Below are 57,671 nucleotides of genomic sequence, written 5' to 3'. Positions count from 1 at the left end.
ACTGCCTAAAGAAGATATTGATGGAAATGAAACCAATTTAACTACAGCGGCAACCTATCAAATAAAACAAGATACTTACTTAGATAAAATAGTAGAACTACGCGCTTATACCGACTTTTTAGCACTCTTTGGAGAGTCTGATAATGGTTTAGTGCAACTAGAAGGAAATGCAAAGTTTTATATGCTTCCTTTTTCAAGGAGCATTAGCAACTTTCCTATTTTCTCTAGGTATATATCTTCTATCCAATTTGAGTATTTTAAATCGATTACCCCATACGTACACTACGCTAAGTTTGAAGAAGATAAAGGGTTAGTTGCTGCAACAGGTGGTGTAATAGGAAATACATTAGATTTGGTAGAAAAACGCTTTTTAACTGTTGGTGGTGAGATGAATTTATTTGAGATATATCAAAAGAGTTATCCTATGAGAATAGGTTTGTTTGCTGCAGCTGATTATAATCTTACAAGAGTTCAAAATGATACCCAAGGAGTAGAGAATATAAAAGCAGTTAGTTATGGATGGGGGGTTAATATGTCGTCAAAACGATTTAACAACTTCGGATTCAATTACAAACTGGGGTTTCACTGGTTTGATTATAAAAACTATAACGGCTCTAGCACTATAGATTTAGACTTTAAAGTGCCCGTAGTAAAAAATCAAGCAGAGGTGTTTTATCACCCTAACAAGAATCCTAATCAAGCTATTTTTGCAAGATTAGTAACTTATAATTATAAAGGAAATACTAATGATGAGGCTTTTTACCAGTTTCAATTCGGGTATAAGTTCTCCATAGGCTCAAGAACAGTAAAGAAATAAAACATAAAAAGAGGTTATTTGTTAAGAATAACCTCTTTTTATATAACAGTTTTATGAGTTCTATTAAAATCTAACAAAATTCTAATTTCATCGTGTCACTCGAACCTGTGGGAGAGGTCTTAAGGTTATGAGTTACTTCTTGTAATAAGGTTCCTCCTCGTGCCTCGTTCGGAATGACAGATAACTTAGAACAAAGAAACAAGACCGCTTCGCTGTTAGAGTATAGATTTATAAGCGTCATTTCGACCAGCGGGAGAAACCGTAAGGTTCAGCGTAGCTAAATCTTTATACTCTGAACTCTCAACAAACAGATTACTTCGTCGTATCCTCCTCGTAATGACACTCTGTTTTATGACCTACAAGAAAATCTTTGAAAATCAAGACAGCAGCGATGGATGTAAGATAAAAAGCTGTTTGAGTGATAGCGAGTTCTTTTTATCAGTGGAAGATGTCGTAGTATTTTCTCACGATTTTATTGTAAGTCTTGATTTTTGTTTCTTTTTATCAAGAAAAAGAATACCAATAATAATCTTAAGCATGTTTGTTGCTCCTTTTAATAAGATTCCTCCTCGTACCTCGTTCGGAATGACAGATAACTTAGAACCAAGACAAAAGACCGCTTCGCTGTTAGAATATAGATTTATAAGCGTCATTTCGACCAACGGGAGAAATCTTATAATTGTATGTTAGGAACTGTTAAGAATGTTCTAGACTTAAATTAAGCAGATTCCTCTCTATCGTTCGGAATGACAGTATACTTTTGTATAAGCTAACGTCATTGCGAGCCTTTTGACTGTCGCTCAAGACAGGCTAAAACGAAGCAATCTCTAAGTTTTGAGTTCTTAACAAACAGATTACTTCGTCACTCATTTCGACTTCGCTCAATGACCTCCTCGTAATGACGATTTACCACTAACCACTAACCACTAACCAAGCTTCTCACGTATTTTATCCAAACACAAATTATCAATACTACCCACATGTGTATGTTTTTTAGAAGTATCGGGTGTATATGTACCATTGACAACTTCGCCACCAATTTTTTGATAAGCTTCTCTAAAACTCATACCGTTTTCTACCAAGGTATTCATATTGTCTACTGTAAATAGATATTTGTATTTCTCATCCTGTAAGTCAATATCTTTTACAATAACTTGCTGAATAGCATAGTCAAAAATATCTAACACATCTTTTAACTCTTCAAAAGTATTGATGATATTTTCTTTTAATAACTGATAATCTCTATGATATCCACTAGGTAAATTGTTGGTGATTAACAAGGTTTCAGTGTACAACGCTTGAATCTTATTACACTTTCCTCTAATGAGTTCAAACACATCAGGATTCTTTTTATGCGGCATAATGCTACTACCTGTAGTCAATTCATCTGGGAAAGAGATAAAATCAAAATTCTGACTCATATACAGGCAGATATCCATCGCAAAACGAGCTAGTGTATTACTCACACTACCCAACGCCATGGTAAGGGTACGTTCACTTTTTCCTCTACTCATTTGTGCTGCCACCACATTGTGTTTTAAGGTTTCAAAACCTAGTTCTTTAGTGGTGAATTCTCTATCAATAGGGAACGAACTACCATATCCAGCTGCAGAGCCTAAGGGGTTTTGATCTACCGTTTTTAGTGCTGCATTAACCATGTACAAATCGTCAATTAGTAATTCAGCATACGCAGAAAACCATAATCCGAAAGAAGAAGGCATTGCCACTTGTAAGTGGGTGTAGCCTGGTAATAACTTGGTTTTATGTTCTTCTGCTAACTGTAATAATGTATTGAATAGTGTTTTTGTTTTATCAGAAATCAACTGTAAATTGTCTTTATAATACAATTGTAACGCTACTAAAACCTGATCGTTTCTTGAACGTGCGGTATGAATTTTTTTACCAACTTCACCGCACATGTTGGTTAATTCAAACTCAATTTTAGAATGTACATCTTCAAACTGAGGATCAATAACAAAAGTACCTTCTGCCACTTGTTGTTGTAGCGTAGTAATTCCAGCAGTTACTTGTGCTAATTCTTCCGAAGTAATAATACCGATGGAAGCCAGCATTTTTGCATGTGCTAATGATGCTTGCAAGTCGTACGGTGCAATGTGTATGTCTATTTCTCTATCGTTTCCAACAGTGAAATGTTCTATTTTTTTATCTATGGATAATCCTTTGTCCCAAAGTTTCATGTTTTTAAGTTTTTTAATTAGTACTGAGTATTGAGAAGTTAGTATTGAGTGTTAAACACTATAACTAACAAAATTCTCATTGTTTGTTTGTCACCTCGAACGTATGTGAGAGGTCTCAAACTTATGAGTTACTCTTTTTAATGAGATTCCTCCCTCTGGTCGGAATGACGATTTGCTTTAGAAAAAGAGGTCTTGTATCTCTTTTCTATGTTTTTTATTTGTTATTTATAATGTCACTTCGAGTAAAGTTATTGAAATGAAATAAAAATAACTTTGTATCGAGAAGTACTCGAATGGTTCTCGATACAATTCTTACTTCGTTATCACTCAATAAAAATCACTCGAACTGACATATAAAAAGGCATCTAGTTTCTTGCCTCATTATTCTATTTTTTTCTATAATACGTTCTCTAATAGCTTAACATACAACTCAATTCCTTCCTCAATTTCTTGAAGATAAATAAATTCATCAGCAGTATGTGAACGAGTGCTGTCTCCAGGTCCTAATTTTAATGACGGACAGCTCAACACTGCTTGGTCAGATAGGGTAGGAGAACCATAGGTTTTTCTTCCTAAAGTAATACCTGCTTGTACCAAAGGGTGTTCTTTTGGTATTGATGATGAATTCAAATTCAAACTTCTTGGTTGTATGTTACAAGGCGCATTTTGCTGTAAATAGTCGCTAACTTCTTGATTGGTGTATTTATCGTTTACACGAACATCGACCACTAATTTTACTTCGGAAGGAACAGCGTTGTGTTGTTTTCCTGCATTGATTTGTGTTACCGTGAGTTTTACGTCTCCCAAGATTTCAGAAGTTTTTTCAAACTCAATATTTTTAAACCACTGCAATACTTCAATGGTGTTGTAAATAGCATTATCATGGTTCGGATGTGCTGCATGACTAGGGGTTCCGCTTACCTCAGCGTCAAAAACGACTAGACCTTTTTCAGCAATAGCTAAATTCATTAAAGTAGGTTCTCCTACGATGGCTACATCAATGTTAGGTAAGGTTTTTAGTAATCCGTTTAAACCGTTAGGACCGCTGCTTTCTTCTTCGGCAGTTCCTGCAAATACCAAATTATACGCTAAGTTTTCTTTTTGATAGAAATAGGTATAGGTTGCTAGTAATGATACCAAACAGCCTCCCGCATCGTTACTTCCCAAACCATAGAGTTTTCCTTCTTCCACAATCGCTTTAAAAGGATCTTTGGTATAGCCGTTATTAGGTTTTACGGTATCGTGGTGCGAGTTGAGTAATAACGTAGGTTTGTTAGCATCAAAATGTTTGTTTACCGACCACACATTGTTCTGAGTTCTAGTGTATGGAATATCAAACTCTTTAAACCAGTTTTCTAGCAGTAGGGCAGTAGCATCTTCTTCCGAAGAAAAAGAAGGCGTTTCTATTAGGTTTTTTAACAGACTGATGGCTTTTGTGGTAAGTCTTTGTATCATGATAGTTGTAATGAGGTGTGTTTGTTTTTTGAGTTAAATAGCATAGTTGTATTGCCTATGTGTACTTTTTGAACATTGTTTTTTAGGGCATGAAAGCAATTGTCTAACTTAGGAAGCATTCCTTCAAAAATGACTCCATCAGTTTTTAATTGCGCGTAGGATTCTAAGGTGATTTGTTCGATAATAGAGTTGTCATCAGTTACATCACTTAGCACTCCTGATTTTTCAAAACAGTAATATAGTTCTGTACTAAAATGAGCAGAGAGACCTATAGCAATTTCTGAAGCTATGGTGTCTGCATTTGTGTTCAATAACCGTCCGTTAGCATCGTGCGTAATCGCACAAAACACAGGCGTTACTTCGTTATTAATTAATATGGTTAGTACTTGCGGATTTACGGTAACAACGTCGCCTGCAAATCCGTAATCTATAGGTTCAGCAGGACGTTTGGTTGATACAATAGTATTTCCATCCGCTCCTGTAAAACCTATAGCGTTGGCGTTATGCGCTTGTAACTGCGCAACAATTTGCTTGTTGATTTTACCTGCATATACCATAGTAATCAAATCTAAAGTTTGCGTATCGGTTACACGTCTGCCATCAATCATCGTCACAGGAATATTCAACTGTTTAGCCAATTCAGAAGCTAGTTTACCTCCACCATGAACTAATACTTTCGGACCTTTTAGTTGAGCGAAATCAGCTAAGAAACTATGTAAGGCTTTCTCATCATTAATGATGTTTCCACCTATTTTTACAATCTTTATAGTTTTCATTTTTAGTTTTAAGTTTAATTTATTGTTCATTTTTTCTTGATAAAAAACGAACCAAAAAATCAAGTCAGTAAAGAGAAAATTGCTACGCACCACTCATTTTCAAAGCTTCATGCTTAAAGCTACGCTTAGCACTTCCGCTTTTTCATTCATTATTTTTTTTACAGACAGTTTTCATATTTTAATTCTCTTTTCATTAAATGTCACGTCGAGTTATTTTTCGTACTGAAAGGAAGAAAAATTGTATAGAGACGTTTTCAAGTAATTCTCGATACATCTCCCTGCGGTCGACACTCGAACTGACAAGTCAAAATTTAAATTCAACTTAAATGAGTTAAAATCTCTTTTAATACTATCTGTGCTGCAAAAGTTCTGTTATTGGCTTGTTCAATCACAAGAGAATTCTCACCATCTAAAACCGCATCTTCCGCTACCACATTTCTTCTGATAGGTAAGCAGTGCATAAATTTAGCAGCGCCTATTTTTTCCTGAGTAATCATCCAGTTAGGATCTTCGTTTAATACTTCACCATATTCATTAAAAGAACTCCAGTTTTTAGCATAGATAAAGTCGGCATTTTCAAAAGCTTTCTCTTGATCGTATTCGATAGGAAACTCTTGAGTAATTTCTGGATCTAGCTCATAACCTTCGGGATGCGTTATAACAAATTCTACCTCCATGTTGTGCATGAGGTGTACAAAAGCATTAGCAACTGAGTGTGGTAATGCTTTGGGGTGTGGAGCCCAAGACAACACAACTTTAGGTTTGTCCACTTTTTTAGTTTCCGTAATAGTAATTGCATCTGCCAAGGCTTGCAACGGATGATCAGTAGCGCTTTCCATATTGATAACAGGCACCGTAGCGTATTTTATAAAACTGTTGAGTACAATTTCAGAGGTATCTTTTTCTTTGTCTTTCAACGTCGGAAAAGCTCTTACCGCAATCATATCAGCATATTGAGAAATTACCATGGCAGCCTCTTTAATATGTTCTGAAGTATTTAAATTCATCACAGTACCGTCTTCAAATTCCATATTCCAAGCATTAGTAATGTTTAATACGCTTACCTCCATACCTAAGTTTTTAGCCGCTTTTTCGGTGCTTAACCTTGTACGTAAACTAGCATTGAAAAAAATCATGACTAAGGTTTTGTATTTTCCTAAATCAGTAAACTGATAGGGATTTTCTTTTAATTGAATGGCCTTTTGAATAGTTTCTGAAAGGTTTTCAATATCGTTTAGGCTGGTGTATTTTTTCATGACAGTTCCTTTTTTAAAGCTTCAAAAAACACATCGATATGTTGCTTTTGAATGGTTAGTGGCGGAAGAATTCTTAATAAATTTGGATTCTTAGCACTCCCTGTAAAAATGTGATGTTTGAATATTAGGTTCTTTCTTAGCTCAGCAATAGGAAAATCGAATTCCAACCCTAACATTAAGCCTCTTCCTTTTACAGTTGTTATCTGTGGAATAGAAGCTGCTTGTTCTGTAAAATACTTAGCAATTTGTTGTGCATTTTCCATCAATTGCTCTTTTTTAATGGTTTCAATAACTGCTAAGGAAGCAGTACAGGCTAAGTGATTACCGCCAAAGGTAGTTCCTAACAAACCATATGAAGCTTGAATACTTGGGTGGATTAAGATTCCGCCAACAGGAAATCCGTTTCCCATTCCTTTTGCCATAGAAATAATATGCGGAGTAATGCCGTGTTTTTGAAAAGCAAAGAAATCACCCGTTCTACCAAAACCACACTGAATTTCATCAGCAATTAATAGCGTGTTGTATTGCTTGCATAGTTTTTCTAACCCTTGGTAAAAAGTAGTTGATGCTTCGTCTAATCCACCAATACCTTGAATGGTTTCAATAATAATGGCACAAACATCATTGTTCTTTAAAGCCTTTTCAACACCTTCCAAGTCTTCAAATTCTAAGAAAATTACTTCTTGCTGTGCATTGATAGGAGCCACAATTTTTGGATTATCTGTAGCGGCTACCGCCGCAGAAGTTCGTCCGTGAAACGAATTCTTAAAGGCAATTACTTTTTGTTTACCAGTATGAAAAGAGGCTAGTTTTAAAGCATTTTCATTGGCTTCAGCTCCCGAATTGCATAAGAATAGTTGATAATCGTTACAACCCGATATGTTTTCTAGTTGTGAAGCTAACTCAACTTGTAACGGATTCTGAATAGCGTTGCTATAAAAACCTAACTTACTTACTTGTTCGCTAATATTTTTTACATAGGTAGGGTGTGAATGCCCGATAGAAATTACGGCATGTCCGCCATATAAATCTAAATATTCTGTGCCTTTATCGTCGTATACATATACATCGTTGGCGGTTACTGGGGTTATATCAAATAGAGGATATACGTTAAATAAACTCATTAGTTTTCTTTTTTTATGGTGTTAATTTTGTTAAAAGAGGCTACCATTCCTTGTATTAATGCTGCACTTAATCCTTTGTGTTCCATTTCATTCAAACCTTCAATGGTACAGCCTTTTGGAGTGGTAACTTTATCGATTTCTTCTTCAGGATGATTTCCTGTAGCTATAAGTAAGTTCGCAGCACCTTCACTGGTATGCATCGCAAGTTCTTGTGCTTCTTTTGCATCGAAACCTAACTGAATAGCAGCTTGCGTAGTTGCCCGTATTAAGCGCATCCAAAAAGCAATTCCACTAGCACATATTACGGTAGCTGCTTGCATTTGATCTTCAGGAATAATCATTGAAGTTCCTAGTTGATTAAAAATAGTTGTAGCTATTTCTAAACCTTCCTTCTTTTGAGTATTACCACTAAGACAAGTCATCGATTTTCCAACGGCAATAGCAGTATTAGGCATGGCTCTGATAATAGTAGTATCTGAACCAATAAACGCTTCCATTTTTTCAATAGAAAAACCAGCAACTGTAGAAATTAACTTATGATTACTTGATAATAGAGGAGCAGTTTCTTTTAAAAGAGTTTCTAAATGTGTTGGTTGTACTGCAAAAATTAGCACATCAGATGCTATGATTGCTTCCTTGTTATTAGAACTAATGAGAACGTTAGACACTTCTTTAAATTCACTGAGCTCTTCAATATTTCTTTTGGTTAAGAAAAGTTGAGAAAACGAATTGTTTTGTATCAATCCTTTAGCGATTGATTTTCCTAAGTTACCTGTTCCTATAATTGCTATTTTCATTTGAGAAAGTTTAGTTTAGATAAAGTGTTTTGTATTATTCACTTCTTGTATTAAGACATTCATTTTGGTTTACTTAATCCCTCTGTGAGGGTTAAAAATAGTTGGCTTTTAATTGTAATCCTGTATTCTCTTGAAAACGAAACATTAGGTTCATATTCTGGACTGCTTGCCCAGAAGCTCCTTTTAATAAATTATCAATAATGCTTGTTATGAGGAGCTTATCTCCGTGTTTATGCAAATGAATTAAACACTTGTTGGTGTTTACTACCTGTTTTAAGTGTAATTCATTATCAGCTACGTGTGTAAAAAGAGCCTCTTTATAGTAGCCTGAATACAGTTGTTGTGCTTCTTCTAAACTTCCTTCAAAATCTGTGTATAACGTTGCGTGAATACCTCTGGAAAAATCTCCTCTGTTAGGAAGAAATAAAACCTCTGATTTAAAACTAGATTGAAGCGTATGCAAGGTCTGATTGATTTCTCCTAAATGCTGATGTGTAAAAGGTTTATAGTATGAAAAATTATTATCTCTCCATGTAAAATGAGTAGTTGCTGATAGTGAAGTTCCCGCACCAGTAGCACCAGTAACCGCATTAACATGCACATCATTCTGTAATAAACCAGTGTCAGCTAATGGAAGTAAACCTAATTGAATAGCCGTAGCAAAACACCCTGGGTTGGCAATATAAGAAGCATTTTGTATTGCCTCTTTTTGAAACTCTGGTAAACCATATACAAATTGCTTTCCTTGAAAAGTACTATCAGCTTCTAGTCTAAAATCATTTCCTAAATCAATAATCTTAGTATGATTTGAAAAGGTATGTGTTTCTAAAAACTTTTTAGAGTTTCCGTGTCCTAAACATAAAAACAGTACGTCTACAGAAGCATTGATTTTATTGGTGAATACTAAATCGGTACTCCCCACCAAATCCTGATGTACATTCGCTATTTTATTACCGGCATTAGAAGTGCTATACACAAAATTAATAGTCGCTTTTGGATGTTGTAATAAAAGTCTAATTAACTCTCCTGCTGTATAACCAGCACCTCCGATGATTCCTACTTGTATCATATTGTTTGTTGTTTTTTAATAGAATCAGTTCTCTTTCATTAGATCATCATGTCGTTATCACTCCTCATAATGACGTGTCATTGCGAGTGAAACGTGGCAATCTGTTCATTGATAACTGATAATTGCTTACTGATTCACCTGTTGATATATTTTATTCTGATTTCCTAATAGTTTGATGAAGCCTTTAGCATCTTCAGCTGTCCAACCTTTGTTTAGTTCACCGTAGCTACCAAATTTGGCATTCATTAAATCATGTGGAGAATCAATTCCATCTAAGGTAAAGTGATATGGTTTTAGCGTCACAAAAACATCACCCGTAACTTTTGACTGACTGTTTTCTAAAAAAGCTTCCATATCTCTCATTACAGGATCTAAATACTGACCTTCATGTAAATGCATCCCATAAAAGCTAGCTAAATACTCTTTGTGTTGTAATTGCCACTTGGTTAAGGTGTGTTTCTCAAGTAAGTGATGTGCTTTAATAGTAATTAACGCTGCAGCAGCTTCAAAACCAACTCTTCCTTTAATTCCTACAATAGTATCGCCTACGTGAATATCTCTACCAATCCCGAATTTTGAGGCTAGGACATTCAATTGCTCAATGTTTTGTACAGGAGTTTTTTCGTTGTCATTGATAGCCATTAATTCACCTTTTACAAAAGAGAGTTTTACTTGTTCAGGTACTATCTTTGTTACTTGAGAAGGATAGGCGTGTTCTGGTAACGGATGTTCAGAAGTCAACGTTTCTTCACCACCCACGCTGGTTCCCCATAAACCTTTGTTTACAGAATATTTAGCTTTTTCCCAAGATAAATCAATACCGTTATTTTTTAAGTACTCAATTTCTTCCTGTCTTGAAAGTTGTAAATCTCTTATAGGTGTGATGATTTCAATTTCAGGAGCAATGGTTTGAAAAATCATATCAAACCTCACCTGATCGTTTCCAGCACCTGTACTACCATGCGCAATATAGTTAGCGCCAATACTTTTAGCGTAGTTTACTATTTCTATGGCTTGAATAATTCTTTCAGCACTTACCGAAAGAGGGTATGTGTTGTTTTTTAACACATTACCAAAAATTAAGAACTTAATTACTTTGCTGTAATAATCAGTTACTGCATTAATATTTTTATATGTAGACACGCCCATGGTGTAAGCATTGTGCTCAATCTTTTTAATTTCTTCGGAAGAAAATCCGCCAGTATTAACGCTAACAGCATGAACTTCATATCCTTGTTTTGATAAGCTTACTGCACAGTACGAAGTATCTAATCCGCCACTATAAGCAATTACTAATTTTTTCATTTTTTATCTTTTTTTAGGAAGATGCTTTCCTTGATTCTTTTTAGCCTTTGAAAGACTTTCTCTTTTACTTTTATGTTCTGAGTTTTTTTGTTAGGATCGTATAGCATACCAGTACACAAACACATTTTTTGTTGAGTACGTTGTAGCACGTCGTAATTTTTACAGGTCTGACATCCATTCCAAAAAGACTGATCTTCTGTGAGTTCAGAAAAGGTTACAGGTTTATAGCCTAGTTCGCTATTCAGTTTCATAACCGCCAAACCAGTAGTAATACTAAATATCTTAGCATTAGGAAATTTAGCTTTAGAATGCTCAAAAACTACTTTCTTAATTTGTTTGGCTAAACCAATACCTCTATAGTTTGGGTGAACAATCAACCCAGAATTGGCTACAAATTTGCCATGACTCCAGGCTTCGATATAACAAAAACCAGCAAATTGATCGCCATCTAAGGCAATAACAGCGTTACCATTTTCTAGTTTTGTAATGATGTATTCTGGTTTTCTTTTGGCAATTCCTGTGCCTCTAACCAGAGCAGCTTCGTCAATAGTTTGACAAATAATTTCGGCATACTTACTATGCGATTGATCAGCAATAACAACTCTCATTGAAATTGATTTTAGATAAACATTTTGTTAAAAATCGGTGGTTTAAAAAGAAGAACCGGACACACCTAGGTTCCCAAAATGAAGTAGTACCCTTACGGGCGACGTCGGATAAAAATAGGTCGTACAACAGTAATGTTATTGAAAACAATAACAAGAGTTAATAACGATATAAAAATGTAGATTATAGAAATCAAAAGAATGAAAATAAAATTATACAACACTCAGTTTAGGACAAAAGGAAGACTAGCGTCGGTTGAAAGACCGCACTAAAAAACTGGGTATATAGTTGTATATTTTATTTGTTTGCATAACGGCACAAATCTATAAAATAAATTTTGATAAATGCTAAATAAAAAATAAAAACTTTTATAATGTTAAGTAAAACAGTGGGTTAGGAGGTGTGTTTTTAAGGGGAGAAATAAAAAAGTCAAAAAAATATTAGGATAACTAAAAAATAATTTCAAATATTTGTGATATCAGATGAAAAAACAAATATTAAATATCATTTCTATTATTATTGTCATTGTGATTATTTCACAAGGATAGGGAAGCGGTACTTAATATTTAACATATAAATTAATAAAGAAGGCTTCCTAAATTTAGGAAGCCTTTTTTAGTTGCAAAAAACATGAATCAAATTTTTAACATCGTGGTAATTATTATTGTCATTATTAGCTCTCCACCGAGTTGATACAGATAGTTATTGCCTATAAGGAAGCCTGTATCTAACTCTAGATACAGGCTTTTTTTATTCCGTGAATATCATAATGATTTGGTTTTAAGTAATTGGTTTTGAGTTTTTTGCTTGTTTTTTGGAGTCAGTGAAAATCATCAAAGCCTTACAAAACAAGAAAGTAAATTAAAAAGCGAAAAATAATTTTGAACAGCAAAACAACTGAAAAAATGTATTACAACGAAGAAACAGTAATCTATTACAACGGAGAGTTTATCAAAGCCGTAGACGCAAGCGCTAACTTGTATAGTCAAAGTTTGCACTATGGAAATGGGGTTTTCGAAGGTATAAGAGCATACAATACCAACGAAGGAACTAAAATTTTTAAGTCATATGAGCATTACAAAAGGCTTAAGTATGGAGCAGAAGTCATGAATATTCAATTGAATTATTCTGAAGAACAACTAACTCAAATTACTTACGAATTGTTAGAACGTAATGGTCTAAAAGATGCTTACATCCGTCCGTTAGTCACTACAGGATCAGATATGAGTTTGTTAACTTCTAAAGAGACGAATTTAGTAATACAATGTTGGGAGTGGGGCAAGTACATGGGAGATAAATTACTTAAAGTAAAAACATCATCGTTTCAGCGTCCGAATCCGAAGTCATGTTTTGTAGAAGCAAAAGTAACAGGGCACTATACGAATTCAATATTATCAACTAACGAAGCAAAGAATAACGGTTATGATGAAGCATTGTTATTAGATATGAATGGCAATGTTGCTGAATGTTCTGGAGCAAATGTTTTTATGCAGAAAGATGGGAAGTTATACACGCCTCCAAGAGGTCATATCATGGCAGGAATTACCCGTGCTACGGTTATCGATTTATGTAAAGAAGAAGGGATTTCTGTTGAAGAAAAACATTTCACTTTAGAAGAATTAAAAAACGCAGATGCTTGCTTTTTTACAGGAACAGCAGCTGAAGTAGTTGGTTTACAGTCGTTAGATGACTATCAATTTCCACTAGCGTGGGAAAAATCACATGGACACAAACTAATGAAATTATATAAAGACGAAGTATTAGGCTTACGTCAAAAACGAAAAGCAAGCTAACATGGAACTAAACAAATTTAGTAAACAAGTAACGCAAGACGACACACAACCAGCAGCACAAGCTATGTTGCATGCTATAGGTTTGTCGAAATCAGACTTAGAAAAACCCTTGGTAGGAATTGCAAGTACAGGGTATGAAGGAAATCCGTGTAATATGCACCTAAACGATTTAGCAAAATTGGTGAAAGAAGGAACCGAAAATGCCGATTTAGTAGGATTGATATTTAATACCATTGGTGTTTCTGATGGAATCTCTATGGGAACTCCAGGAATGCGCTATTCGTTACCTTCTCGCGATGTCATTGCTGACTCTATGGAAACGGTAGTGCAAGCGATGTCATATGACGGATTGGTAACTGTAGTAGGGTGTGATAAGAACATGCCAGGAGCCTTAATGGCAATGTTGCGTTTAAATCGTCCATCAGTTTTAGTATATGGAGGAACCATTGCCTCAGGATGTCATGAAGGAAAAAAGTTAGATGTGGTATCAGCTTTTGAAGCTTGGGGAGAGAAAGTTGCAGGAACTATTACTCAAAAAGAATATCAAAGTGTTATTGAGAAAGCATGTCCAGGAGCTGGAGCTTGTGGAGGAATGTATACTGCAAACACGATGGCGTCAGCAATTGAAGCCTTGGGTATGAGTTTACTTTACAACTCGTCTAACCCTGCGATAAGTAACGATAAAGAACAAGAATGTGTAAAGGCTGGTGAAGCGTTACGCGTATTACTAGAAAAAGATATCAAACCATCAGACATCGTTACTAAAAAATCGTTGGAAAATGCAGTACGGTTGGTAACGGTTATGGGGGGGTCTACCAATGCAGTATTACACTTTTTAGCCATAGCAAAAGCAGCAAATGTGCAATTTAATTTGGAAGATTTTCAACGTATTTCTGATGAAACACCATTCTTAGCCGATTTGAAACCTAGCGGAAAATATTTAATGGAGGATGTGCATAAGGTAGGTGGTACACCGGCAGTTTTAAAGTATTTACTAGAAAAAGGGTTGTTACATGGAGATTGTTTAACCGTAACAGGAAAAACAGTAGCAGAAAACTTAGCAGTAGTTCCAAATTTAACGGATGGGCAGGAAGTAATTAAGCCAACAGAACAACCTATCAAAGCTACGGGACATTTACGAATGCTCTACGGAAATTTAGCTAAGGAAGGTTCTGTTGCAAAAATAACAGGAAAGGAAGGATTGTATTTCTCTGGAAAAGCAAAAGTTTTTGAAGGCGAATACGCAGCAAATGATGGGATACGAGATGGAAAAGTTGAAAAAGGAGATGTAGTCGTAATTCGTTATGAAGGACCTAAAGGAGGACCAGGAATGCCAGAAATGCTAAAGCCAACAGCCGCTATTATGGGAGCAGGATTAGGTAAAGAGGTTGCGCTAATTACCGATGGACGCTTCTCGGGAGGGACACACGGATTTGTAGTAGGGCATATCACACCAGAAGCACAAGAAGGCGGTGTAATTGCTTTAGTAAAAGATGGAGATACCATAACTATCAATGCAGAAACGAATACGATTAATCTAGAAGTTTCGGAAGAAGAATTAACTAAAAGAAAACAAGAATGGACTGCTCCACCTTTAAAAGTTAAAAGAGGAGTACTATATAAATATGCAAGGACAGTAGCATCAGCATCTAACGGATGTGTTACCGACGAATTTTAATCGCAGGGCGATAGCCAGAAGATAAATTTCTTGAGGCTTGCCTAAAGGTGTTTGAATTTTAGATAAAGACGAGAGAATTAAGATTCAAGACTACATATAGTAGCACTAAAAATTTAATAAAAATAACTAAGCATATAGCTAAAAGCTAAAAGCATAAAGCTGAGTTTATGGAAACAAAAACGAAACAACAAACAGAACAAGAAATCACACAAAAAGTAACCATTACAGGTGCAGAAGCTGTAGTAAGATGTTTATTAGCAGAAGGAGTCGATTTATTGTATGGGTATCCAGGAGGAGCTATTATGCCTGTATATGATGAGCTGTATAAATATCAAGATAAATTACATCATGTATTAACACGTCACGAGCAAGGAGCAACTCATGCAGCACAAGGCTATGCGCGAGCTACAGGTAAAGTAGGAGTTGCCATGGCAACTTCGGGTCCAGGAGCAACTAACCTAATTACTGGTATTGCCGATGCACAGATAGATTCTACGCCAATGGTATGTATTACAGGACAAGTAGGAGCACACTTATTAGGGTCTGATGCTTTTCAAGAAACAGATATCGTAGGTATTTCAACTCCAGTAACGAAGTGGAATTATCAGATAACCAAAGCAAGTGAGATCCCCGAAGTAATGGCAAAAGCATTTTACATCGCCCGTTCAGGAAGACCAGGACCTGTTTTGGTTGATATTACTAAAAATGCACAGTTTGAAGAGTTTGATTTTGAATATAAAAAATGTACTTCAGTACGAAGTTATCAACCTGTTCCAACGATGAACATCCAAAGTGTTGAAGCAGCTGTTGAGTTGATTAATAACGCGGAAAGACCATTTATAGTTTGGGGACAAGGAGTAATACTAGGAGAGGCAGAAGAAGAATTTAAAGCTTTTATAGAGAAAGCAGGAATTCCATCGGCAAGTACGTTGTTAGGCTTATCGGCTTTACCAACCAAACACCCTTTACATGTTGGAATGGTAGGAATGCATGGTAATTACAGTCCGAATAAACTCACCAACGAGTGTGATGTATTAATAGCTGTTGGAATGCGTTTTGACGATCGTGTTACTGGGGATTTAAGCCGTTATGCGAAACAAGCTAAAGTAGTGCATTTTGAAATAGATCCTGCGGAAGTTGACAAAAATGTAAAGACAGACGTAGCTGTTTTAGGAAATGTAAAAGAAACCTTAACGGTAGCACTTTCTCTTTTAGAAGAAAACTCACACAAAGAATGGTTACAAGAATTTAGAAACCTCGATGCTATAGAGTTTGATAACGTGATAAAAAATGATTTGTTTCCAACGAAAGAAGGGTTAACAATGGGAGAGGTTATTAAGCAAATAAATGAAGCCTCAGAAGGAAAAGCCATTGTAGTTACTGATGTTGGACAACACCAAATGATAGCAAGTCGTTATGCAGAATTCAATCAAACGAAAAGTAATATTACATCAGGTGGATTAGGAACTATGGGTTTTGCTTTACCTGCGGCAATTGGAGCTAAAATGGGAACCCCAGAGCGTGAGGTAGTTGCTGTAATTGGTGATGGTGGTTACCAGATGACCATACAAGAACTTGGAACGATTTTACAAACTAAAGCAGCTGTTAAAATAGTAGTATTGAATAATGAATTTTTAGGTATGGTACGCCAGTGGCAACAGCTGTTTTTTGATAAACGATACGCTTCTACCATAATGACAAATCCAGATTTTGTAGCAATTGCAAAAGGTTATCATCTAGCAGCTAACAGAGTAACTAAAAGAGAAGAATTAGCAAGTGCTGTAGTAGAAATGATGGCAAGTAAAGAGGCTTATTTCTTAGAGGTTTGTGTAGAAAAGGAAGATAATGTATTTCCAATGATTCCAACAGGAGCGTCAGTATCTGATGTTCGATTAAAATAAGAAAATATGAGTACAAAAAACACTTATACAATTTCAATATATACTGAAAATAACGTAGGGTTGTTAAATAGAATATCAGCAATATTTCAACGAAGACATATCAATATTGAGAGTATTAACAGCTCTTCTTCAGAAATTAAAAGTGTGTCGAGAATTACACTTTTGGTTAAGATTACAGAGGAACAAATGAAAAAAATAATTAGTCAAATAGAAAAGCAAGTAGAGGTAATCAAAGCTTTTTATCATACCGATGAAGAAACGATTTATCAAGAATCGTGTTTATTCAAACTAAGTACCGATTTGTTAACGGATAATGATGAAATTCAAACTATTATCAACCAAAGTAAATCAAGAGTCATTAATGTAAATAAAAGCTTTTTTGTTTTGGAAAAATCAGGACGTAAAGAAGAAGTAGAAGAACTCTATCACATATTAGATAAACATGGTATAAAGCAATTTGTTCGTTCAGGAAGAATTGCGGTTACTAAAGAAGAAATGCCAGTATCGCAACTATTACAATTAATACAGCAATAAACAAACAACACAAATACAATAGAAATGAAAAATTATTTCAACCAATTATCATTAAGAGAGCAGTTAGAACAATTAGGAAAATGTAGATTTATGAATGCTGAAGAGTTTTCAGAAGGAATCACAGCATTAGAAGGAAAAAAAGTGGTAATTGTAGGATGTGGAGCACAAGGATTGAATCAAGGATTAAACATGCGTGATTCAGGGTTAGATATTTCGTATGCTTTACGTGAAGCAGCCATTAAAGAGCAACGTCAATCGTATAAAAACGCAACAGAAAATGGGTTTAAAGTAGGAACATATGAAGAATTAATTCCTACTGCCGATTTGGTATGTAATTTAACGCCTGATAAGCAACATACACAGGTAGTAAACGCTGTGATGCCATTGATGAAATCAGCAGCAACCCTATCGTATTCTCACGGATTTAATATTGTTGAAGAAGGCATGCAAGTGCGTAAAGATTTAACCGTAATTATGGTAGCGCCAAAGTGCCCCGGAACAGAAGTAAGAGAAGAATATTTAAGAGGTTTTGGAGTACCAACTTTAATTGCGGTACACCCTGAAAACGACCCAGAAAACAAAGGATTGGCCCAAGCAAAAGCTTATGCGTATGCTACAGGCGGACACAGAGCAGGAGTATTGGAATCGTCGTTTGTTGCTGAGGTAAAATCGGACTTAATGGGAGAGCAAACCATTTTATGTGGTGTGTTACAAACGGGATCTATTTTGTCGTTCAATAAAATGGTTGAAGAAGGAGTAGAACCTACCTATGCATCTAAGTTAATTCAATACGGATGGGAAACGATTACAGAAGCATTAAAGCACGGAGGGATTACCAATATGATGGATCGTTTATCAAATCCTGCAAAAATTAAAGCTTACCAACTTTCTGAAGAATTGAAAGAAGTGTTAGCTCCGTTGTTTAATAAACACATGGATGATATCATGTCAGGACATTTTTCAAAAACCATGATGGAAGATTGGGCAAAAGATGATGTAAATCTATTAACATGGAGAGCAGCTACTGGAGAAACGCAATTTGAGAAAACAGCAGCTACTTCTGAAGAAATCTCAGAACAAGCCTATTTTGATAAAGGAACTTTATTAGTTGCTTTTGTTAAAGCTGGAGTTGAGTTAGCTTTTGAAACGATGGTGAAATCAGGAATTATTTCGGCATCAGCATACTATGAATCGTTACACGAATTACCATTAATAGCCAATACGGTAGCACGTAAGAAGTTGTTTGAAATGAACCGTATTATTTCTGATACTGCTGAATACGGATGCTACTTATTTGACCATGCAGCAAAACCAATATTGATTGATTTTATGAAATCGATAAATACTGATGTTATTGGAAAAGAGTACAGTGCTACCAACGAAGTAGATAATCTAGAATTAATTAAAGTGAATAGAGCAATTCGTAATCATCCTATTGAAAAAGTAGGAGCAGAATTGCGTGAAGCAATGACGGCTATGAAGGTAATAAAAACCAATGTAAGCAAAGAAGAACCCGTTTTAGCATAATCGTATGGAAGTTCAAAAAGAAACCTATTTTCCTAAATTATCTGCAATACAACAAGCTGCTACGACTTTACAAGAAGTCGTAGCAGTTACACCTTTGCAAGAAAATTTTAATTTATCCCAGCAATTCAATGCTACTATTTTATTAAAAAGAGAAGATTTACAACAGGTCCGTTCCTATAAAATTAGAGGAGCTTATAATAAGATAAGTTCATTAACAGAAGAGGAACTAACTAATGGAATTGTGTGTGCTAGTGCAGGAAATCATGCACAGGGAGTAGCCTTAGCATGTAGAAAAAAAGAAATCTATGGAACTATTTATATGCCTGCACCAACACCTAAACAAAAGGTAGAGCAGGTAAAAATGTTCGGTGGTGATTTTGTGGATATTCGATTGATAGGAGATACATTTGATGATGCTTACAAGGCTGCAAAACTTTTATGTGATAGTTTGCAAAAGACATTTGTACATCCATTTGATGATGAAAAAATTATTGAAGGGCAAGCCACAGTTGGTTTAGAAGTTTTAGAACAATTTGAACAACCAATAGACTATGTTTTTGTACCTGTTGGAGGAGGTGGATTGGCTTCTGGTTTATCAAGTGTTTTTAAGTTATTATCTCCAAAAACAAAGATTATAGGAGTAGAGCCAGCTGGAGCACCTTCTATGAAAAAGTCGTTAGAAACAAACAAAAATGTTGTATTAGAAAACATAGATAAGTTTGTAGATGGTGCGGCGGTACAGCAAGTAGGTGAGTTGACCTATAAAATTTGCCAAGAAAATTTATCGGATATGATTACCATTCCTGAAGGAAAAGTGTGTCAGACCATTTTAGAAATGTATAACAAAGAAGCAATAGTGGTTGAGCCTGCTGGGGCTTTGACTATAAGTGCACTTGATTTTTACAAAGAAGAATTGAAAGGTAAAAATGTAGTGTGTGTTATTAGTGGGAGTAACAATGATATTACTCGTACCGCCGAAATAAAAGAACGTGCATTGTTATACAGTAAATTGAAGCATTATTTTATTGTTCGTTTTCCACAACGTGCTGGGGCTTTAAAAGAATTTGTAGCTGAGGTATTGGGAGAGAATGACGATATTACTTTTTTTGAATATTCTAAGAAAACCAACAGAGAAAATGGTCCTGCTGTTGTTGGTATAGAATTAGAGAAAAAAGAGGATTTACAACCGTTAATTCATAGGATGAAACAGCGAAATTTTTTTGGCGAATACCTGAATGATAAACCTAATTTATTTGAATTCTTGGTGTAAAATAGATAAAGCTGTCTAAGGTGTCATTTCGAACGAGGGACGAGGAGAAATCTCTCAAAAACGAGTAACAAACAAAAGATTTCTCCCTTTGGTTGAAATGACGTTTTTGACAGTCTTATTTTTGACCAAGATATACCCAATGGTCATTTTCTTTACAAAAAATAGAGTTTTCGTGAATCACATCGATACTACTATTTTCCATAAAAAAAGCTTTGAATTCAACTGTAGTTTCTGTTGTACGTAGCACTTCTAGTTTTATCCAATTAACAGCTTTTGTCCAAGCTAAAATATCTTTCTTTTCTCGCTTAGAAGGTCTGGTGCTGCTGTGGTGACTTTTTTGTAGGTAATTAATATCTGCTAAAACAAAAGCACTATATCTTGAACGCATTAGAGCTTCAGCTGAGGTAGCTGAATGAATATTTTGATGTGCTTTTTGACAGCAATCACTGTATTTTTTATTAGGGTTACATGGACACTGCATATTTATTTAATTGATTAACTCGGGCTGTTCTTGTATTCTAAAACAGCGTTCTTCTCCTAGAAATAAGGGATTTCCGTGTTTTTCAGACCAAAATCCATCTAAGATATTTTTAGAAAGGCAAGAGTACACAGCGACTCCTTTATATATAGTGTTATCATCGCCTCTGTAGTTAAAGTTAATAACTAAAATGTTTTTTTTAAAGAAACCGGTACCAAATTGTTCTTGTTGCTTGTTAATAAGCCATTTGGCAATAATTCTGTTGTCTTTATCAAGAGTTAAAGAGAGTGTGCCTTTGTAGGTGTTATCACTTTCATCTTGATTACTGCCTATAATATCATAAGTTCCTACTAAATCTTCTATTGTCATTTAATGTTCAATAATTAAGCAAAATTAAGATAGTTTATGATAAGTGACTACTTTTTTTGGTTAATAAGAGCAGTATTGTGTTTTTTTATTTTAATTTTTACATGCTTTGAGGCAGGCATATTACTACCTTTAACAGTATTGTGAATTGACACTAAAACATTAGTTTCCGGGAAATAAGTAACCGTGTTTTTTTCAGGAATAGGATATTCAACAATAATAAATAGTGGAGCAATACGCTCTGTATTGTCATCATAATTGTACAAGTCTACTTTATCACCTGCATTAAATCCTGCTTTTTCAATATCTTTTTTATTCATAAAAATTACACGACGCTCATTATAAACTCCGCGATAACGATCATCTAATCCATAAATAGTAGTATTGAACTGATCATGAGTTCTTACCGTAGCCATTAAATACTCATCATCAGCCAATGTGTTTTTAGGCAATGTGGTTATAGAAAATGGAACACGATCTCCAAACTCTTTAGTTTTAAACCGTCCTTCACGAGCCGCATTAGGTAAGTAAAATCCGCCTTTTTGTTTTACACGAACATTATAATTGTCAAAACCTGGAATACATTTCTCAATATCATCTCTCACAGCATCATAACTATTCATATAACGATTCCAATCAACCACACTTTTACTTCCTAAAGTAGCTTTTGCAATACGGCAAACAATATGAGTTTCGTTGATAAGTTTGTCAGATATTGGTTTTAATACTCCTTTAGACCACTCTACGATTCCCATGGCATTTTCAGCACTTGTATACTGATGCTCACCATTAATCATATCAATTTCACTTTTAGAAATAGTAGGCAAAATTAAAGCTTCTTTTCCATGAATTAAATGGGTTCTATTAAGTTTAGTAGAAACAGAAACAGATAAGTCTAGTTGTCTTAATCCGTTTGCAGTATAGGTGGTGTCAGGAGTAGCAGACAAGAAATTACCTCCCATACTAAAGTGTACTTTAACTTTTCCTTCATTCATTGCTTTTATAGTATCAACTACATCGTAACCGTTCTCTCTTGGCGGGTTAAAACCAAAAACTTCGTTAAGTTTATCTAATTGTTTTTGGGAAGGATGATTATTAATCAACATTGTTCTGTTTCCTTGTACATTACTATGACCTCTTACAGGACAAGAACCCGCTCCGGGTTTACCAATACTTCCTTTTAAAAATAAGAGATTCAGAACTTCTTTTAAAATATCAACCCCGTTAGGTTGTTGCGTAAGCCCCATTCCCCAACAAATGATAATTCGGTTTTTATAAGCTAACATTTCAGCAGCTTTTTGAATATCTTTTTTTAGAACACCAGATATACTTGCTAATTCATCTACGTCATAATTTTCAATTTGCTTAATTAAATTGTTATAACCAACTGTTTTATTTTTGATAAATTCTTGATCGAAAACTTTACCTGGGGTTTCTTTTTCAAAATGAAATAGTAAGCGTTCGATAGCTTTTAGCAGTGCTAAATCTCCATTAATTTTAACGGGAAGGTGTAAATCGGCAAGTTGGATACCTTTTCCTAAAACACCACTTATTTTTTGAGGATCTCGGAAGCCCATTAAACCAGCTTCGGGAAGAGGATTAACAGCAATAATTTTAGCTCCATTCTTTTTCCCTTTTTCTAAAGCGCTTAACATTCGTGGAGAATTCGTTCCTGGATTTTGACCAATAATCATAATGATATCAGTATCGTAGAAGTCTTTTAAAGTGGCTGTTCCTTTTCCTATCCCTGTAACTGAGGCAAGGGTGAAACCAGAGGTTTCGTGACACATATTGGAACAATCAGGAAAGTTATTTGTTCCAAATTCACGTACAAAAAGTTGATATACAAAAGAAGCTTCGTTACTTGTTCTTCCAGAAGTATAAAAAGCAGCATTATTTGGAGATTCTAATTTATTTAAGTGCTCAGCAATTTTAGCAAAAGCATTGTCCCAGCTAATAGGTTCATAATGTGTACCATTTTTAGGCAAGTACATTGGTTCAGAAAGTCGCCCTAAACCACCTATTTCATAGTCACTCAAGTTGGTTAATTCTTCAATAGAGTTTTGTTTAAAGAAGGAAGCAGTAATTTTTTTATTAGTAGCTTCTTCTGCTAAAGCTTTAACTCCGTTTTCGCAATATTCAGCAATAGGTGATCGTTCATCATCTGGATCAGGCCAGCCACAACTAGGACAGTCAAAACCATTAAACTGATTCATTTTAAATAAAGCTTTTCCTCCTCGCGTTAGAGTTTTATCTTTAATTAAACTTTTTATAGCGTTAGTAACTCCAGGAATACCCGCAGCCCAATCTTTCGGAGCACCAGTTCTTAAACTTAATAGTTTATAAGGAGGTTCTGCAGAAGGTTGTTTGCTTTTGTCTTTTTTATTTTGATTTTCCATAATTATAAATAGACTGTTGTTATGAATAAAAAGCGTTTCATTATAAGTCTTTATAAAACTAACAAAAAAAGACTAAAGAGAAATGCTTAATTTGTAACAGTATTATTTTTTTTATATATTGTATGAAAATTGTTCAAAATGTTCATCGATACTTTTTGTTCATTCATCGATAGTTAGGTATAAGTAGTCTATTTTTAGATGGAGTGTTAAGAATTTGCATTAATATTGGTATAGTTAATAAATATATCAGAAAACAAAATGAAGAAAAATCTTAATGTCCTTTTAATAGAAGATAATACTATTGAAGTAATGAAAATGGATAGGACAGTTTCATTACTTAAGCTAAAGCATAAAATAATAGAGGCTAAGACAGCTGATGTAGCACTGGAAAAGTTAAATGAAGGATTTGATCCTGATATAATTTTGCTTGATTTGAATATGCCGAAAATAAGTGGTATTGAGTTCTTGTCAATAATTAAAAAAAATGAAGATTTTAGGCACATACCAGTTATTGTATTAACAACGTCTAATAATAAAAAAGACATTGTAGAGTGTTATAAAATAGGTATTTCAGGGTACATTTTAAAGCCTTTAAAGTATGAAGATTATATTACGAAAATAGATATAACATTGTCGTATTGGGCTATTAATGAATTAAAAAATAATTAATGAAAGGAATTGTTTTTACAGAGTTTTTAGATTTAGTAGAAGAAAAATTTGGTTTAGAAATGGTAGATAAAATTATATCCCAATCAGAGTTAGAATCTGATGGGATATATACTTCTATAGGAACTTATAGTTTTTCTGAAATGTTACAATTACTTGAAAACCTAAGCTCGAATACAGGTGTTTCTATAGATGACTTGTTACTTATTTATGCGGAACATTTTTTTAGTGTTTTGAAAGAAAGTTATTCTGGACTTTTAGAGTCTTTTAATGACCCCATAGAAATGCTTTCTTCAATAGAAAATCATATTCATGTAGAGGTGAGAAAAATTTATCCAGATGCAGAATTACCCACTTTTATAGTTGAAAGTAGAACAGACACATCATTAGTAATGATTTATAAGTCCAATAGAGCAATGCATCATTTCGGATTAGGTTTAATGAATAAAACATTTGAACATTTTAATAGTAGTGCAACAATAATATTAGAAAAGATTAAAGAAGACGGAACAGAAGTTAAATTTATTATCAATAAAAATTAATGAGTCAAAATGAAATAGAGATATTAAAAAGAGCTTTAAAAAGAGAAAAGGCAGCAAGAAAAATAGCTGAAAAAATATTAGAAGATAAATCTAGAGAATTATTTTTAATTTCTGAAAAACTAAAAAAAACAAACGAAAAGTTAGAGGAATTATTAAATGAGAAGTCTTCACAACTAAAAGGAGTTTTTGAAAATATTAACGACTCTTACCTAGTTATGGATCTAGAGGGGAATGTCTTAACAATGAACGATGCTGCTAAAGAACTTTTTGGCTATGATATATCAAAAGAAGATTTAAATGTAAAATCTTTACTACATCCTGAAGACACAGTATATGCTTTTGAGTCGTTTGGTAAACTGTACGAAACAGGTACTTTTTCAAACTACACTTCCAGAATTATTAGTAAGGATAAAAAGGTAAAATGGGTTCAAATTAATGCAAGTATAATTTATAATAAAAAGAATGAAAAAATAGCTGCACAAGGAATTATTAGAAACATTTCAGAAAGTAAGAGAGCAACAGAGTTAATTGAAGAGCAGAAGAGAGAGTTAGATATAATTGTTGAAAATTCATCTTTAGGAATAGCATTAGCCAAAGACGGTAAAGTTATAAGAACGAATAAAGTTATAGAAGAACTTTTAGGGTATTCTAAAGAGGAGTTTGCAGGATTAACTATTAAAGAAGTGTCTTTTAAAGATGATGTTTCGTTGTCTATGAACCATTTAGGTAAGATGGAAAGAAACGAAATAGATAATTATGTGATAGATAAACGATATAAAAGAAAAGATGGTTCTATTTTATGGGCTAGAGTTAATGTAAACTCTGTAAATGATGCTCTAGGACAAACAAAATTTCAAGTTGCTATCATAGAGGATATAACATTACAAAGGGAAAGAGCATTAATTATTGATATGATTAATGAATTGGCTAAATCTATTTTAGGAAAAGATGATATTTATGAAATAGCCTGGGAAGTAACTGAAAAAATAGCTGAATATTTAGACTCTCAAGACTGTGTAATATATTTGTTAAACAATGATAATAACACATTAGAACAGATTGCTTCATATAGTTTTGGACTAGATAGAGGAGAGATAATTAAAGATGTTTTATCAATTGGAGAAGGTATTATTGGAAGTGTTGCAAAAACAGGAAAAGGCGAAATTATAAACGATACTTCTTTAGATGATAGATACGTTGTTGGTGAAAAGGTTAGATATTCTGAGATAGCAGTTCCTATAATTAATGAAGGTAAGGTGATAGGTGTTATTGATTCTGAACACGAAGAAAAAAATTATTACAGAGAAGAAAACTTACATACATTAGAAAATATAGCAAGTCTTGTATCTATGCAATTAAAGAGTGCTATAAACTTAAGAGAGAGAGAAAAAGCTGAAAAAGAAAATTTACAACTTTTAAAACAATTAGAGAAAAGTAATAATGAGCTAAATGAATACGCACATGTTGTTTCTCATGATTTAAAATCTCCATTAAGAAGTATTGATGCTTTAGTTTCTTGGATAAAAACAGATAATGAGGGTAAATTAGATGATACTACACTTCAAAACTTTAATTTGATAGGAGACACTTTAGAAACAATGGAGAATTTAATTTCTAGTATTCTAGAGTATTCTAGCGCAGGCTCAGAGGTAAGAGAAAAAGAAGAAGTAGATTTAAATATAATCATAAATAACTTAATTCAAACACTATATATACCTGAAAACATTTTTATAAATGTCCTAGAAGAGTTACCTACTGTAAAAGGAGACTCTATTAAATACCAGCAACTTTTTCAAAATTTAATAAGTAATGCAATTAAATTTTCAGATAAAGAAAAAGGAGTAATAAACATAAGCTTTACAGAAAAACCTTCATTTTATCAGTTTTCAGTACAAGATAACGGAATTGGAATTGAAAAAAAATACCATGATCGTATTTTTAAAATATTTCATTCTTTAAAAGAAAGTAAAGAGTCAACAGGTATCGGACTTTCTATTGTAAAGAAAATAGTACAGTTGTATGGAGGAACACTGTGGTTAGAAAGTGAATTAGGTATCGGTACAACGTTTTACTTTACCATAAAAAAATAAAAAATATTACATTAAGTGCAACTAGGATAAATACTACGATGTTTGCGTCGAAAATTAAGAACTTTTTTTATAAATACTTCATAAGCTTGCTCTGATGTAGCTAACTTAAATATATGTATATGTTTTTAAATCAGGTTTTTGTATTGCGATAAAACGAAAATTAATATGAGTTTTCATATAAAATTATTATTTTAGATTTTATAAAAAGTAGAAGCCCCCAAAATAATAAGTATGGAAACCCCGAATTTAAACTATGTTAATGAGTTAGCAAGAGGAGATGAGTCAATAAAAAATACATTGATAGATATAATAAAGACTGAATTTCCAGAAGAAAAAAATGATTATTACGAGAGCTTAGAGGAGAGAGATTGTAAAAAATTGGAAGATAATGTTCATAGAATTAAACATAAAATTAGTATTTTAGGTCTTGAAAAAAGTTATGAATTAGCTAATGAATTTGAACATAATTTAAGAGATAATAAGATTGATAAAGTTGATGAGTTCGAAAAAATATTAGTTATAATAACAAATTATTTGAAAACCATTTAAATTTTATGAATTGTATTATTATTGATGATGAAAAGTTAGCAAGAGCTATTATCAAAACTTTGTGTGATGATATAAGTACTATAAATGTGTTAGGAGAGTTCTCTAATGCTTTACAAGCAATTAAATTTCTAAATGAAGGGCACAAGGTAGATCTTGTTTTTTTAGATATTCACATGCCTGATTTTACTGGTTTAGATTTTGTAAAAACCCTAAAATCACCACCCCTAGTTATTCTTACAACATCTGACCCTAAGTTTGCAATTGAAGCTTTTGAGTATGAATGTATAATTGATTATCTATTGAAACCATTGGATGTTAACCGTTTGAAAAAATCAGTAGAAAAAGCTCATAAGAAAAATATAGAAAAACCATTAGAAAAAATAGCTTCACCTACTGAAGTAAAAAATGATTTTTATATAAATATAGATAGGCGCCTTATTAAAATAGATTTACCTTCAATATATTTAGTAGAGGCTAAAGGAGATTATATAAATATAAAAACAGAAGAAAAAAATTATATAGTACACTCCACACTAAAAAAAATAGAAGAAAAGTTGCCTGATACATTGTTTTTAAAAGTACATCGTTCTTATATAATTAACTTAAAAAAAATTATAGATATAGAAGATAATAGTGTTTTAATAAAAAAAGATGTTGTTCCTGTAAGTAGATCAAAAAGACCTGAGTTAATGAAGCGTTTAGATTTACTGTAGCATTCCATCTAAATAAAAATGCATTTCGTCTATACTAATAACTAATACAACGTGTTGTAAACTTTTTAAAGTATTAATAGTCATAGTTTTGTGATATATCAAACACAAAATATTATGAAAAACAAAACTATACTATTAAAAAAAATATTATACATTAAAATAATATTACTTTCTTTTTCAAGCATAGCACAGGAGCCTTTTAATTGTGTGTACGATGCATATTTATTTCAGTATAACGATGTTTATTCCATTGATTTAGCATCAGGAAATTCTTATTTAGTTAAAGAAGATATTACCCAAGGAAACATAAATGCAGCAGCCTATAATCCAACTGATGGATATATTTGGGGGTCTTTAACTAGTCCAGAAAAAACTATTGTTCGTATTGGAAAAGATTTTTCAACAACAACTTTATATGTAAATGAATTACCAACAAATAATAGGTATGTGGGTGATATTAGCTCAGAGGGAGTATATTTTTTAAAAGGAGGAGGGACTACTTTTTACAAAATAGATTTAAACCCTAACTCGCCAACATATGAAAAACACCTAGAAACCGAAACATTATCTCAAAATATCAACATTCACGATTGGGCCTTCAATGCGGTAGATGGAAATTTATACGCAGTAGAAAAGAAAACAAATATTTTATACAGAATAAATCCAAGAACTTATGAAGTTGAAGCACTAGGAGTAGTACCAATTCTTTCAGGGCTAAATTACACTTATGGAGCAGTATATTTTGATTTATCAGGGCGTTTTTACGTATCAGCAAATCAAACAGGAACAATTTACGTAATTCAAAATGTACAAGATATAAAGCTGCCTACCGATATTGAGTCAAATTTATTTGCTTTTGGACCATCAAGTGCTAGTAACGATGGTGCTAGATGCCCAACTGCACCAGTGCCACAAGAAATATGTGATAATGGGATTGATGATGATGGAGATGGATTAGTAGATTGTCAAGATCCGTCATGTTCAGGTTTTGGAGTATGTGGAGTAATGTTAGCTCCTACATCTGGAGGTAATGAAGGAGGATTGGAAAGTAATGGAAGATTATCTGAATTAATTAATAAGAGGAACTACAATAGAACCAAGGTAAATTATAAATTTAATAGAGCAAGTGCAAGAAAATTAAAAAAGTCAGCAAAGTATAGCAAGAGGTCAAAAGGAGAAATTATGTTAGAAAGTTTCATCCCTTTAGAAGTAATAAAGGAAGATAATGTAATAGAATCAACACCAATAGACCTGCTGGCTATTACAAATGCTACAGAAATTTATTCAGTAGATTATATGAAAAACGATGTTCCTGTAGCTTCTATATTAGCAATGAAAACCGAAAATGGAGTTTATGAACATTCAAAATATATCTGTGATCGTTTACTAGGGGCAGAGTTAGTTTCAGTATCAACAATTGAAATTAAAGGAAAACAGTTTATAAAATCACTAATAAGAAATGCTGATAATACAGTTGAGTTTGTGTTAAGCTTATCAGCTAAAGCAACAAATAATGAAACCCATTTTTCTATAGAAAGCCATTGGAATTTAGATAAATATGAAAAAGATATTACTTTTTATAATTTTCAAATATGGTCAAACTCGTTAGATGATTTATATCTTCTTGCTGATGAAGTAATTAATTTATTAGAAGTAGTAAAACCAATTTCAGCTTATTATTTATCGTCTGCACCAACAGTTTTTGTTAGAAAAGGTAAATATGTTAATGGAATACTTGATCTAGAAATAATTAATACAAATAAGAGTGATAAAGTAACTTTTGACTCAGGGTTTAGAAGAACGGAAACAGATGTTTTTAATAAAGCAAGTCAACCATTAAATTTAGAAGAAAATTATATTACAAATATAAAAGTACCAACAGGAAATTTATTTGATATAGGTTTTAGAATAGGTGATGGTATTGCTACTCCAGATGATTTATTTATGTCTGATGGTCCTTGGGGGGTTGATGACTCACAAGAAAACACAACCATAGTAGATTATAACGTATTTCAAAATAAAAATAAATTTAGTGAAGATGATTTCCCTATAGAGAGGAATATATACTTAAAGGCAACAACAGAAAGTTATTTTGCTGCATATAGAGCATTAACTCCACGTTTTAGCGCTGTAGATTTATCTGACTATAATAGTTTTAACTTTAAAGCAAGAGGTAATGGTAATGTAGAAATAGTTTTATTGAAAAAAAGTATAACATCATGGGAAAATCAATTTAAAACAACAATATTATTGACTGATGAGTTAAATGAGTTTAAAATTCCTTTTTCAGAATTTAAGTCAAAAAATGGAGAAGAACTACTATTAAACGATATAACTACAATAACATTTACAATGACTTCAGATGATGGCAGTATGGTAGTTAAAGAAATGAATTTACAAGATGTTTATTTTTCTAAAAATAGTAAATTAGAGGTGTCAAACTTTAACTTACAAACTAATCAAGTTAAAGTAGTACCTAATCCTGTAAAAACAGTATCTAAAATTTATTTTAACTCAAAGTATGAAGAATTGGTTAATATTAATATATATAACTCAATGGGTAGGATAGTAAAAACTATAACTTTTGAGGCTAAAATAGGAGAGAATATAGTTTCTTTTATAAAAGGAGATCTTAAAACAGGAATATATTTATGTAAAATAATAGGAACAAAACAAAAGTATAAAACAGTTAAATTATTAGTAGAATAAAAAATTAAAATAATTGACTGTTAAAAAGAGGTTTTTTGAATAAATACCATTTAAAACGAATTCCAATCTCAGAAAAAACAAAACCAGCAGCTGTAGTAGATGCAATATTACTTTGATTTCCAAAAACGTTCAAAAAACTTCTTCTATTTAACTTATAACCTATTTTACCTTGAAGACGGTAAGTACTTTGTTTTTCGTTATTTTCAATAAATTGATAACCTACAGCTGCTGTTAATTCATAAAACCATTTATGTGTTTTAGTATCATTTTCATTTTTAATTATATTTAAGAAGAGCTCAGAAGCGTTAAACTCTTTTGGACTAAAATACAGTATTGGAACTTGATTTTTAAAAGAAATATATTGATAGTTAAGACCTATCTTTAAAGAAGGTCTCTTTAATACATTGTAGTATAAAGATGTAAAAAGTAAATCTCTTTTATTATTATCATTTTGTGAAGTGTAATAATATTGTGTAAACCATCCCAAATTAAAGTTAGTATTTAAGTTATAATTAACAACAAAATTATTTTGAACAATTTCTCTTGCTATTAAAGCAGCATTAAAATTTTGAACCTCTCTTTTGTAAGCAAAACTTAAATTTTGAAGTTTAAAAGGTTTTATGTGTAAGCTTACATCTGTAAGTAACTGTTTGTAAGAATTTACCTTTGTGGTAGAAGAAGTTATTCCAATACTACCATTGAGAGTAATGTTGTTTTTAAGTTGATAAGAAGCTCCTAGTAAAAGGTTATTGGAAGTAGCCTCATCTTCGGTATCAGAATTATTAGTTGTTCTGTAGGTATAATTAGCTGAAAATTTAAGTTTAGTATTTACTGGAAACTCAACGTTGGTTAAAAAAGAATAAGCGTTATTATTACCATTATCAAAAGAGTATAATACTTTAGTTTCTGTAAAAGGAGTAAAGGTTTTATTTAAATTATTTATAAAATTTAAGGCATCTTTTTGGTTGTTATATATCTGTAGAGTTCTGTATGCACTATTGTAAGCTTTTTTATAATAACCAAGAGCTTTTAATGTGTTAGCCTTACCAAGGTTACCGTCAAAAGAAGCAGTGTCTTTTTTTAAAATAGTATTATAGTCAGTAAGACTTTTTTTAAAATCACTCTTATAAATATTTAAGGTAGCCCTTAAAGAAAGCATCCAGTTTTCTGGAGTTTCTTTTGTAGCTAACAGTTTATTTATTTCTTTTTCAGCCAAACTATACTTTTGATTCCAAATCAAAGCTTGTATATATCTTTCTTTTGTTTGATTTATAGTTTTAGCATCGGTAGTTATATGTATATTTTTAATAGCTTTTTCACTAATTTTTAAGGACTCCTTTTCTTTAAAATTTAAATGATTTGTGAGTGATAAACCATTTAAAGAAATTAAATAATTTTGGGGATTATTACCAATAGCGAGGTATGTTTCTTCAGCTTTTTTTAATTGTTTGGAAATAAGATATAGTTCTGCTAAATTGAGTAATGTTTCTTTATCATTAGGAAAAAAATGTAAGTTTTTCTTTAAGTAGTTTTCAGCAATAGTATATTTATGGTTATTTTTTAAGAAATTAGCATAACCTAAATGAATGTATTTTTTAGATAATAAAGCATTATTATTTTTTGGGGAAATGATTAATGCTTTGTTAATGTAAATTAATGCTTCTTTGTATTTTTTTAAGTTTGATAAGGTGTTGGCATAACCTAAAAGTACTGTAAAGTTTTTTGGAGCTTCTCTTAATAATTGTTCATAATATTTTTTAGCAAAGGTATAATTGTTATCCCATAATAATGATTCTGCATAATTTATCTTAATTTCAAAATCATTAGGAAATTTTTTTAATAAATTTTCAAATAATAAAACAGCTTTTGTTGGATTTCCGTTTAATCCAACGGCTCTTCCATAACATAATTTTGCAGTTTTATTGTTTGGGTATGTTTTAAGAATTTCTTTAAAAAATGCAAGAGCTTTATCGTATTTACCTGTCTCTAAATATGTGTAACCTTGTTGCATGTCTTGAGCAAGGCTATGTAGACTAATAAAAAGAAATATTAGAGGGGCAATATATTTAAGTTTCATATTATTTTTTTGTTAATGCAAGTTAAGCATTAGTATTTAATCTTTCATCGAAAGTAAATTGTTTTTCGTCGATAAACTGTTTTTTTTGAGGATATTAAGGAGATATTTGTAGTGTTAATAACCTATAAAAACTTTAAATCATGGCTTTACAAATTTCAGAAAACAACGGAACTTTTTATTTAAACGGAAAAATTAACAGTACAACAGTTAGATCTTTCATAATTCATTTTGAGTACTGTATAGAAAAGTGTAAAAATGTTGTAATTAACATTGATAACGTAAATGAGATTGGAGTAACAGGCTTGAATGCTATTAAAACATTAATGGCAATTGCATTAAAACAGCATAAAATGTTCTCTGTAGTAGGGTATGGATGCAAAGAAGTTTATGATCATTTTTATTCTTCACAAGTAGCTTAACAACAAAATAGCAATCAGTATGATAGCAATAACAAAAAATAATTATAGAATTAACTCAGAGCATTTATTTATGATAAGTGCTCTTTTAGTAAATGGAGGAAATTATATTTATAACCTATTACTAGGTAGAATTCTTGGGCCAGAAAAGTTTGCTGATGCAGCAATTATGATAACTTTTTTATTAGTGTTTTCTTTTGTCGCTATGACTTTTCAATTAGTTACAGCAAAATTTTCTGTGATATTTGAGCAAAAAATTCTTAAGTCGTTTATTTATAAGATGAATAGAATAGCTGTCATATCTGGAGTTGTTTTAGGTATAGCAATAGTTTATTATTCTAAAGACTTACAACTTTTTTTTAAAACAACAACATCTAATATGTTCGTTATTTTTGGAGTAGGGGTTCCATTATACTTTTTAATGAGTATTAATAGAGGTTTTTTTCAGGGTAAAAAAAAATTTGGAGCTTTAGCAGTTACTTATCAATTAGAAATGATAAGTAGACTGGTGTTTACACTAATATTATTATATTTTTTAGAAATAGATTCATCAATACTTATTGCAATAGGTATTTTTTGCTCTTTTTTATTTGGGTTAATACCTTTCAAGATTCAAAAGATAAAACCAATAAAAGAAATTAAATTAAGTGTATCTCAAAGAAAAATGATACGTAGCTTTTTTTTAATTACTGTTTTTTATGAGCTTACTCAAATAATTATTAACAATAGTGATATTTTATTGGTAAAACATTATTTTGAGACTTATGATGCAGGTTTATATGCTTCACTAGCTTTAATAGGTAGGGTGGTTTATTTTGTAACGTGGATGTTTGTAATGTTATTGTTACCAAAAGTAGTACAATTAAAAAAGGAAGGCAAACCCACACGTTCAATTTTATTAAAAAATGTAGGTTATATTTCATTGCTAATTGTGGTATTAGTTGCTGTATGCTCTCTTTTTCCTAAAGAAGTTGTATTAATATTATTTGGGAAAGATTATATAGCTATAGCTCCTTTATTATGGAAGTACGCACTTGCTACGGGAGTTTTTGCAATATCTAACGTTTTTGCATACTATTATCTATCTTTAGATAAATACATACCAGTCGTAGCATCTGGTATTTTTGGGTTACTACAAATTATCTTTATAGTATTGTATCATAACACATTAGGTCAAGTGGTAAATATGCAAATTTTAGCAATGACACTATTATTAAGTTTACAATTAAGTTATTTTCTTTTAAGAGATACTAAAAAAACCAACAACATCTAAACATTAATACCATTAAACTACAGATATCTGTATTTCAACTAAAAAAAGGGCTTAACTTGTTGTTTTGTAGGATCTTTGAAATGTAAATTAAACAATACTAACCATGAGACTAGCAATTGTAACAGCATATCCACCAAGTAAAGTAACGTTAAATGAATATGCATATCATTTAGTTAAAAACTTTAGACAAAAACAAGAAGTAACGGAGCTTATATTGTTAACAGATACAACCAAAGAAATAAAAGATGTTAGTTTTATTGAAAATGGCTGCAAAGTAACAGTAAAAGAATGTTGGAAATTTAATAGTTTATTTAATATTATAACAGTAACTAAAGCTATTAATCAAGTAAAGCCAGATGCTATATTATTTAACCTACAATTTATGAAGTTTGGAGACAAGAAAATTCCTGCAGCTTTAGGCTTAACTTTACCACTGGTTTGTAAACTAAAAAAAATACCAACAATAACTTTGTTACATAATATTTTAGAGCAGGTAGATTTAAAGAGCGCAGGTTTTACTTCTAATAAGCTTTTACAAAAAACTTATAACTTTATTGGTACTTGTTTAACAAGGTTAATTTTACAATCAGATACTGTAGCTGTAACTATTGAAAAATATGCAGTGATTTTAAAAGAAAAATATAAAGTTAAGAATGTAAAGTTAATACCTCATGGTACATTTGAAATTCCAAAAAAACCATGTTACGAGTTGCCAAAAGGTCCCATGAAAATAATGACTTTTGGAAAATTTGGAACTTACAAAAAAGTAGAGGCTATGATTGAAGCAGTTGAAGTAGTGAGAAGTACAACAGGATTGAATTTAGAAATAGTTATAGCTGGTACTGATAATCCGAATGTAAAAGGGTATTTAGAAGGAGTAAAGGAAAAATATAAAAATGTATCTCAGATTGTTTTCACAGGATATGTAGAAGAAAATGAAGTAGAAAATTTATTTAAAGAAAGTGCTGTAGTAGTTTTTCCTTATACCTCTACAACAGGCAGTTCTGGAGTTTTACATCAAGCTGGAAGTTATGGAAAAGCAGTTGTAATGCCTAATTTAGGAGATTTAGCATTGCTTGTAAAAGATGAAGGTTATAAAGGTGAATTCTTCGAACCAGAAAGTGTAACAAGTTTAGCTAAAGCAATAGAAGCAATCGTAATAGATGAAAATTATAGGGTAGAATTAGGTAAAACAAATTATAAGGCGGCAACAAAATATCCTATGGAAAGAATAGCAAGTTTATATCTTGAAGAGTTTTCTAAAATTATAGAAACAAAAAAAATAACATCAAAAAACTTAGTAACCAATTCTACTGTTTAGAAATATATTTAAAAGAAGGTTTCTTTTCCCCATTATTTTTAATAAACCCGAATTTTTTTTGTGGGTTTACTCTCCAAGGGCGTTTACCTACAACGCCCTTTGGTATTTTACTAAAATCGTATAAAGTCCAAGAAAGAAAAGGAATATTGTTTGTTGTTAAAATATGCTGCATGTTTTTAAAATATTCAGCTTGTTTTTTTTCAGACCCCTCAAAAAAATTCCATATACCACTATATGAAGACATACCAAACTCTCCTAAAACAATGGGTTTGTTAGGCAAATTAGATTTTAACTTTTTATACTTTTTCTCAAACATTTCTAAATTATCATAATAATGGAAAGAAATAAAATCTAATTTATCACTTAAAAGGTGAGCACTTTCAGTGTTTGACCAGCCAATAGTTACAGGGTGTTTTGTATCAATGGATTTAACCAAGTATAATAAATGTTCTAACCAAGGAATAACGTTTTCTTTCCCTCTGGATTTAAAATCTAAATTAGGTTCATTTTTTAAATCCCATGCTAAAATGGCATTATGGTTTTTAAATTTTGAAACAATTTTCTCAGCATGTTTGAAGGTAAAAGTCCAATCTAGCACATCGTAATTTCCATAAAAATCAAACAGAGTAACAATTACCTTTATTCCTTTTTTATCAGCTAAATTTAATAGTAAATTGAGTTTTTTTAATTTGTTTTCATCCACATTTTCCTTCCCGAAATCGTCATAAGGAACAAATATCCTAATAGTATTTAAATTTGCTCTTTTTATAATATTAAAGTCTTCTTCAATAATTTTTAATTCAAAATTATCACCAAACATGCTCCATGGAGTAGCTTGAGGGTAATAATTAATACCTTTAATATTAGTATATTCTAGATTTGTTTTCTTTAAATCTTCTTGAAAAGAAGATGAACCTTCTTTAACAAAATGTCTTATACGCCAAAAACCATCTTCAAGTAACAAAATAGCTTTATAGTTTGAAAACTCTGTAGTTTCATGAATATTATATTTATTTTTAATTATTCTTTTATACTCTAAAACATTTTTATCTTCTAAAACAGCTAATTGTCCGTCTTCACTAAAAAAAACAATATCAGGATTATGCTTTAGAGTTGTAGCGTCTATTGTAATGTTTAGGGAATCATTATATTTAATGATATTCTGTATATTTTTACGAGCATTTTTAGTGTAATAATCGTTTATACCTGTAGTAAGATTAGATTTATAAGCAATATGTTTAACATACCAACCATCTAAATAATCTTTTTCAATTTCAGTTAAGGTTTGTGTATCCATAATTCTACCTTCATTTCCATCTTTTACCCAGGTTATTTTAGGTATGTAATTACGAATATCTTTTAATTCGGTGTGTAATACTTTACTTCTATCAGCACCTGTGTTAAGGTAACTGTATAAAGAGCTAATTAAAAAAAGGAGCATAGAAATAATAATAATGTAAAATATTATTAAAGATGAACGCATTATGTTTTTATCTATACCTACCATAGTTCTATGTTTTTAAATTCTTTGTAAATACCAGCAGCGTCAGTAGTTATTTTATATATCCCTTTTGGTAAAATATTAGGGTTTAAGTTAAAATATACATAACCATTTTGTGTTTCTTTGATGAATTCTTGTATCAAGATGTTGTTTTGGTATAGTGAAACTTTAACCTTTAATCCATCAGGTATCATTTGCCCCATAAAACTTTGTAATGGTCCTATACTAATAGTTCGATTCTTTTCAGTAAAAGAAACTATATAATTTTTAATAGCCTTTTTATAATCTAATATTATCCTATCACTTTCAGCAATTCCAATAACATAAGCTTTTACAGACCATTGATCTTCATAATCTGGATGAACTATTTTTGCAGTAGCAATACCGTTGATAGTAGTACCTGATGTTTTCAATACATTTCCTTTACTATTAGTAATAAAAAAATCTACAAAACTACCATCACTTATAATATTATCATTAGTGTCTTTTAATTGTGATGTATATAAGGTTGTAATTTGATTTCCATCTGCATACTTGTGATGTCTTTTAGCAAAAACGTTAAAATTAACAGGAATTGCAGGCATTATATTAATATCATATTCCTTAGAGTGTAATTTAAAACAGTTTGAAGAAATTAAAACTCTACCGCTTTTTGTAGGAGAGTATATGTTTTTGTATCCGATTAAGTTTTTAGTAAATACTTTTTCTTTTTGGGTATCTGTTAAAAATTGTTGATTTATTGTAATAGGGGTGTTTTTTTTAAGAGGATTGTCCAATATATCTGTTGGTATGGTAACAATCATTGCATAATCTTTTCCACCTGCTTCTATACTAGGGGGACCTAAGTAGGTTTCTATAAATGTAGGTTTATTTTGTGCAATTATAGTAATTTTACCAGAAAGTACTTTTTCAGTATTAATGAGTGACCAGTTAATGATACCTTTTTTTTTGCTTAAAAACATTGGAATATCAAAGATTAAAGAATCTTTTTTAGAGGGGGTAATTATAGTGCTACCATAACTATTAGCGCAATATAGTTTGTATTTTGTAGATTTATGAGTATTAAACTTTAGTTGAATTAAAGTTCCTGCTAAAAACTCTTTTTTTGTGGATAATAACTTTAAAGTTGTATTATTACTTTCATTGTATTGTGCGTTTACACAACTAATAAATAAGCATGTGATACTAAAAAAAAACTTCTTTTTAAACATCGTTACTTTGGATTTCCTATAAAGTTATTCATTTCAATTTTTACATATTTATATTTAGGGTGTGAAATTTTTTGCAATTCTGAAAAAGCGTGATTTTTAACCCTATTTGGAATCAATTTGTTAGAGATTTCTTCGTTGGGAAGTCCATTAACAAAACAATTTTGCATATCATCATTAATAAATATGATTTTTTTATCTTCTAACAATTTATAATTAAAATGTTTTTTGCGTTGTTGTCTAATGCCACTTTTAATAAATAAATGATCTACCCAAGCTATTTTTTTATCTTTATTATAGTATGTAATGATTAATTGAGGTACGGTAATCTCTTGAATTCCACTGTTAAACAATGTTCCTTTTATGTTTTTTTCTTCTATAATAAGCTCACTTAAGGCAAGGTCTTTATATAAATCAGAATTAGAAACATTTCCAGCTGCTTGTAAATTGAATTTAGTAGGTTGCTCTTCAAACTCAATAGGTGTAAACTCATCAGGATTAAATGTTTTTGGTATGGAATCAAGTGTTTTGGACCAGGCTATACCTTCAAAATTAATCCTAAAAGAACTAATCTCCTTAGGCATTAGTTTATGTTTTATATGATACTTTGCATTATAAGTAGCTAATTTTTTATTCGAATCATTATATAAAGTACCTTTAATAACAACATCTGCAGGTACATTATCTATGTTTTGTATTTCACCAATAATAGCATAATGATTATCAAATTTCACGAGCTTAGCTGTAACGATTTCTAAAACAGGTTGTTTTAAAACATCTTCATGGTGAGTTTGTTCAGTTGTAATTCTTTTTCTTCCTTGATTAAAATATCCTGTTTTATTATTTGAGTAAAGTTGATCAGGAGGTAAATCAAAATCAATTACATCAGGTTGTAAAAACCATTTACCGTTTAGTTTAATAGCCGTTTTATAATCTGTTTTATTAATTTTTTCTAAAGGTGTAATCCATTTTGTATGCACAGTTATAGTAGCTAAGCTATCTGTTTTTTTAGTAACAACAGTATTTAAAGCGTCTAGTTTAGCATAAGAGCTTAATAAACCATCAGTAACCGAGACTTCTAACATATATTGTGCTATTGAAATATTACTTTTTGGATTAATAAGGTTGTAAGCTTTTTCAAATTGTTTAAAATCTAAAGCATCATAATAAGATATTACAAGGTTTTCGGGCGATTGCTGTGTATTGTTTTCAAGATAAAATTTATACATACCAAAAAAAGAAATAACAGTTAAAAACAGTAACCATATATGAGCAAAGGGTAATACTTTTTTTGTAAATCCAGAGTAATTTTTATAGGCTTCAATACATAGCACGTAAGTATTCTTTCTCATTTTTATGTGCTTGTTAAATAAACTCTTGACATTTAAAAGTAAAGCGAAAATAACAGTTAGAAAAGGAACTGTTCCCCAAAGTAATTTTTGCCATATAGCTACATCTTCTTTTGGTAAAATAGAAGAGAGAGGTGGAATGTTTAATTTTTCCCAAACTATTATACCGTTTTCTAAAGGAGATAATCTTTGCCAACCACAGAAATATAAGATGGGATCATAAAATTTATCATTAGAAAAAATATATTTTAAATTATACTTTTCTGGAGTTGTTAAAAATTGTTGAAGCGATCCAATACCGGCAATACCTTTGAATTTTGAATTTTCAAGTCGTTCTATAGGCCTTGTTGTAAGTTCTGGTAAACGTCTTGCAGAATGATAATTTCCATCTACAGTCATAGCGTTTGTTTGAGCAGATAACCATGCCATTTGATCTCCAAAACCAAGTGTAAGATAACGCCATTGGTCGTGTTGATCTTGGTTTAGAAAGTTAATAATAGGCAACATTTTTATTTTTTGAGGCTGTGATGGTCTAAAATAGCCAAGACTCATTGTAAAAATAATGGTAAATAAAAATAAAGAGGCTATTAATCCTGCAAGTAAACGGTGGTAAATTCTTCCTAATTTTTTATGAATAACGTTTTTTAAATCACCATGTATAAAGTGATAGGTTATTTCTCCAAAAAGTGGTATTGCCATAATAGAAGCCCATAGGGTAAACCTATCTAAGGTTAAAATATTAAAAGCATTTTCGCCCAAAAGTTTTAAAGGAACTGGGGTAGTACCTCCTGTTCCTAAAATAAAAAGCATAGTAAAAGAAATACCAATAAATAAAAAACGCTTACTAAAATATCTATAAAAAAAATAAGGAAGAAAAACTAAAAGTATTCCCCAAGGAATCATAAAAAAAACCAAACCAGAAGATGTAACTTCTAGAAAATTATCTCTAGAACCATGTGGTATTGGAATTTGTGTAATAGGATTTTTTTTAGAGTTAATCCAGTAAGGTAGTAAGCACCCTACTATGATTACTAGAGCTAAAATTATAAAAAGGATATTATACTTAAACTGAGATTTAAATTTAACTAAGAATAATTTAAATGTAATTTTCTTATACGATTTAACTTCATCAAAACAAACATCCATAATAACCATTCCTATTAAAGGTAAAATAAAAAATACCATTCCAAAAATAGGAGTAACATGATGCGAGGTTACAGTAACTGAAATTAAAGAAAGAGATGTAAGTAAATATTTATATTTTTTTGTTTTTAACCACAAATAAATCTCGGGTAAAGCATGCATTAAAACAGAAACACCAATAATACTGGGTAATTGTCCAAAAATATGTAGTGTTTCTAAAAAAGAAGAAGAAAGAGCAGCTGTAATTGCTGCATAACCAGCTATTTTTTTATTAGCAGTTATAAGTAGAGAAAAACGATATGCACCAGAAATAAAAAGTATAACGCCTATTATAGCTACAGTAAAAAGCCCAAATTTTAACCCTCCTATATACGACAAAGCAGCAATTGATTGATGTACCAGAGGTGGGTAGCTCATTACCGTAAATCCAGTATACCATTTGTAGTTCCAAGGCTCAAACCAATTACTTGCATAATGCTCTGCAAAAAACAAATGTATTAGAGCATCATATGTGTTTTCTAGGGTAAAAAAGATAAAAGAACCATGAAAAGCTATACCCAAAAGAAGCGCTAATATTAAAAGTTTGTTTGATTCCTTTCTCATTGAAATTTATATAGTTAGCTTTTGTTATTGTAAATATAAACGATTTAAAGATATAATATTTTTTGTTTAACTAAAGTAAACTACCATTCGTCTAAAGAAAACATCCCTTTAAGTGTTGTAAGTCATTAAAAAAAAGATACATAGCTATTTTTGGATCAAATAACTGTTAAAAATTTAATTATGAAAATACTAGCTATAGATGATCAAAAGCTAATATTAATCCCCCTAAAGAAGAGATTGTTAGAGTTAGGTTATGATGTAAAAACTGAAACGAATGCTTTTGAAGGTATGAAATTGTATGATTCATTTCAACCAGACTTAGTTATAGTAGACATGAATATGCCAACAATATCGGGTATGGAGGTTATAGATTATATAAGAAACTCTAAAAAAACGTCTACATCAGTAATTGTATTATCAGGAAATACAGATGATAAAATGATAACTAAAGGTTTTGATTTAGGAATTGATGATTACATGAAAAAGCCATTAAGCTTAAATGAAATTTGTGTTAGAGTGAAAAGGCTAATAGGGGCTCCTGAAAATATAGTAAGTATAGAAAAACAAAATAATCTTATCATTAAAGAAAGGTGTGTTGGGGTAGTAATACCTTGTTACAATGAGGAGAAAAGATTACTAAGTAAAGAGTTTACCAGTTTTATTGACGAGAATTCAGGGTATCACTTATGTTTTGTAAATGATGGAAGTACAGATAAAACTTTAGACGTGCTAAATAATTTGAGAAATGGAAGAGAAGATTTTATAACAATATACAATTGCGAAAAAAATGGAGGTAAAGCAGAGGCTGTTAGACAAGGAATGCTACACATGGCAAACTTTAAAGATTTAGATTATATAGGTTTTTTAGATGCAGACTTATCTACAGACTTGTTAGATTTTGATGACTTAGTTTCTACAATTGAAAAATCTAACTTTAAAATAGTTAGTGGATCAAGAATTACTAGAATGGGGGCTAATATAACAAAAGAATCTGCTAGAAAAATAATTAGTCTTACCATTAATTTTATTATAAGAAAAATATTATCAATGGATTTTAAAGATACACAATGTGGAGCTAAAATTTTTCATAGAGATGTAATTGATATCGCATTTAAAGAAAAGTTTATTACAAAATGGTTATTTGATGTAGAGATTTTTTTAAGAATTAAAAAGCATTTTAAAATTGAAAAAGCAAGAGAAATGATGTGTGAAAAACCTTTAAAAAGATGGATACATGCAGACGGGTCTAAGCTTTCTATGAAAGATTCTATAAAAATAATAGGTCAATTAGGTCAAATAGCATGGAATTACAGAGTAAAAAAAAAGAAAGACTCAACGCTAATTGGTAAAATGAAAATGGAAGAATTTTCAATAACCTTGAATAACTAAGCAAGTATAAATAAAAAGATTTAGCAAGTAACTATTAAAATATTAAGATATGATTAATGAAGCTACACAAACATTTAATTTATTAGCGCTTACAGGGCAGATTCAAAATTATGATTGGGGAGGTGATAATTATATCACAAAGTTGTTAAAAAGAAAAAACGACGGAAAAAAAATAGCAGAGTACTGGTTAGGAGCACACAGAAAAGCTCCATCTATAATAAAAACATCTGTTGGAAATCAAACTTTAGATAATTTTTTAAAAAGAAACTTAAAAAAATGTTTAGGTAAAAGAGTAGCAAGAAAATACGGAAGATTACCTTTTTTATTTAAAGTGTTAGATGTAAAAAAGACATTGTCAATTCAGGTTCATCCTTCAAAAAAAAATGCAGAAAAAGGATTTAAGGAAGAAAATATTTTAGGAATTCCATTAACAGCACCTTACAGAAACTATAAAGATGATAATCACAAGCCGGAAATTATGGTTGCTTTGAGTGAATTTTGGTTATTACACGGTTTCTTACCCAAAAGTAAATTAATAACAAGATTAGAAGAAACACCAGAATTTAAAAAGTTAGTTAATATATTTAAAGAAGAAGGATATTTTGGATTATATAAAAATGTGATGGAAAAATCAAATGAAGAAGTATATGAAATATTAAAACCTTTAATAGATAGAATTACTCCATTATATAAGAACAAAAAATTAGATAAAAATAGTCCTGACTTTTGGGCAGCAAAAGTTGTTGATGAATCTACAAATAATAAAAAACTAGATAGAGGAATTTTTTCTATATACTTTTTTAACATAATGAAATTAAATAAAGGAGAAGCTGTTTTCCAAAAAGAGGGAGTACCCCATGCTTATTTAGAAGGTCAAAATATAGAATTAATGGCTAATTCAGATAATGTTTTAAGAGGAGGTTTAACAAAAAAACATGTAGATGTTGCTGAGCTATTGAAGAATATTGTTTTTGAAGAAACAAATCCAGAAGTTTTGTATGGTTGTTTGAAAAAAGATAATTTAGAAAGAGTGTATGAGACAGAAGCAAAAGATTTTGAATTGAGTAAAATTAATATTGGAGAAAGTCAAGTATACAAGGCAAAATCTAGATCAGTAGAAATTTTAATAGTCATTGATGGAGAGATAGAAATAGTAGAAACAAAATCTGTTTTAAATTTAAAAAAGGGACAATCAGCCCTCTTAAAAGCAGGAAGTATTTATAAAATAACTTCTAAAAAGAAAGCAACAATTTACAAGGCAAAAGTACCTTATTAAAATTAAAGTTTTTTCAATAAGCCTTTTTTCTTTTTTGAAGCTTTTAAAAGTCGGATAAGATTGTTCATTCCAATAACAACTAATATAGAAATACAAGCGGCTGTACCTAATGCGCCTCCATAACCATTAAAAAAAGTAGGACTAACCGTATAGATAAATCCAAAAACAATTCCTGCAAAAATAATTGAAGTATAGTTACGAGTAAGTTTACTAGAGGTCATACCAACAAAAGAAGCACCAAAAAATACCCAAGGAATTTGATTGGCTATATCTTCAGAAAATAACTCAGAAAAAAGAGAACATGTACTAGCAACAAAAAGAGTGAGTAGAGCAGAAGCTCTTACAGGACCCTGTTTGTATTTTGTACTTACTAAAAACGTTAAAAAAGCCCCAAGTATGCTTGTTAAATATATTGATATGGTGGTAAGCACTATGAAAGAATTAAAAGAAATAACGATGAAATAACTACACTACCAAAGGCAAGAGTACCCAGTTTACCACCAACTCCATTAAAAAGGTTTTTAGAGAGTATAAAAAAAATACCCGCTATGATACCTGCAATAATTATAAGGCTATAATCAATAGCAACGTTTTTTTGTGACATTCCTACAAAACAACCACAATACATAGCATTGGGAATATTTTGTAAAACCTTCGACTTTTTATTTAAATCAGGCAAAAAAGAAGCAACTGTACCAATAAGTGTTGCTGCAAAAACAGAATTTAATTTAGTGAAAAGATGTAAGTAACTTGTAAGTATAGCTCCAATTATAACAAAAATTACTACATAGAATGGCTCAAAATCTACTCTTTTAATTTTAAAAAACTTTATGTAACTATAAATTATAAGTGTAGTAATAAGTGTTGTTAACGATAGTATTGTAAAAGTATTTTTATGCTCAAACAATAATGCAGTAATAAATGCAAATTGAGTAAGAACTAAAAAAATGATAGAAAAAAAGTGAAAATATTTTTGTCTCAAAACAGAGTTATTCTGCAATTATAATATAATGGCAAATTTACGGTATAAACTATGATTTATCAATTAATTTCCTTGAATTCTAACCCAAAGATCTGTTAATAATTGTTTAGCTTTTTCACGATTTCTAGGCACTTCGTTTATAACTATTTTATTTTGCTTTTTTGTTATTTGAAAACTAAAAGCAAACTGCTGAAAATTAGGAGCTACGCTTAATAATCCAAAACGTAAATCATTTAAATAAATTAAATTATTCTTTTCTGAAATTGTATACCAACCTTTGGTAATTTTAATAAGTCGTTTTATTGAAACATTATTTTTATAATCGTCTAATAAATGATGATTTTTAGGGTAGGAATAAAATTCAATTGGTTTAGTATCAAAAAAAGAATAATAACCTATTAGATAAGCATCATCTGTTTCAACATTTGCAGACCATAAAATGGTGTTAAAAGGCGTAGGTTTGGTTTCTATTTCTTTATAAGAAATCCCTTGTTCTTTTAAAGCATGTGAAAATTTAGAGTAAGTGATTCCTTTAATAACAAGGGTAATTGCCATGTAAGAGCTACTAATAATTAGTCCTAAATTGTTATACTTTGTTCTTTTAGCTGTCCCTTTACGTTGAAACATTGCCATTAGTAGAAATACTAAGAAAGGTAATGTGTATAAAGGGTCAATAACAAATATATTTTTAAAAGCTAACCGCAAATCAAGTGGCCAAAAAAGTTGAGTTCCCCAAGTGGTATGTGCGTCTAGAATTGGATGTGTTATAAATCCCCAAAACATAAGTAGAGCCCATTCTTTAGTGGAGGCATTTTTTTCATATAAAGAGATAAGCCAACCAAAAATCCACCCGAAAACAATTGCAAAAAATACAGAATGTGTAAAACCTCTGTGTATTTCTAGAGCAGTAACAGTGTCAAAAAGCTTACCAACATAAACATCTAAGTCTGGAATAGTACCAGCGATGGCACCATAAAGCATTGCTTTGTTTCCTACTTTTTTACCTAATACAGCTTCTCCAACAGCTGCCCCAAGAACAATTTGTGTGAGTGAATCCATTAGGCAAAAATACTTATAAAACGGTTAGTAAATAGTGTTATAATATTCGTTAATCCATTTTGTAGGATATTTATTATATAAATCGTTAAGAAGTAACTTGTTTGCTTCGGAAGTTTTAAAATCTTTATAAAAACTACCAAGAACCCAAACAGTTTCTCTAGATAACTCTCTTTTATGACACTCTAAAAGAACTTGCTTCGATTTTATTGAAGAGTCTGTTAATAGTAATACTAAAGCTCCCGCTGTTTCAAAATTGAACTCATTAAAGAAAGGCGTTATTTTTTGAGCTCTTTTTAAGAGTATTTCATTCTCTAAAAAAAGAGATGCTTTTAGTTTTTTTCGTAAACTAGGATAGCTAGTATATGAGTTCACCTTGATAACAAATTTTAAGTTTTCTAAAAACTCGCTATACTTTGTATTGTACAGGTTTTCTATATCATTTAGTGAGTTCACTCCAAAGAGTAAATATACCGTACTAGGTCTTAAAATATTAATATTATATCCCTCACCAAGAGACGAAAGTGTTTTTTCAATTCCTTTTAAGAAAAGAGGGTAATTGTTTTCTTTTACTTTTGTAATAATACCTAATCTAGAGGCGTGAAAATAAGCATCAATAATTTTTTGCTTGTCTATTCCTTTTAAAGCTTTTGTTAGTGTTGCATTAATATCATAATGACGATACGGATAAAATTGACCTTGAAATTTATGGAGTAAAGCTTCGTTTTCGCTTTCAATAAAAAGATCAATAATTTTACTTGTGGTAAGTTTACCTAAAGATTGATATTTTTTTTCTTGTAACTGTATTATTATCTCTCTTTCCATTTATGAGATGTGTTTTATTAATTGTTGATGTTTTTAATGAAAAACTATAGCTGCTTTGTTGTGAATACTATGTTTTGCAGCTTTGAACAACTCACACCAAACTAGTTTTTCTTTCCAAAAATTTTCTTCTGCGTTTATTGATTTATTTACAGCTTCAATATTTACAATAGTATCGTCTTCATCTAGTTGAATATTAAGCTTATTTGCTATAAATTTTAATTCCTTAAATAGAGTGTATGACGAACCAATCATTGCACCATCAGTAGGAATTTCATCATTATCAAAAACAATATCGATAAAATCTACAGGAACATAAAAACCTGTACAATCTGAATGACATATAAGATGACAAGTAAGGTCTGATGCATGATCATCTATAATAGAATCTTCACTAGGCTTACTGTTAGGGCTAAATGGAATAGGAGTCCAATCTTCATATTCGGCACAATAAGCATAAAAACGCCTTAAGTGATGAATAAAATCGTAAGAAAACCCACCAAGTTCTAAAGAACCACCTTCTAATTCGGTTGGTTCTTCGTAAGGTGTAAGCCCATTTAATTCTAGTAGTTTGTTAACATCTTTAAATACTGAAGAATAATGTTTAAAAGCTTCTTCATCCATTTCTTTAAAGCTAGCAAGTGCTCCGCTAGTAATGTATAATCCCATCTTTTGTTTTTTAATTTAATTGCTTGTAAAAGTATAAACAAGTATAAGTAGAAAGTAATCTGTTTTATAAGCGTAGTTAACCGTTGTAAATTTGAAAAAAATGAATCTACTTCCAGATACACAAAGTAATATAATTTCTCCCTATGCGCAGAATGCAGAATATTTTATCTGTGGGCCTGGTACTATGATAGAAAATACTCAAAAAGTATTACAGAGTATGGATGTTCCAGATACTCGAATTCTTATTGAAAGCTTTGGAGGAGGAAGATTAGAAGAAACTACAGAAGTCATCGATAATGCTCATTTAACTGCTAGTTTAGATGGAGAAGAAATAAACATACATATTCCAAAGGGTAAAACTATATTACGCGCTATGTTAGATAATAATTATAATCCTCCATATTCATGTGAAGGAGGAGTATGTTCTAGCTGTATGTGTAAATTGAACAAAGGAGAAGTTTTTATGAAAAAGAATCTTACTTTATCTGAAGAAGATGTTAAAGAAGGATATATTTTAAGTTGTCAAAGTCTTCCCTTAACACAAGATATAGAAATTGTTTTTGAATAATTTTATACAATAGTTTCGAACAAATAGAAAACAAAGTATTATGTATAATTACTACTTATAAAGTTTTGGGTAAGCCCCAACTCCAGGCTAGGGAGTCGGTAGCTTCAGGCTTTATTTTTCTTCAATAGTATCCATGCTTCCTTGTTTCAAAAAAGGATAATCTGTATATCCTCTAGCATCCCCACCACCAAATAACGTATGAGTATTAGTAATTTTGTTTAATGGAGCATTTAGTTTTACTCTTATCGGATAATCGGGGTTCGTAAAAAAATTGCGTCCAAACCCAATTAAATCAACCAGCTCTTTTTCTAGTAAATCTTCTCCTTGTTCAGGTGTTTTATTTCCTCTAGCAATAATAGTTTTGCTAAATGTTTTACGTAGGTTCCCTCTAAAATTATTAGGAATTTCAGGAGCATCATCCCAATCTGCTTCACATAAATGTAAATAGGTAATTCCAATATTTTCAAGTTCTTGAGTAGCAATCATTATAGTGTCTAATATTTCAGGATCATTCATGTCTTTAAAACTAATAAAAGGGGAGAGGCGAACTCCGGTTTTTTCATTACCTATTTCCTGAGCAACTGCTTGAGTGATTTCGGTTAGTAATCGAACTCTATTATCTTTAGTTCCCCCATATTCGTCAGTTCGTTGGTTAGAATTACTTCTTAAAAATTGGTCTATCAAATATCCATTGGCTCCGTGAATTTCAACACCATCAAAACCTGCTTCAATAGCATTTTTTGCCCCCGTTTTAAATTCTTCAATTACTTGATTAATGTCTGATTTTGTCATTGCTCTAGGTTCTTCTACAGGTACAAAAGTAGCATCACCATTGGGAGCTCCATCAAAAATATAAACATTGGTGTCTTTGGCAATTTTTTTAGAAGGAGCAATAGGTTGTAATCCGTTTACTTTAGAACTAGATACGCGACCAACATGCCATAGTTGTAAAAATATTTTACTTCCTTTTTTATGGACTTCGTCAGTAATTAATTTCCAACCTTCAATTTGTTCTTGTGTGTAAATTCCAGGTGTTTTAGCGTAGCCTTTTCCTTGTAATGAAACTTGAGTAGCTTCAGATATAATTATTCCTGCAGAAGCTCTCTGTCCGTAATATTCAGCCATTAGTTCATTAGGAATATCACCAGGCTGTGAGCTTCTAGAACGTGTCATGGGAGCCATTAAAAATCTATTTTTTAATGTCAAGCCATTTTTATTATAGGGTTGATACAACTTTTTAAAAGCCATGATTTACAAAGTTTTAATTGTTTAATAGTACAAATTTACTACGGTTTGAAGATGTTTTTGTTGTATAATTTCATGTTTTACTTGTGAAAATACATTGTCTTATTCCGCAAACTCTACAGTTGTAAAATGTAGGGTGGTAGTACCTATGTTTTCTAGATTATGTATAAAGTAGTTTTTAGTGCTTAAGTTATTAAAGTACTTAATATCATTAGGTTTATAGGATGTTTCAATTATAGAACCATTAGAAAAATAAGAACGAGAGTTACCCCTTGTATGACAAACATAAAAATAAGGTTTATCATGTTTATGAAACGGAAGACTTTTTCCGGGTTCCAATTCAATATGCCATATTTTAACACGTTTATTTTCTAATAATAATTGTTGTCCAATTTTATGACTATTAACTCCTAATTGAATGGCTTTTTTTAAGGATTCTGTCCAATGTACAGACCAATTCCCAGCGGTGTTTATGGTTTCTACTTTCATAAGAGTTTAATTATTAATTTATAGTATATAATAACCATTCTTTAAACTCATGCTTAGGAAGAATGATGTCTTTTTTAAAGCTGAAACCTAATTTATTGAGTAACTTTTGAGAGCCAGTATTACTAGGACGTGTAATAGCCACTAGGTTTTGAATTCTGAAATCATTTATAGCTACTTCTTTTATTTTTGAAGCACTTTCAAAGGCATATCCTTTACCTTCAAATTGAGGTAAAAAAGCAAAGCCAAAATCAATTCCATCAACTCCTTCACGATCATAAAGTCCCACAGTTCCTATTTTTTCATTATCAGATTGTCTAATTACAGTATAGCTAGAGTATCCTAATTGCTTGAGTTGCTCAAGCATAATTGTTTCAATATATTGCTTTGCATGAGTAGTAGAAGTTATGTTTCTATCTCCAATGTTTTCAATCCATTTAGGAGTATTAAATAAGTTGAAAATAAAGTCGGTATCTTCAGTATTTGTCGGTCGTATGATTAACCTCTCAGTTTGATATTGTGAACTCATTTATTTTGATTATTTACGGAATGTTACTTGGTTTGTTTTATCGAGCACTATGCTTTCAGGGTTCTTTAACCCTTTTAACTCCAATCTTTTTCTAATTGAAAAGGTAATTAGTTTTGCGCATTAATAATTGTTAGTGTACTAAATACAAGGTATAAATAGATTGCATGTTTCATGTTGATACTCTTATTTGTTAAATTTTATTTCGGCGTTATCAATTGGTGTATTAGGATCGTTTATTACCATTTTAGCAATATCATCTTTACGCATAAATACTACACCTTCATGTTGTTTTGCATATTCAATAAATTGATTTACAACATTAATTATTGCTGGAGTACCTCCAATTCTATCGTGTAAACTCACACTCATCATTCTTCTTTTAGAGGAACCTTCTTTATAAAGCTGATTGAATTCTGTTTTTAGTTGGAATAAGAATTGATCTGGCGACCAGTTTTTACCTGTAATATTTACAATGTCATTGTTACGCAACGTATAAGGCATTACAACAAAGTTTTTAGCTCTTACTTTAGTAATGAAAGGCTCATCACGACTTACATCATCAATATGATATAAAAAGTCAAGTTTTTGTAAAACCTTAAGAGTGTTGGGACTTCTACGTAACCAATTGGCATTGTATCCACGTCCTCTTTTTCCTGTAATTGCTTCTACTGTGTCAATTCCTTTTTTAACAAAGGCAAGTTCTTCTTCGTAACTTAAATTCCACTGATTGTCCCAAGCAATTCCGTGAGCAGCTATTTCGTGTCCTTTGTTGGCCATAGCCTTAGCGATTTCAGGATATTTTATTGCAGCTTCACCTACTACATGAGAGGTTACTTTTATATTGTGTTTATCCCATAAATCCATCATCCGCCACATTCCTTCTCTAGCTCCATAACGAAACCAGCTTTCAGCAGGCAAATCAGGATTTCCTTTAGGTAATGGGTTTCCTGAAAAAGGACTTTCAGCTCCTTCAGGTTGTCCTCCTGTTTCAAACTGCATTGAAAAAGAAATGACTAATTGTGCTCCGTTAGGCCAATAGCTTTTTTTTGCCACATTTTTTGTTGAAGTAGAACTTATTTTACGTGTATTCTTTTGCTCTTTTTTACAAGCATTTAATGTTAAGCTTACCGCTATGATAACCAATGCTATAATGCTATTATTTTTCATTTTATATTGTTTAATTAACTGTTGTGACTGCAAAATTAGCAGCTATTTTAAGTTATGCTGTTGTATGAATACATTGTATATTTGTATAAAAACATTCTAATGACACAACGTTTTTATATTACCAAGAACTTAGATGTATTTGAGTTTGATGCAGAGAAGGAGTGGGGCTACCCAAGACATAAGCACCATTTTTTTGAGTTGACTTTTGTTTTAAAAGGAAGCGGAAAACATGTTTTAAACGAAAGTGTTATTGGTTATAAAGAGGGAGATTTATTTTTTTTAACTCCAAAGGATGAACATGAGTTTATTATTGGTGAGCCAACAAAATTTGGAGTGCTAAAATTTACAGAACAGATGTTTTTAGAAAAGGCTACATTTTCTACAAGTACTTATTGGAGAAAGAATTTAGAGGCAGTAATTTTTCATCGAAACATTGTAGCTAAAAGTGTAATTAGTTGTGAAACAGATAAAGAGCAACTTTTTAGACTTTATCATTTGATAAAAAGTGAATTGCATAGTCCGTTAACTTACAGTCGTAATGTATTATCTGAATTGTTTGGAGCTTTGTTAATTATATTGTCGAGAAACTTAAAGTCTACATTAAAAAATAGTGGACATGTTTACGATAAGAATAAGGTAGATTTAATATTGACGTATATACGACAAAATGTACAAAATAAAGAACTTATAAAGGTTGATGTTATTGCAGAAACGTTTCATTTGTCACCAAACTATGTTGGTATTTTTGTAAAGAAACATACAGGTATATCCTTACAGCGTTATATAATGGAAACCAAAATAAAAATGGCAGAAAGCTTGTTAAAACAAAGTAGTTTAAGCATAGGTGAAATTGCTGAGAAAACAGGTTTTACAGACTCAAGTCATTTTAATAAAACATTTAAAAAGTACACGGGTAAAAATCCGAGCGAATATATTTAAATTCAATATTTTGTTGAAGAGTTTCGTTTTTTACTTCCCGATACAGAAATTTCCAAAAATGTGCCCTAAAATATCTTTATCCACATCATATTCACCTGTAATATTTCCTAAATGACGTAAGCATTCTCGAATATCTATAGCAAATAAATCAGAAGAAATATCTAACTCAATACCATTTTTAACAGAATTGATACTTTCCAAAGCTAAAGTTAATGCTTCAAAATGACGAGAGTTAGTAACAATGGTTTCATTATTACTTAAAGCTCCAGTATTGACTAACGAAATAAGTTCTTGTTTTAACTCGTCAACTCCAATATTTTGTTTTGCAGAAAGTAAAATTAAGTTTTCAATCTCAGATTGTAGAATAGAGGAGTCATGGCATGATAAGGTGTCTATTTTATTAGCTATAACTAATAAACGTTTATTTGGAAAACGTTGGTGTATAGTTTCAATTTCCTCTAAGAATAAGTCTTTAGAATGTATATACTTATTGGAGTCAATTAAAAATATAATTAATTGTGCGTTTTCTGCTTTTTCATATGCTTTTTTGATACCGATGTTTTCAACAACATCTTCAGTTTCTCTAATTCCAGCGGTATCGATAAAACGAAAAACAACACCATCAATAATTAATTCATCTTCAATAGCATCACGAGTTGTACCAGCAATATCAGATACGATAGCCTTTTCTTCATTAAGCAAAGCATTTAATAGAGTAGATTTTCCAACATTTGGTTCACCAATAATAGCTACAGGTATTCCATTTTTCATAGCATTCCCAAAGGCAAAAGAATCTATTAAACGTTTTAAAACTGCCGATATTTTAGCTACTAATTCTTTAAACTTGGTTCTATCAGCAAACTCTACGTCTTCACCAGAAAAATCGAGTTCTAACTCAATTAAAGCTGCAAAATCAAGTAGTTGTCCTCTTAATTCTTTTAGTTTATTGGTAATTCCTCCACGCATTTGCTGAATTGCCATTTGATGAGAAGCAGCAGAGTTTGAAGCAATCACATCAGCCACAGCTTCCGCTTGCGATAAATCCATTTTACCATTTAAAAAGGCACGCATGGTAAATTCACCATTATCAGCCATTCTACAACCATTTTGTAAGAAAAGTTGAATGATTTCTTGTTGAATAAAACTAGAACCATGACACGAAATTTCTACTACATCTTCACCTGTATATGAGTGCGGATTTTTAAAAATAGATACTAAAACTTGATCAATAACAACTCCATTATTCACAATATGACCTAAATGTAAGGTATGAGATTTTTGATTTAATAATGATTTATTTTTCTTTACAGAAGAGAAAAATGAATCCACAATTTTTATAGAATTTTCTCCAGAAAGTCTAATAATAGCAATAGCACCAACCCCTGCTGGTGTTGCTAAAGCAATAATTGTATCGTTTTGTATCATATCGCAAAATTACCTAATTTAGTAAGAAGTATTATAAAATATCAACAACATATTTTTACTAAACAAGTATGGGGAAAAACCCCTTTTTTAACTTTTCATTTTTTAAACCTAAAAATAAATGCTACTTTTGGTATAACTGTTTTTTAGAACTTAAAAAACGTTAATCCCTCAAAAATAATACTATTCCATTTAGTATTGGCTTCCTCGAAAAATCTTATTGTACATTCTTTATGTGTTATACTTATATAATACTCTGAAATGCGTACCTCTTAATTACCCTGCCCCCAAAATTACAGTTACCCCCACTTTTAAAGTTAGATATACAACTTTTATTGCTTGTATATGTAGTATAATAATTATAAAACAAATAATATGAGAAAAAATATTATTCAAAAACTACTGTATTTATTCTTTTTAGGTAGCGGTTTAAGTCTTTGTTCACAAAATTTAACAGAGTTATCGGTAGTTTCCTATAGTGATAAACCAGATTATGAAAGAGTGCATGTGCATAAACTAAAGATTAGCAATAATAGCATAGTAGAAAAAGAATATCGTTTTTCCATAAACAATGTACCGTGCAAAAATCAAGAAAAAATAGAAACGATATTAGAGTATTCATTATTAGATGAAAAAAAGAAACCTCTTATAAAAGCATTAAAAGTACTACCTAAAAGAAGTAAAATACTTTATTTAAAAATAACTAAACCATACAATATCAAATTAGGAAGTTGGAATTGTATAGAACTCCTGGTAAATGACCTTCAAGAGCAAGTGTCATTACAGAAAAAAGCTCCCTCTAGCAAGATTAATATAAAAACATATATACCAAATCAGAGTAATGACAATTAGACGATTAGCATAAGATTGTTGTTATTAGAAAAACTTAGAGGACATGAAAAAAATTACTAGTTTTACTTTATTTTTTATAGTGGTTTTTCTCGTTGCTGGCGGAAAATTAGAAGCCCAAATAAAAAAAGGATTCCAACCTAGATTTTCAGAAGCAGTTAAAGGAAATGTAACATTAATAGCAAATAATGTTTTATCAAGAAATAAAACAACGAGCTATATAGGAAGCGACGGAAACCATGACTTTAGTAATAACGTTTTTGTTGATATAGATAGTGATGCAAGTACATTCAATTCAAGTAGCGCAAACTTATCTAACCCAGAGCCAACAGTTAGTTGTTTAAGTATAAAGAAAGCATATTTATACTGGGCAGCAGCTGATAAAGAGGAAGACAATTCTGCAGATGAACCCAATTGGGATTATAATAAAGTAAAATTGCAATTACCAGGAAGTTTAGGTTATACAACTATAACTGCTGATGATGTTATTTATAGAGGAAGAGACGAGATAGGTCACTTTGTTAATGATCCATACATTTGTTTTAAGGATATCACAAGTGAAGTAAAAGCTTTGGCAACACCCTATGGAACTTATCAAGTAGCTAATATTAGGGCAAAGGAAGGAAGTTTGACTTCACATGGTGGAGGAAATACAGGAACTTCTGGAGGTTGGCAAATAGTATTTGTATATGAAAGCCCTACTTTACCAGCAAAAAATATATCGCTTTTTGATGGTTACGCACATGTTACAAGTAGTGTTAATAATTTTGAAATTGGATTTAGTGGTTTTCAAACAGTACCAACAGGAGATGTAGATGTAGATGTAGTAATAGGTGCCTTAGAAGGAGATAGAGATTTATCAGGAGACAGGTTACAAATAAAAAATACTAGTAACAATTGGGTAGATTTATCATATAGTTTAAGGAGTTCAAGTAATTTTTTTAATAGTAGAATAGCTAAAAATGGAAGTAACTTTATAGATAGAAATCCAGCTAGTACTAATACTTTAGGATTTGATGCAGATGTATTTGCTCTTAGTAATCCAGGAAATAGTATAATAGCTAACAATCAAACTTCTGCGACAATAAGATTAACATCAAACCAAGAAACATACGGACTCTTTTTAATAGGATTGTCTGTAGATGTTTGGAAACCAGATTTAGCCCCATTAATATTATCAAGCTCAACAAATACTAGTAGTGTAGAAGACACTGTTAGTTTTTCAGTCAATATAGAAAACAATGGTAATGACAATGTAAAAGACTTAACAATAGAAACAACAATACCTCAAGAAGTAGATTTAATAGAACCAATAATAGGGTTACCTTTTGGGGTTACTTATAGCTATAATACAACAACTAGATTATTAACCTTTGATGCTATTGATGGAATTACAGATGTTGGAGATACACCATATAGTTTAAGTTTTCAGGTGAAAGTAAAAAAACAGTGTTATTTTCTAGAAGAAATGTGTTCCGATAAATTTCAAATGCAATTAATAGCAACTTATGCAGGAGAAGAAAATAATAGTACACAAACAACTTTAAGTTCTAAATCAGTTGATTCTTGTGGCATAGGAGATAATTTACCTAATGAGATAAGTATTAACCAACCTGACGAGGCTAATTGGACAACTACAGTCGATTCATTAGATAGAACAGTGTCTTGTGAAGATAGTGCTGCCCTAGCTACGGCGCAATTACTTACACCAGAAGCAAGTTGTGATTTAACAATAACCAAAATACCTGGAAGTTTTGAGGCTTCAACAACTAATTGTCCTGTTATAGGAACATATACTAATATTTGGACATTTACAGATAGTTGTGGAAGAACAAGTGGACAATTTACCCAAACCATTACGGTAACTGATACTTCAGCACCCGTTTTATCAGCAACACCAGCCGATGTAAGTGTCGACTGTGAAGCAATCCCATCAGTACCAACTATCACTGCAACCGATAACTGTGATAGCGTAGTAGATGTAATCTTTACTGAAGTAAGCAATACAGTAGTAGACGGTTGTGGAGAGATTGTACGTCAATGGGAATCAACCGACAACTGTGGTAACACCGTAAGTCATACCCAAACCATTACAGTAACCGATACCACTGCACCCGTATTATCAGCAACACCAGCCGATGTAAGTGTCGACTGTGAAGCCATCCCATCAGTACCAACCATCACAGCAACCGATAATTGCGATAGCGTAGTAGACGTAGTCTTTACCGAAGTAAGCAATACAGTAGTAGACGGCTGTGGAGAGATTGTACGTCAATGGGAATCAACCGACAACTGTGGCAACACGGTAAGTCATACCCAAACCATTACAGTAACCGATACTACAGCACCCGTATTATCAGCAGCACCAGCCGATGTAAGTGTCGACTGTGAAGCCATACCAACAGTACCAACTATTACCGCAACCGATAACTGCGATAGCGTAGTAGATGTAGTTTTTACAGAAGTAAGCAATACAGTAGTAGACGGCTGTGGAGAGATTGTACGTCAATGGGAATCAACCGACAACTGTGGTAACACGGTAAGTCATACCCAAACCATTACGGTAACCGATACCATTGCGCCTGTATTATCAGCAGAACCAGCCGATGTAAGTGTCGACTGTGAAGCCATACCATCAGTACCAACTATCACTGCAACCGATAATTGCGATAGCGTAGTAGACGTAGTCTTTACCGAAGTAAGCAATACAGTAGTAGACGGCTGTGGAGAGATTGTACGTCAATGGGAATCAACCGACAACTG

Annotated in this window: 49 protein-coding genes (1 of these 49 running past the window's edge); 23 read left to right on the top strand and 26 right to left on the bottom strand. The window is 31.5% G+C overall.

Annotated elements, in window-relative coordinates; genetic code table 11:
* Both MHM83_RS14110 and MHM83_RS14105 read left to right on the top strand, forming a co-directional pair.
* A protein-coding gene (locus MHM83_RS14110; protein ID WP_239180448.1) for a hypothetical protein crosses the window boundary here: on the top strand, nucleotides 1–817 show its final stretch. 1,199 nt of this gene lie to the left of the window's left edge; the window shows 817 of its 2,016 coding nt (coding positions 1,200–2,016); its start codon lies off the left edge, out of view; its stop codon occupies nucleotides 815–817.
* A gap of 351 nt (nucleotides 818–1,168) precedes the next feature.
* A complete protein-coding gene (locus MHM83_RS14105; RefSeq protein ID WP_239180446.1) occupies nucleotides 1,169–1,507 on the top strand; it encodes a hypothetical protein in 339 nt (112 codons plus the stop codon).
* Nucleotides 1,508–1,743: 236 nt separating this feature from the next.
* Here the strand turns inward: MHM83_RS14105 and argH are convergent, their stop codons facing one another.
* From argH to MHM83_RS14060, 9 genes are all read right to left on the bottom strand, one after another.
* The gene (argH, locus tag MHM83_RS14100) at nucleotides 1,744–3,015 is read right to left on the bottom strand and encodes an argininosuccinate lyase (RefSeq protein WP_239180444.1); all 1,272 of its coding nucleotides are present in this window, start codon (nucleotides 3,013–3,015) and stop codon (nucleotides 1,744–1,746) included.
* 396 nt (nucleotides 3,016–3,411) lie between these two features.
* Nucleotides 3,412–4,470, bottom strand: a complete 1,059-nt coding sequence (locus MHM83_RS14095) for a M20 family metallo-hydrolase (protein WP_239180442.1) — start codon at nucleotides 4,468–4,470, stop codon at nucleotides 3,412–3,414.
* Entirely contained in the window at nucleotides 4,467–5,246 is a 780-nt protein-coding gene (gene argB, locus MHM83_RS14090) for an acetylglutamate kinase (RefSeq protein ID WP_239180440.1), read from the bottom strand. The genes MHM83_RS14095 and argB overlap by 4 nt, the downstream gene beginning before the upstream one ends.
* A 317-nt stretch (nucleotides 5,247–5,563) precedes the next feature.
* The gene (locus MHM83_RS14085) at nucleotides 5,564–6,502 is read right to left on the bottom strand and encodes an acetylornithine carbamoyltransferase (RefSeq protein WP_239180438.1); all 939 of its coding nucleotides are present in this window, start codon (nucleotides 6,500–6,502) and stop codon (nucleotides 5,564–5,566) included.
* Entirely contained in the window at nucleotides 6,499–7,626 is a 1,128-nt protein-coding gene (locus tag MHM83_RS14080; protein ID WP_239180436.1) for an aspartate aminotransferase family protein, read from the bottom strand. The genes MHM83_RS14085 and MHM83_RS14080 overlap by 4 nt, the downstream gene beginning before the upstream one ends.
* Nucleotides 7,626–8,423, bottom strand: coding sequence for a pyrroline-5-carboxylate reductase (gene proC, locus MHM83_RS14075; protein WP_239180434.1), 798 nt, complete (start codon nucleotides 8,421–8,423; stop codon nucleotides 7,626–7,628). The genes MHM83_RS14080 and proC overlap by 1 nt, the downstream gene beginning before the upstream one ends.
* Before the next feature lie 91 nt (nucleotides 8,424–8,514).
* A complete protein-coding gene (gene argC, locus MHM83_RS14070) occupies nucleotides 8,515–9,492 on the bottom strand; it encodes an N-acetyl-gamma-glutamyl-phosphate reductase (protein ID WP_239180432.1) in 978 nt (325 codons plus the stop codon).
* A 126-nt stretch (nucleotides 9,493–9,618) separates the two neighbouring features.
* Entirely contained in the window at nucleotides 9,619–10,797 is a 1,179-nt protein-coding gene (locus MHM83_RS14065; RefSeq protein ID WP_239180430.1) for an argininosuccinate synthase, read from the bottom strand.
* Complete coding sequence (locus tag MHM83_RS14060) at nucleotides 10,794–11,405, bottom strand: GNAT family N-acetyltransferase (protein ID WP_167713698.1); 612 nt, start codon at nucleotides 11,403–11,405, stop codon at nucleotides 10,794–10,796. Before MHM83_RS14060 ends, MHM83_RS14065 begins: the two co-directional genes overlap by 4 nt.
* 903 nt (nucleotides 11,406–12,308) lie before the next feature.
* Here MHM83_RS14060 and MHM83_RS14055 point away from each other — a divergent pair.
* From MHM83_RS14055 to ilvA, 6 genes are all read left to right on the top strand, one after another.
* A complete protein-coding gene (locus tag MHM83_RS14055; RefSeq protein ID WP_173360353.1) occupies nucleotides 12,309–13,196 on the top strand; it encodes a branched-chain amino acid transaminase in 888 nt (295 codons plus the stop codon).
* A gap of 1 nt (nucleotide 13,197) precedes the next feature.
* A complete protein-coding gene (gene ilvD, locus MHM83_RS14050) occupies nucleotides 13,198–14,874 on the top strand; it encodes a dihydroxy-acid dehydratase (RefSeq protein WP_239180428.1) in 1,677 nt (558 codons plus the stop codon).
* 167 nt (nucleotides 14,875–15,041) lie between these two features.
* The gene (ilvB, locus tag MHM83_RS14045) at nucleotides 15,042–16,775 is read left to right on the top strand and encodes a biosynthetic-type acetolactate synthase large subunit (protein WP_239180426.1); all 1,734 of its coding nucleotides are present in this window, start codon (nucleotides 15,042–15,044) and stop codon (nucleotides 16,773–16,775) included.
* A 6-nt stretch (nucleotides 16,776–16,781) separates the two neighbouring features.
* On the top strand, nucleotides 16,782–17,309 hold the full coding sequence (gene ilvN, locus MHM83_RS14040) for an acetolactate synthase small subunit (protein WP_239180424.1): 528 nt from the start codon (nucleotides 16,782–16,784) through the stop codon (nucleotides 17,307–17,309).
* Nucleotides 17,310–17,333: 24 nt separating this feature from the next.
* Nucleotides 17,334–18,836 carry a ketol-acid reductoisomerase gene (ilvC, locus tag MHM83_RS14035; RefSeq protein ID WP_239180422.1) on the top strand — a complete coding sequence of 501 codons (1,503 nt, stop codon included), beginning with the start codon at nucleotides 17,334–17,336 and terminating at the stop codon, nucleotides 18,834–18,836.
* Between the two features lie 4 nt (nucleotides 18,837–18,840).
* A complete protein-coding gene (gene ilvA / locus MHM83_RS14030; RefSeq protein WP_159616432.1) occupies nucleotides 18,841–20,106 on the top strand; it encodes a threonine ammonia-lyase IlvA in 1,266 nt (421 codons plus the stop codon).
* A gap of 115 nt (nucleotides 20,107–20,221) precedes the next feature.
* Here the strand turns inward: ilvA and MHM83_RS14025 are convergent, their stop codons facing one another.
* From MHM83_RS14025 to MHM83_RS14015, 3 genes are read right to left on the bottom strand one after another with little or no spacing between them, the layout of a single operon-like run.
* Nucleotides 20,222–20,587 carry a YchJ family protein gene (locus MHM83_RS14025; RefSeq protein ID WP_159491314.1) on the bottom strand — a complete coding sequence of 122 codons (366 nt, stop codon included), beginning with the start codon at nucleotides 20,585–20,587 and terminating at the stop codon, nucleotides 20,222–20,224.
* Between the two features lie 6 nt (nucleotides 20,588–20,593).
* Nucleotides 20,594–20,953: a hypothetical protein gene (locus tag MHM83_RS14020; protein WP_159616430.1), complete on the bottom strand. Its 360-nt coding sequence runs from the start codon at nucleotides 20,951–20,953 to the stop codon at nucleotides 20,594–20,596.
* A gap of 47 nt (nucleotides 20,954–21,000) precedes the next feature.
* The gene (locus MHM83_RS14015) at nucleotides 21,001–23,349 is read right to left on the bottom strand and encodes an FdhF/YdeP family oxidoreductase (protein ID WP_159616428.1); all 2,349 of its coding nucleotides are present in this window, start codon (nucleotides 23,347–23,349) and stop codon (nucleotides 21,001–21,003) included.
* A 258-nt stretch (nucleotides 23,350–23,607) separates the two neighbouring features.
* On the opposite strand from MHM83_RS14015, the gene MHM83_RS14010 reads away from it, so the two are divergent.
* The 6 genes from MHM83_RS14010 to MHM83_RS13985 all read left to right on the top strand — a co-directional run bounded on the left by MHM83_RS14010 (nucleotide 23,608) and on the right by MHM83_RS13985 (nucleotide 30,618).
* Nucleotides 23,608–24,018: a response regulator gene (locus MHM83_RS14010; protein ID WP_047788969.1), complete on the top strand. Its 411-nt coding sequence runs from the start codon at nucleotides 23,608–23,610 to the stop codon at nucleotides 24,016–24,018.
* A complete protein-coding gene (locus MHM83_RS14005) occupies nucleotides 24,018–24,557 on the top strand; it encodes a heme NO-binding domain-containing protein (RefSeq protein ID WP_047788968.1) in 540 nt (179 codons plus the stop codon). The genes MHM83_RS14010 and MHM83_RS14005 overlap by 1 nt, the downstream gene beginning before the upstream one ends.
* On the top strand, nucleotides 24,557–26,647 hold the full coding sequence (locus MHM83_RS14000; RefSeq protein ID WP_239180420.1) for a PAS domain S-box protein: 2,091 nt from the start codon (nucleotides 24,557–24,559) through the stop codon (nucleotides 26,645–26,647). Before MHM83_RS14005 ends, MHM83_RS14000 begins: the two co-directional genes overlap by 1 nt.
* Before the next feature lie 231 nt (nucleotides 26,648–26,878).
* On the top strand, nucleotides 26,879–27,196 hold the full coding sequence (locus MHM83_RS13995; RefSeq protein WP_047788966.1) for an Hpt domain-containing protein: 318 nt from the start codon (nucleotides 26,879–26,881) through the stop codon (nucleotides 27,194–27,196).
* Nucleotides 27,197–27,201: 5 nt separating this feature from the next.
* Complete coding sequence (locus MHM83_RS13990) at nucleotides 27,202–27,909, top strand: LytR/AlgR family response regulator transcription factor (protein ID WP_047788965.1); 708 nt, start codon at nucleotides 27,202–27,204, stop codon at nucleotides 27,907–27,909.
* A 114-nt stretch (nucleotides 27,910–28,023) separates the two neighbouring features.
* Complete coding sequence (locus MHM83_RS13985) at nucleotides 28,024–30,618, top strand: T9SS type A sorting domain-containing protein (protein WP_239180418.1); 2,595 nt, start codon at nucleotides 28,024–28,026, stop codon at nucleotides 30,616–30,618.
* Between the two features lie 4 nt (nucleotides 30,619–30,622).
* Here the strand turns inward: MHM83_RS13985 and MHM83_RS13980 are convergent, their stop codons facing one another.
* Nucleotides 30,623–32,695: a tetratricopeptide repeat protein gene (locus MHM83_RS13980; RefSeq protein WP_239180416.1), complete on the bottom strand. Its 2,073-nt coding sequence runs from the start codon at nucleotides 32,693–32,695 to the stop codon at nucleotides 30,623–30,625.
* A 140-nt stretch (nucleotides 32,696–32,835) separates the two neighbouring features.
* On the opposite strand from MHM83_RS13980, the gene MHM83_RS13975 reads away from it, so the two are divergent.
* The 3 genes from MHM83_RS13975 (at nucleotide 32,836) to MHM83_RS13965 (ending at nucleotide 35,705) form a co-directional block, all read left to right on the top strand.
* A complete protein-coding gene (locus MHM83_RS13975; RefSeq protein ID WP_159491304.1) occupies nucleotides 32,836–33,114 on the top strand; it encodes an STAS domain-containing protein in 279 nt (92 codons plus the stop codon).
* A gap of 19 nt (nucleotides 33,115–33,133) precedes the next feature.
* On the top strand, nucleotides 33,134–34,384 hold the full coding sequence (locus tag MHM83_RS13970) for an oligosaccharide flippase family protein (protein ID WP_159491302.1): 1,251 nt from the start codon (nucleotides 33,134–33,136) through the stop codon (nucleotides 34,382–34,384).
* A 103-nt stretch (nucleotides 34,385–34,487) separates the two neighbouring features.
* On the top strand, nucleotides 34,488–35,705 hold the full coding sequence (locus MHM83_RS13965; protein ID WP_047788960.1) for a glycosyltransferase: 1,218 nt from the start codon (nucleotides 34,488–34,490) through the stop codon (nucleotides 35,703–35,705).
* Here MHM83_RS13965 and MHM83_RS13960 read toward each other — a convergent pair.
* The 3 genes from MHM83_RS13960 to MHM83_RS13950 are packed head-to-tail and all read right to left on the bottom strand — an operon-like array spanning nucleotide 35,695 to nucleotide 41,509.
* On the bottom strand, nucleotides 35,695–37,212 hold the full coding sequence (locus MHM83_RS13960; protein WP_239180414.1) for a cellulase family glycosylhydrolase: 1,518 nt from the start codon (nucleotides 37,210–37,212) through the stop codon (nucleotides 35,695–35,697). The genes MHM83_RS13965 and MHM83_RS13960 overlap by 11 nt on opposite strands.
* The gene (locus MHM83_RS13955) at nucleotides 37,206–38,417 is read right to left on the bottom strand and encodes an Ig-like domain-containing protein (protein ID WP_239180412.1); all 1,212 of its coding nucleotides are present in this window, start codon (nucleotides 38,415–38,417) and stop codon (nucleotides 37,206–37,208) included. Before MHM83_RS13955 ends, MHM83_RS13960 begins: the two co-directional genes overlap by 7 nt.
* 2 nt (nucleotides 38,418–38,419) lie before the next feature.
* Nucleotides 38,420–41,509 (bottom strand): membrane protein, encoded by a 3,090-nt coding sequence (locus tag MHM83_RS13950; protein WP_047788957.1) that lies wholly within the window; start codon nucleotides 41,507–41,509, stop codon nucleotides 38,420–38,422.
* A gap of 180 nt (nucleotides 41,510–41,689) precedes the next feature.
* Between MHM83_RS13950 and MHM83_RS13945 the strand changes: the two genes are divergently transcribed.
* Complete coding sequence (locus MHM83_RS13945; RefSeq protein WP_239180410.1) at nucleotides 41,690–42,898, top strand: response regulator; 1,209 nt, start codon at nucleotides 41,690–41,692, stop codon at nucleotides 42,896–42,898.
* A 49-nt stretch (nucleotides 42,899–42,947) separates the two neighbouring features.
* Nucleotides 42,948–44,174 (top strand): mannose-6-phosphate isomerase, class I, encoded by a 1,227-nt coding sequence (gene manA / locus MHM83_RS13940; protein WP_239180408.1) that lies wholly within the window; start codon nucleotides 42,948–42,950, stop codon nucleotides 44,172–44,174.
* Between the two features lie 2 nt (nucleotides 44,175–44,176).
* Here manA and MHM83_RS13935 read toward each other — a convergent pair whose 3' ends face one another.
* The 5 genes from MHM83_RS13935 to MHM83_RS13915 form a co-directional block, all read right to left on the bottom strand.
* A complete protein-coding gene (locus MHM83_RS13935) occupies nucleotides 44,177–44,605 on the bottom strand; it encodes a hypothetical protein (RefSeq protein WP_047788954.1) in 429 nt (142 codons plus the stop codon).
* Nucleotides 44,605–45,156, bottom strand: coding sequence for a hypothetical protein (locus MHM83_RS13930; protein WP_239180406.1), 552 nt, complete (start codon nucleotides 45,154–45,156; stop codon nucleotides 44,605–44,607). Before MHM83_RS13930 ends, MHM83_RS13935 begins: the two co-directional genes overlap by 1 nt.
* 63 nt (nucleotides 45,157–45,219) lie before the next feature.
* Nucleotides 45,220–46,215: a metal-dependent hydrolase gene (locus MHM83_RS13925; protein ID WP_047788953.1), complete on the bottom strand. Its 996-nt coding sequence runs from the start codon at nucleotides 46,213–46,215 to the stop codon at nucleotides 45,220–45,222.
* Nucleotides 46,216–46,239: 24 nt separating this feature from the next.
* Nucleotides 46,240–47,037 (bottom strand): hypothetical protein, encoded by a 798-nt coding sequence (locus MHM83_RS13920; protein WP_239180404.1) that lies wholly within the window; start codon nucleotides 47,035–47,037, stop codon nucleotides 46,240–46,242.
* Between the two features lie 33 nt (nucleotides 47,038–47,070).
* Complete coding sequence (locus tag MHM83_RS13915) at nucleotides 47,071–47,703, bottom strand: hypothetical protein (protein WP_239180402.1); 633 nt, start codon at nucleotides 47,701–47,703, stop codon at nucleotides 47,071–47,073.
* Nucleotides 47,704–47,803: 100 nt separating this feature from the next.
* Here MHM83_RS13915 and MHM83_RS13910 point away from each other — a divergent pair, with 100 nt between their 5' ends.
* Nucleotides 47,804–48,271: a 2Fe-2S iron-sulfur cluster-binding protein gene (locus tag MHM83_RS13910; RefSeq protein WP_239180400.1), complete on the top strand. Its 468-nt coding sequence runs from the start codon at nucleotides 47,804–47,806 to the stop codon at nucleotides 48,269–48,271.
* A gap of 111 nt (nucleotides 48,272–48,382) precedes the next feature.
* Here MHM83_RS13910 and MHM83_RS13905 read toward each other — a convergent pair whose 3' ends face one another.
* The 4 genes from MHM83_RS13905 to MHM83_RS13890 all read right to left on the bottom strand — a co-directional run bounded on the left by MHM83_RS13905 (nucleotide 48,383) and on the right by MHM83_RS13890 (nucleotide 51,698).
* Nucleotides 48,383–49,519, bottom strand: coding sequence for an alkene reductase (locus tag MHM83_RS13905; RefSeq protein WP_239180398.1), 1,137 nt, complete (start codon nucleotides 49,517–49,519; stop codon nucleotides 48,383–48,385).
* A 99-nt stretch (nucleotides 49,520–49,618) separates the two neighbouring features.
* Entirely contained in the window at nucleotides 49,619–50,005 is a 387-nt protein-coding gene (locus tag MHM83_RS13900) for a hypothetical protein (protein ID WP_239180396.1), read from the bottom strand.
* 13 nt (nucleotides 50,006–50,018) lie between these two features.
* Nucleotides 50,019–50,531 carry a GNAT family N-acetyltransferase gene (locus MHM83_RS13895; RefSeq protein ID WP_047788939.1) on the bottom strand — a complete coding sequence of 171 codons (513 nt, stop codon included), beginning with the start codon at nucleotides 50,529–50,531 and terminating at the stop codon, nucleotides 50,019–50,021.
* A 183-nt stretch (nucleotides 50,532–50,714) separates the two neighbouring features.
* Nucleotides 50,715–51,698, bottom strand: a complete 984-nt coding sequence (locus MHM83_RS13890; RefSeq protein WP_239180394.1) for a polysaccharide deacetylase family protein — start codon at nucleotides 51,696–51,698, stop codon at nucleotides 50,715–50,717.
* 99 nt (nucleotides 51,699–51,797) lie between these two features.
* Between MHM83_RS13890 and MHM83_RS13885 the strand changes: the two genes are divergently transcribed.
* Nucleotides 51,798–52,637 (top strand): AraC family transcriptional regulator, encoded by an 840-nt coding sequence (locus MHM83_RS13885; protein ID WP_239180392.1) that lies wholly within the window; start codon nucleotides 51,798–51,800, stop codon nucleotides 52,635–52,637.
* Between the two features lie 30 nt (nucleotides 52,638–52,667).
* Here MHM83_RS13885 and mnmE read toward each other — a convergent pair whose 3' ends face one another.
* Nucleotides 52,668–54,062, bottom strand: coding sequence for a tRNA uridine-5-carboxymethylaminomethyl(34) synthesis GTPase MnmE (gene mnmE, locus MHM83_RS13880; protein ID WP_239180390.1), 1,395 nt, complete (start codon nucleotides 54,060–54,062; stop codon nucleotides 52,668–52,670).
* Between the two features lie 372 nt (nucleotides 54,063–54,434).
* On the opposite strand from mnmE, the gene MHM83_RS13875 reads away from it, so the two are divergent.
* Nucleotides 54,435–54,911 (top strand): hypothetical protein, encoded by a 477-nt coding sequence (locus MHM83_RS13875; protein ID WP_047788936.1) that lies wholly within the window; start codon nucleotides 54,435–54,437, stop codon nucleotides 54,909–54,911.
* Nucleotides 54,912–54,954: 43 nt separating this feature from the next.
* On the top strand, nucleotides 54,955–57,671 hold a 2,717-nt coding region (locus tag MHM83_RS13870), incomplete at its 3' end, for an HYR-like domain-containing protein (protein ID WP_441351203.1).

Source organism: Tenacibaculum sp. Mcav3-52, from assembly GCF_022347665.1.
In the GTDB taxonomy this organism is placed as follows: Bacteria; Bacteroidota; Bacteroidia; order Flavobacteriales; family Flavobacteriaceae; genus Polaribacter; species Polaribacter mesophilus.
The sequence above is the reverse complement of the archived record's forward strand: the minus strand, read 5'-3'. Positions and strand labels throughout refer to the sequence as shown.

Coding starts and splice junctions, on each gene's coding strand:
- MHM83_RS14105 (WP_239180446.1), top strand. CDS start 1,169: ATGACCTACAAGAAAATCTTTGAAAATCAAGACAGCAGCGATGGATGT.
- MHM83_RS13905 (WP_239180398.1), bottom strand. CDS start 49,519: ATGGCTTTTAAAAAGTTGTATCAACCCTATAATAAAAATGGCTTGACA.
- ilvC (WP_239180422.1), top strand. CDS start 17,334: ATGAAAAATTATTTCAACCAATTATCATTAAGAGAGCAGTTAGAACAA.
- MHM83_RS14010 (WP_047788969.1), top strand. CDS start 23,608: ATGAAGAAAAATCTTAATGTCCTTTTAATAGAAGATAATACTATTGAA.
- mnmE (WP_239180390.1), bottom strand. CDS start 54,062: ATGATACAAAACGATACAATTATTGCTTTAGCAACACCAGCAGGGGTT.
- MHM83_RS13970 (WP_159491302.1), top strand. CDS start 33,134: ATGATAGCAATAACAAAAAATAATTATAGAATTAACTCAGAGCATTTA.
- MHM83_RS13900 (WP_239180396.1), bottom strand. CDS start 50,005: ATGAAAGTAGAAACCATAAACACCGCTGGGAATTGGTCTGTACATTGG.
- MHM83_RS13985 (WP_239180418.1), top strand. CDS start 28,024: ATGAAAAACAAAACTATACTATTAAAAAAAATATTATACATTAAAATA.
- MHM83_RS13955 (WP_239180412.1), bottom strand. CDS start 38,417: ATGTTTAAAAAGAAGTTTTTTTTTAGTATCACATGCTTATTTATTAGT.
- argB (WP_239180440.1), bottom strand. CDS start 5,246: ATGAAAACTATAAAGATTGTAAAAATAGGTGGAAACATCATTAATGAT.
- MHM83_RS13895 (WP_047788939.1), bottom strand. CDS start 50,531: ATGAGTTCACAATATCAAACTGAGAGGTTAATCATACGACCGACAAAT.
- MHM83_RS14015 (WP_159616428.1), bottom strand. CDS start 23,349: ATGGAAAATCAAAATAAAAAAGACAAAAGCAAACAACCTTCTGCAGAA.
- MHM83_RS14065 (WP_239180430.1), bottom strand. CDS start 10,797: ATGAAAAAATTAGTAATTGCTTATAGTGGCGGATTAGATACTTCGTAC.
- MHM83_RS13910 (WP_239180400.1), top strand. CDS start 47,804: ATGAATCTACTTCCAGATACACAAAGTAATATAATTTCTCCCTATGCG.
- ilvD (WP_239180428.1), top strand. CDS start 13,198: ATGGAACTAAACAAATTTAGTAAACAAGTAACGCAAGACGACACACAA.
- MHM83_RS14025 (WP_159491314.1), bottom strand. CDS start 20,587: ATGCAGTGTCCATGTAACCCTAATAAAAAATACAGTGATTGCTGTCAA.
- MHM83_RS13980 (WP_239180416.1), bottom strand. CDS start 32,695: ATGAAACTTAAATATATTGCCCCTCTAATATTTCTTTTTATTAGTCTA.
- MHM83_RS14005 (WP_047788968.1), top strand. CDS start 24,018: ATGAAAGGAATTGTTTTTACAGAGTTTTTAGATTTAGTAGAAGAAAAA.
- MHM83_RS13890 (WP_239180394.1), bottom strand. CDS start 51,698: ATGAAAAATAATAGCATTATAGCATTGGTTATCATAGCGGTAAGCTTA.
- proC (WP_239180434.1), bottom strand. CDS start 8,423: ATGAAAATAGCAATTATAGGAACAGGTAACTTAGGAAAATCAATCGCT.
- MHM83_RS14085 (WP_239180438.1), bottom strand. CDS start 6,502: ATGAAAAAATACACCAGCCTAAACGATATTGAAAACCTTTCAGAAACT.
- argH (WP_239180444.1), bottom strand. CDS start 3,015: ATGAAACTTTGGGACAAAGGATTATCCATAGATAAAAAAATAGAACAT.
- MHM83_RS13965 (WP_047788960.1), top strand. CDS start 34,488: ATGAGACTAGCAATTGTAACAGCATATCCACCAAGTAAAGTAACGTTA.
- MHM83_RS13920 (WP_239180404.1), bottom strand. CDS start 47,037: ATGGAAAGAGAGATAATAATACAGTTACAAGAAAAAAAATATCAATCT.
- MHM83_RS13990 (WP_047788965.1), top strand. CDS start 27,202: ATGAATTGTATTATTATTGATGATGAAAAGTTAGCAAGAGCTATTATC.
- MHM83_RS14055 (WP_173360353.1), top strand. CDS start 12,309: ATGTATTACAACGAAGAAACAGTAATCTATTACAACGGAGAGTTTATC.
- MHM83_RS13950 (WP_047788957.1), bottom strand. CDS start 41,509: ATGAGAAAGGAATCAAACAAACTTTTAATATTAGCGCTTCTTTTGGGT.
- MHM83_RS13885 (WP_239180392.1), top strand. CDS start 51,798: ATGACACAACGTTTTTATATTACCAAGAACTTAGATGTATTTGAGTTT.
- ilvA (WP_159616432.1), top strand. CDS start 18,841: ATGGAAGTTCAAAAAGAAACCTATTTTCCTAAATTATCTGCAATACAA.
- MHM83_RS13875 (WP_047788936.1), top strand. CDS start 54,435: ATGAGAAAAAATATTATTCAAAAACTACTGTATTTATTCTTTTTAGGT.
- argC (WP_239180432.1), bottom strand. CDS start 9,492: ATGATACAAGTAGGAATCATCGGAGGTGCTGGTTATACAGCAGGAGAG.
- MHM83_RS13925 (WP_047788953.1), bottom strand. CDS start 46,215: ATGGATTCACTCACACAAATTGTTCTTGGGGCAGCTGTTGGAGAAGCT.
- MHM83_RS14000 (WP_239180420.1), top strand. CDS start 24,557: ATGAGTCAAAATGAAATAGAGATATTAAAAAGAGCTTTAAAAAGAGAA.
- MHM83_RS13995 (WP_047788966.1), top strand. CDS start 26,879: ATGGAAACCCCGAATTTAAACTATGTTAATGAGTTAGCAAGAGGAGAT.
- MHM83_RS13975 (WP_159491304.1), top strand. CDS start 32,836: ATGGCTTTACAAATTTCAGAAAACAACGGAACTTTTTATTTAAACGGA.
- MHM83_RS13915 (WP_239180402.1), bottom strand. CDS start 47,703: ATGGGATTATACATTACTAGCGGAGCACTTGCTAGCTTTAAAGAAATG.
- MHM83_RS13945 (WP_239180410.1), top strand. CDS start 41,690: ATGAAAATACTAGCTATAGATGATCAAAAGCTAATATTAATCCCCCTA.
- MHM83_RS14080 (WP_239180436.1), bottom strand. CDS start 7,626: ATGAGTTTATTTAACGTATATCCTCTATTTGATATAACCCCAGTAACC.
- ilvN (WP_239180424.1), top strand. CDS start 16,782: ATGAGTACAAAAAACACTTATACAATTTCAATATATACTGAAAATAAC.
- manA (WP_239180408.1), top strand. CDS start 42,948: ATGATTAATGAAGCTACACAAACATTTAATTTATTAGCGCTTACAGGG.
- MHM83_RS14020 (WP_159616430.1), bottom strand. CDS start 20,953: ATGACAATAGAAGATTTAGTAGGAACTTATGATATTATAGGCAGTAAT.
- MHM83_RS14060 (WP_167713698.1), bottom strand. CDS start 11,405: ATGAGAGTTGTTATTGCTGATCAATCGCATAGTAAGTATGCCGAAATT.
- MHM83_RS13960 (WP_239180414.1), bottom strand. CDS start 37,212: ATGGTAGGTATAGATAAAAACATAATGCGTTCATCTTTAATAATATTT.
- MHM83_RS14095 (WP_239180442.1), bottom strand. CDS start 4,470: ATGATACAAAGACTTACCACAAAAGCCATCAGTCTGTTAAAAAACCTA.
- ilvB (WP_239180426.1), top strand. CDS start 15,042: ATGGAAACAAAAACGAAACAACAAACAGAACAAGAAATCACACAAAAA.